General features: G+C 54.0%; 50 protein-coding genes and 1 pseudogene (1 of these 51 running past the window's edge). 21 read left to right on the forward strand and 30 right to left on the reverse strand.

Going from position 1 to position 57,671, the window contains the following annotated elements:
* On the forward strand, positions 1–1,111 hold the 3' portion of the coding sequence (locus tag JMJ16_RS44335; protein ID WP_201392052.1) for a serine hydrolase. 179 nt of this gene lie to the left of the window's left edge; 1,111 of the gene's 1,290 nt are visible here — the last part of the coding sequence; its start codon lies beyond the left edge, outside the window; it ends in the stop codon at positions 1,109–1,111.
* Between the two features lie 207 nt (positions 1,112–1,318).
* Here JMJ16_RS44335 and JMJ16_RS44340 read toward each other — a convergent pair whose 3' ends face one another.
* A complete protein-coding gene (locus JMJ16_RS44340; RefSeq protein ID WP_201392053.1) occupies positions 1,319–2,236 on the reverse strand; it encodes an alpha/beta fold hydrolase in 918 nt (305 codons plus the stop codon).
* Positions 2,237–2,555: 319 nt separating this feature from the next.
* On the opposite strand from JMJ16_RS44340, the gene JMJ16_RS44345 reads away from it, so the two are divergent.
* Positions 2,556–3,257, forward strand: coding sequence for a hypothetical protein (locus tag JMJ16_RS44345; RefSeq protein ID WP_201392055.1), 702 nt, complete (start codon positions 2,556–2,558; stop codon positions 3,255–3,257).
* A 54-nt stretch (positions 3,258–3,311) separates the two neighbouring features.
* On the opposite strand, the gene JMJ16_RS44350 is transcribed toward JMJ16_RS44345, so the two are convergent.
* The 3 genes from JMJ16_RS44350 to JMJ16_RS44360 all read right to left on the reverse strand — a co-directional run bounded on the left by JMJ16_RS44350 (position 3,312) and on the right by JMJ16_RS44360 (position 5,615).
* On the reverse strand, positions 3,312–4,445 hold the full coding sequence (locus JMJ16_RS44350; protein ID WP_201392057.1) for a WD40 repeat domain-containing protein: 1,134 nt from the start codon (positions 4,443–4,445) through the stop codon (positions 3,312–3,314).
* A gap of 45 nt (positions 4,446–4,490) precedes the next feature.
* Positions 4,491–5,066 (reverse strand): PadR family transcriptional regulator, encoded by a 576-nt coding sequence (locus JMJ16_RS44355; protein WP_307813395.1) that lies wholly within the window; start codon positions 5,064–5,066, stop codon positions 4,491–4,493.
* 195 nt (positions 5,067–5,261) lie between these two features.
* Entirely contained in the window at positions 5,262–5,615 is a 354-nt protein-coding gene (locus JMJ16_RS44360) for a hypothetical protein (RefSeq protein ID WP_201392062.1), read from the reverse strand.
* A 192-nt stretch (positions 5,616–5,807) separates the two neighbouring features.
* Between JMJ16_RS44360 and JMJ16_RS44365 the strand changes: the two genes are divergently transcribed.
* On the forward strand, positions 5,808–6,695 hold the full coding sequence (locus JMJ16_RS44365; protein ID WP_201392063.1) for a haloalkane dehalogenase: 888 nt from the start codon (positions 5,808–5,810) through the stop codon (positions 6,693–6,695).
* An 85-nt stretch (positions 6,696–6,780) separates the two neighbouring features.
* Here JMJ16_RS44365 and JMJ16_RS44370 read toward each other — a convergent pair whose 3' ends face one another.
* Entirely contained in the window at positions 6,781–7,749 is a 969-nt protein-coding gene (locus JMJ16_RS44370; protein WP_201392065.1) for a YafY family protein, read from the reverse strand.
* 126 nt (positions 7,750–7,875) lie between these two features.
* Between JMJ16_RS44370 and JMJ16_RS44375 the strand changes: the two genes are divergently transcribed.
* Both JMJ16_RS44375 and JMJ16_RS44380 read left to right on the forward strand, forming a co-directional pair.
* The gene (locus JMJ16_RS44375; protein ID WP_236602004.1) at positions 7,876–8,187 is read left to right on the forward strand and encodes a hypothetical protein; all 312 of its coding nucleotides are present in this window, start codon (positions 7,876–7,878) and stop codon (positions 8,185–8,187) included.
* Positions 8,184–9,203, forward strand: a complete 1,020-nt coding sequence (locus tag JMJ16_RS44380; RefSeq protein ID WP_201392069.1) for an NAD(P)-dependent alcohol dehydrogenase — start codon at positions 8,184–8,186, stop codon at positions 9,201–9,203. Before JMJ16_RS44375 ends, JMJ16_RS44380 begins: the two co-directional genes overlap by 4 nt.
* A gap of 160 nt (positions 9,204–9,363) precedes the next feature.
* On the opposite strand, the gene JMJ16_RS44385 is transcribed toward JMJ16_RS44380, so the two are convergent.
* The 7 genes from JMJ16_RS44385 to JMJ16_RS44415 form a co-directional block, all read right to left on the reverse strand.
* Entirely contained in the window at positions 9,364–10,293 is a 930-nt protein-coding gene (locus JMJ16_RS44385) for a BtrH N-terminal domain-containing protein (RefSeq protein ID WP_201392071.1), read from the reverse strand.
* Between the two features lie 27 nt (positions 10,294–10,320).
* Positions 10,321–11,145: a GyrI-like domain-containing protein gene (locus JMJ16_RS44390; protein ID WP_201392073.1), complete on the reverse strand. Its 825-nt coding sequence runs from the start codon at positions 11,143–11,145 to the stop codon at positions 10,321–10,323.
* A 245-nt stretch (positions 11,146–11,390) separates the two neighbouring features.
* Positions 11,391–12,326, reverse strand: coding sequence for an LLM class F420-dependent oxidoreductase (locus JMJ16_RS44395; protein WP_201392075.1), 936 nt, complete (start codon positions 12,324–12,326; stop codon positions 11,391–11,393).
* Between the two features lie 290 nt (positions 12,327–12,616).
* Positions 12,617–14,131, reverse strand: coding sequence for a carbohydrate binding domain-containing protein (locus tag JMJ16_RS55155; RefSeq protein WP_236601972.1), 1,515 nt, complete (start codon positions 14,129–14,131; stop codon positions 12,617–12,619).
* A 232-nt stretch (positions 14,132–14,363) separates the two neighbouring features.
* A complete protein-coding gene (locus JMJ16_RS44405; protein ID WP_201392077.1) occupies positions 14,364–14,669 on the reverse strand; it encodes a hypothetical protein in 306 nt (101 codons plus the stop codon).
* Positions 14,670–14,733: 64 nt separating this feature from the next.
* Positions 14,734–15,249, reverse strand: coding sequence for a chromate transporter (locus tag JMJ16_RS44410; protein WP_201374366.1), 516 nt, complete (start codon positions 15,247–15,249; stop codon positions 14,734–14,736).
* A gap of 2 nt (positions 15,250–15,251) precedes the next feature.
* On the reverse strand, positions 15,252–15,944 hold the full coding sequence (locus JMJ16_RS44415) for a chromate transporter (RefSeq protein ID WP_201392079.1): 693 nt from the start codon (positions 15,942–15,944) through the stop codon (positions 15,252–15,254).
* A 320-nt stretch (positions 15,945–16,264) separates the two neighbouring features.
* On the opposite strand from JMJ16_RS44415, the gene leuC reads away from it, so the two are divergent.
* Together leuC and leuD are read left to right on the forward strand one after the other, a co-directional pair.
* On the forward strand, positions 16,265–17,692 hold the full coding sequence (gene leuC / locus JMJ16_RS44420; RefSeq protein ID WP_201392081.1) for a 3-isopropylmalate dehydratase large subunit: 1,428 nt from the start codon (positions 16,265–16,267) through the stop codon (positions 17,690–17,692).
* Positions 17,693–17,708: 16 nt separating this feature from the next.
* Positions 17,709–18,344 carry a 3-isopropylmalate dehydratase small subunit gene (gene leuD, locus JMJ16_RS44425; protein WP_201392083.1) on the forward strand — a complete coding sequence of 212 codons (636 nt, stop codon included), beginning with the start codon at positions 17,709–17,711 and terminating at the stop codon, positions 18,342–18,344.
* 183 nt (positions 18,345–18,527) lie between these two features.
* Here the strand turns inward: leuD and JMJ16_RS44430 are convergent, their stop codons facing one another.
* From JMJ16_RS44430 to JMJ16_RS44440, 3 genes are all read right to left on the reverse strand, one after another.
* Positions 18,528–19,727: a sugar MFS transporter gene (locus JMJ16_RS44430; RefSeq protein WP_201392085.1), complete on the reverse strand. Its 1,200-nt coding sequence runs from the start codon at positions 19,725–19,727 to the stop codon at positions 18,528–18,530.
* Positions 19,728–19,766: 39 nt separating this feature from the next.
* Entirely contained in the window at positions 19,767–20,387 is a 621-nt protein-coding gene (locus JMJ16_RS44435; RefSeq protein WP_201392087.1) for a hypothetical protein, read from the reverse strand.
* Positions 20,388–20,581: 194 nt separating this feature from the next.
* Positions 20,582–21,253 carry a hypothetical protein gene (locus JMJ16_RS44440; RefSeq protein ID WP_201392089.1) on the reverse strand — a complete coding sequence of 224 codons (672 nt, stop codon included), beginning with the start codon at positions 21,251–21,253 and terminating at the stop codon, positions 20,582–20,584.
* A 268-nt stretch (positions 21,254–21,521) separates the two neighbouring features.
* Between JMJ16_RS44440 and JMJ16_RS44445 the strand changes: the two genes are divergently transcribed.
* Entirely contained in the window at positions 21,522–21,986 is a 465-nt protein-coding gene (locus JMJ16_RS44445; RefSeq protein WP_201392091.1) for a macro domain-containing protein, read from the forward strand.
* 121 nt (positions 21,987–22,107) lie between these two features.
* On the opposite strand, the gene JMJ16_RS44450 is transcribed toward JMJ16_RS44445, so the two are convergent.
* The 4 genes from JMJ16_RS44450 to JMJ16_RS44465 form a co-directional block, all read right to left on the reverse strand.
* Entirely contained in the window at positions 22,108–22,557 is a 450-nt protein-coding gene (locus tag JMJ16_RS44450; RefSeq protein ID WP_201392092.1) for a GNAT family N-acetyltransferase, read from the reverse strand.
* Between the two features lie 116 nt (positions 22,558–22,673).
* Complete coding sequence (locus JMJ16_RS44455; RefSeq protein ID WP_201392093.1) at positions 22,674–23,819, reverse strand: YncE family protein; 1,146 nt, start codon at positions 23,817–23,819, stop codon at positions 22,674–22,676.
* A gap of 557 nt (positions 23,820–24,376) precedes the next feature.
* Entirely contained in the window at positions 24,377–24,811 is a 435-nt protein-coding gene (locus tag JMJ16_RS44460) for a VOC family protein (RefSeq protein WP_201392094.1), read from the reverse strand.
* Between the two features lie 154 nt (positions 24,812–24,965).
* Positions 24,966–25,547: a TetR/AcrR family transcriptional regulator gene (locus JMJ16_RS44465; protein ID WP_201392095.1), complete on the reverse strand. Its 582-nt coding sequence runs from the start codon at positions 25,545–25,547 to the stop codon at positions 24,966–24,968.
* 313 nt (positions 25,548–25,860) lie between these two features.
* On the opposite strand from JMJ16_RS44465, the gene JMJ16_RS44470 reads away from it, so the two are divergent.
* Genes JMJ16_RS44470 through JMJ16_RS44480 form a run of 3 tightly spaced genes read left to right on the forward strand, consistent with a single transcriptional unit; the run spans position 25,861 to position 28,652 of the window.
* On the forward strand, positions 25,861–26,415 hold the full coding sequence (locus tag JMJ16_RS44470; protein ID WP_201392096.1) for a TetR/AcrR family transcriptional regulator: 555 nt from the start codon (positions 25,861–25,863) through the stop codon (positions 26,413–26,415).
* Between the two features lie 39 nt (positions 26,416–26,454).
* Positions 26,455–27,240 (forward strand): alpha/beta fold hydrolase, encoded by a 786-nt coding sequence (locus JMJ16_RS44475; RefSeq protein ID WP_201392097.1) that lies wholly within the window; start codon positions 26,455–26,457, stop codon positions 27,238–27,240.
* Positions 27,241–27,293: 53 nt separating this feature from the next.
* Complete coding sequence (locus tag JMJ16_RS44480) at positions 27,294–28,652, forward strand: cytochrome P450 (RefSeq protein ID WP_201392098.1); 1,359 nt, start codon at positions 27,294–27,296, stop codon at positions 28,650–28,652.
* A gap of 70 nt (positions 28,653–28,722) precedes the next feature.
* Here JMJ16_RS44480 and JMJ16_RS44485 read toward each other — a convergent pair whose 3' ends face one another.
* From JMJ16_RS44485 to JMJ16_RS44495, 3 genes are all read right to left on the reverse strand, one after another.
* Complete coding sequence (locus tag JMJ16_RS44485; protein ID WP_201392100.1) at positions 28,723–29,577, reverse strand: hypothetical protein; 855 nt, start codon at positions 29,575–29,577, stop codon at positions 28,723–28,725.
* Positions 29,578–29,706: 129 nt separating this feature from the next.
* A complete protein-coding gene (locus JMJ16_RS44490; protein WP_201392102.1) occupies positions 29,707–31,071 on the reverse strand; it encodes a M20/M25/M40 family metallo-hydrolase in 1,365 nt (454 codons plus the stop codon).
* A gap of 229 nt (positions 31,072–31,300) precedes the next feature.
* Positions 31,301–32,194 carry an oxidoreductase gene (locus JMJ16_RS44495; RefSeq protein WP_201392104.1) on the reverse strand — a complete coding sequence of 298 codons (894 nt, stop codon included), beginning with the start codon at positions 32,192–32,194 and terminating at the stop codon, positions 31,301–31,303.
* Between the two features lie 315 nt (positions 32,195–32,509).
* On the opposite strand from JMJ16_RS44495, the gene JMJ16_RS44500 reads away from it, so the two are divergent.
* On the forward strand, positions 32,510–33,373 hold the full coding sequence (locus JMJ16_RS44500) for a helix-turn-helix transcriptional regulator (RefSeq protein WP_201392106.1): 864 nt from the start codon (positions 32,510–32,512) through the stop codon (positions 33,371–33,373).
* 75 nt (positions 33,374–33,448) lie between these two features.
* Here JMJ16_RS44500 and JMJ16_RS44505 read toward each other — a convergent pair whose 3' ends face one another.
* Complete coding sequence (locus JMJ16_RS44505; RefSeq protein WP_201392108.1) at positions 33,449–34,048, reverse strand: TetR/AcrR family transcriptional regulator; 600 nt, start codon at positions 34,046–34,048, stop codon at positions 33,449–33,451.
* A 186-nt stretch (positions 34,049–34,234) separates the two neighbouring features.
* Between JMJ16_RS44505 and JMJ16_RS44510 the strand changes: the two genes are divergently transcribed.
* The 3 genes from JMJ16_RS44510 to JMJ16_RS44520 all read left to right on the forward strand — a co-directional run bounded on the left by JMJ16_RS44510 (position 34,235) and on the right by JMJ16_RS44520 (position 38,611).
* Complete coding sequence (locus JMJ16_RS44510) at positions 34,235–35,275, forward strand: aldo/keto reductase (RefSeq protein ID WP_201392110.1); 1,041 nt, start codon at positions 34,235–34,237, stop codon at positions 35,273–35,275.
* A 530-nt stretch (positions 35,276–35,805) separates the two neighbouring features.
* Positions 35,806–36,753 carry a phosphotransferase family protein gene (locus tag JMJ16_RS44515; protein ID WP_201392112.1) on the forward strand — a complete coding sequence of 316 codons (948 nt, stop codon included), beginning with the start codon at positions 35,806–35,808 and terminating at the stop codon, positions 36,751–36,753.
* 193 nt (positions 36,754–36,946) lie between these two features.
* Complete coding sequence (locus tag JMJ16_RS44520; protein ID WP_201381424.1) at positions 36,947–38,611, forward strand: IS1182 family transposase; 1,665 nt, start codon at positions 36,947–36,949, stop codon at positions 38,609–38,611.
* Between the two features lie 26 nt (positions 38,612–38,637).
* On the opposite strand, the gene JMJ16_RS44525 is transcribed toward JMJ16_RS44520, so the two are convergent.
* On the reverse strand, positions 38,638–39,828 hold the full coding sequence (locus JMJ16_RS44525; RefSeq protein ID WP_236601765.1) for a hypothetical protein: 1,191 nt from the start codon (positions 39,826–39,828) through the stop codon (positions 38,638–38,640).
* A gap of 114 nt (positions 39,829–39,942) precedes the next feature.
* Positions 39,943–40,767: a helix-turn-helix transcriptional regulator gene (locus tag JMJ16_RS44530; RefSeq protein WP_201392114.1), complete on the reverse strand. Its 825-nt coding sequence runs from the start codon at positions 40,765–40,767 to the stop codon at positions 39,943–39,945.
* Positions 40,768–40,976: 209 nt separating this feature from the next.
* Between JMJ16_RS44530 and JMJ16_RS44535 the strand changes: the two genes are divergently transcribed.
* Entirely contained in the window at positions 40,977–41,915 is a 939-nt protein-coding gene (locus JMJ16_RS44535; protein ID WP_201392117.1) for a zinc-binding dehydrogenase, read from the forward strand.
* 124 nt (positions 41,916–42,039) lie between these two features.
* On the opposite strand, the gene JMJ16_RS44540 is transcribed toward JMJ16_RS44535, so the two are convergent.
* The gene (locus tag JMJ16_RS44540) at positions 42,040–45,240 is read right to left on the reverse strand and encodes a LuxR C-terminal-related transcriptional regulator (protein ID WP_201392119.1); all 3,201 of its coding nucleotides are present in this window, start codon (positions 45,238–45,240) and stop codon (positions 42,040–42,042) included.
* A 224-nt stretch (positions 45,241–45,464) separates the two neighbouring features.
* Here JMJ16_RS44540 and JMJ16_RS44545 point away from each other — a divergent pair, with 224 nt between their 5' ends.
* The 4 genes and pseudogenes from JMJ16_RS44545 (at position 45,465) to JMJ16_RS44560 (ending at position 50,843) form a co-directional block, all read left to right on the forward strand.
* A complete protein-coding gene (locus JMJ16_RS44545) occupies positions 45,465–46,214 on the forward strand; it encodes an arylamine N-acetyltransferase (RefSeq protein WP_201392121.1) in 750 nt (249 codons plus the stop codon).
* 166 nt (positions 46,215–46,380) lie between these two features.
* On the forward strand, positions 46,381–49,515 hold the full coding sequence (locus JMJ16_RS56450) for a LuxR C-terminal-related transcriptional regulator (protein ID WP_201392123.1): 3,135 nt from the start codon (positions 46,381–46,383) through the stop codon (positions 49,513–49,515).
* A 193-nt stretch (positions 49,516–49,708) separates the two neighbouring features.
* Positions 49,709–50,239: pseudogene (locus tag JMJ16_RS44555) on the forward strand (LLM class flavin-dependent oxidoreductase); the annotation flags it as partial.
* A 115-nt stretch (positions 50,240–50,354) separates the two neighbouring features.
* A complete protein-coding gene (locus JMJ16_RS44560) occupies positions 50,355–50,843 on the forward strand; it encodes an LLM class flavin-dependent oxidoreductase (RefSeq protein WP_236601973.1) in 489 nt (162 codons plus the stop codon).
* A 44-nt stretch (positions 50,844–50,887) separates the two neighbouring features.
* Here the strand turns inward: JMJ16_RS44560 and JMJ16_RS55170 are convergent, their stop codons facing one another.
* Entirely contained in the window at positions 50,888–52,612 is a 1,725-nt protein-coding gene (locus tag JMJ16_RS55170) for a LuxR C-terminal-related transcriptional regulator (RefSeq protein ID WP_236601974.1), read from the reverse strand.
* A 350-nt stretch (positions 52,613–52,962) separates the two neighbouring features.
* On the opposite strand from JMJ16_RS55170, the gene JMJ16_RS44570 reads away from it, so the two are divergent.
* On the forward strand, positions 52,963–53,994 hold the full coding sequence (locus tag JMJ16_RS44570; RefSeq protein ID WP_201392125.1) for a LacI family DNA-binding transcriptional regulator: 1,032 nt from the start codon (positions 52,963–52,965) through the stop codon (positions 53,992–53,994).
* A 98-nt stretch (positions 53,995–54,092) separates the two neighbouring features.
* On the opposite strand, the gene JMJ16_RS44575 is transcribed toward JMJ16_RS44570, so the two are convergent.
* The 3 genes from JMJ16_RS44575 to JMJ16_RS44585 all read right to left on the reverse strand — a co-directional run bounded on the left by JMJ16_RS44575 (position 54,093) and on the right by JMJ16_RS44585 (position 57,488).
* Positions 54,093–55,001 carry a carbohydrate ABC transporter permease gene (locus JMJ16_RS44575; protein WP_201374397.1) on the reverse strand — a complete coding sequence of 303 codons (909 nt, stop codon included), beginning with the start codon at positions 54,999–55,001 and terminating at the stop codon, positions 54,093–54,095.
* A 30-nt stretch (positions 55,002–55,031) separates the two neighbouring features.
* On the reverse strand, positions 55,032–55,979 hold the full coding sequence (locus JMJ16_RS44580; RefSeq protein ID WP_201374398.1) for a carbohydrate ABC transporter permease: 948 nt from the start codon (positions 55,977–55,979) through the stop codon (positions 55,032–55,034).
* A gap of 126 nt (positions 55,980–56,105) precedes the next feature.
* Entirely contained in the window at positions 56,106–57,488 is a 1,383-nt protein-coding gene (locus JMJ16_RS44585) for a sugar ABC transporter substrate-binding protein (RefSeq protein WP_201392127.1), read from the reverse strand.
* Between the last annotated feature and the right edge of the window lie 183 nt (positions 57,489–57,671).

Here is a 57,671-nt window from a genome sequence, read left to right on the forward strand (position 1 = left end):
GCAGTTTACGGCGGTGGCGATTATGCTGCTGGAGAAGCAGGGGAAGCTACGCCTCGATGACTCAATCACCACCTATTTGCCCGATTATCCAACACATGGTCGGACGATTACGATTACTAATTTGCTGAACCATACCTCTGGCATCAAGAGTTATACCTCATTAGATAATTTCTTTCAGGAAATCTCAAAGAAAGATGTGTTGCCTGGCGGCTTAATTGCATATTTCAAAGATCTACCGCTTGAGTTTGAGCCTGGAACTGGCTATGTATACAATAACTCAGGCTATCACTTGCTGGGCCTGATTATTGAGAAGATAACAGGTATGAGCTATGAGCAGTTTATCCAGCAACATATCTTTCAACCGCTGGAAATGAACCGCTCCTATTATATGCATAACGAGACAATCGTTCCACGCCGGGCTAGCGGCTATGAGAGGATTGGTGAGATATACCGGCATGCAGAATACCTCAGTATGAGTATTCCCTACGCGGCAGGCGCACTTGGTTCAACGGTTGAGGACCTGGTACGCTGGGATGCCGCGCTACGCGAGGAACGCCTGCTAGATACAGCCACCCTAGAACGGATGTATACGCCGACGCGGCTGGCCGATGGACGGCTTGAGGAGTACGGCCTGGGCTTCCGTGTCACCGAATATGGAGGACATCGTCTCATCGGACATGGTGGTGGCATTCCTGGCTTCCATACCTTTATCGCGCGCTTTGTCGATGACCAGGCCATGATCGTTGTGCTGGCGAACGCACCCGAAACGAACGTAGAGAGAATTACACGCAAGATAGCCCGCTACATCTTTGAGCTTCCCCCCGTAGAGCGCACACCTGTGACACTGAGTGAGGCTACGCTCGATAAAGCCGTGGGGGCATACGTGGGAGAAAATGGCTTCTCGCTAGAAGTGAGGCGCTATGGGGAGAGGCTCACCACGCAAGGTTTTATTAAGGATAGCTTGCTACCCATGAGCGAGGAGACGTATTATACCAGCGAGGACAACGAGTTCGAGCTCCATTTCTCTGAGGAGCAGGCGGGCGTCTACAACGCGCTGACCCTGCGTATTCCCATCTACCGCACTATTACTGTCAGCAGGAAGCAAGGATAACCTTTTCTCGTGATAGGAGGTGTGGTGCGTACTGACAGCCTATGGCTGTCAGTACGCACCACACCTCCTATCACGTGCGAGCGCCGCAGGCGCGGGGTGTCACGCAAAAAAACACCTTGATAATCTTTCCTTGAGGTTGAGAGGAACCTCCCTGCACCACCCCTGATCGTCTTGCTGCACAATTAATGGCGAACGGAAGGCTCGCTTTCATTTTACGTTATCGCTATTGTCCAAGATTAATTTGCATACTGCCATAGCGTAGGTGTCTGGCTCTTCGAAATGGGCAAAGTGGCCGCTGTATTCAAACGTTTGAAGAGAGGCGTTAGGTTTTGTATTCTGAAATGCCAACACCTGATCTTGACTGATGACCCAATCGTACTTTCCCTTGATGAGAAGCGCGGGATGGTGGCACCGGGCGAGATCGGCTGTCGCGGAATCGAAGATACGCCCCTCTTCTACCAGTTTCTTCTGGTGAAGGGCGGCACGTTGCCATTGTTCAGGAGATAGAGGAGACGCGGCAACCAGATCCTCGAAAAAGCTCTTCTGTGGCCCATATACATAGAGGAAGTTGCGTCTCTCACCTAAGTCGCCCATAAGTTGCGAGAATGTTTCCCATAGCGTTTTCGCTGGCTGATGCTCCGAAGCTGCCGATAGACAGGCGGCGGCCTGCGCTTGCTGTCCAAGTTGGGAATACTGTTCTGCTGCTCCCGCGAGCAGAGATTTCATTGAGGAAACGAAATCAAACGATGGATTCTCGAAGAGGAGCTTGTCTATCGCATCGGGATATGCCAGGGCATACTTGAGCGCAAGATAACCCCCAAATGAGTGACCAAGCACAGACCAGCGCTCAATACCTAGATGCATCCGGAGTGCCTCACAATCTTCGACGAGATCTTGCAAACCAAATGGCTCTGTGGGGGTCAGGGGAGCAGATCGCAGTACGCCCCGCTGGTCCAACGTGACAAGTCGAAGGTGCCTGATTAGCCGCTCTCTTTGATGGAGGTCGAAATCGTAAGCTCCCGTTCCAGGCCCTCCATGCAAATAAAGTAATGTTGGAGCATCGACAGGACCACTGACCTGTACATAAAGGTCCTTTCCGCGAAGCGAAACCAATCCTTGCATCATACGTGTAGTCTTTCTACGCTTATCCAGTCTATTACTGATTTTAATAACGCGTACCCATCCTTCAGTCTACCACAAGAGGTTTCCAGGAAATAGGCAGAAGCAGTTCAGAAAATGGCTCTACTCAATTGCAAAACATGCTCTAAAAGCAAGGCCTTTGGTGCCTGTGGTGTTTCACATCCAACATACCCTCTTCCGATGTGGGCTCACGAGCTGAGGAGGATATGCTTTCCCTACTTGCAGTGGGGCAGGGGAAGAAGTACGATAGGGACGGACATATTTTTAACAGCATCGATGATATGGTGCTAGAAGGGTAGGCAAGATGCAGGAGGCCGTAAAGTGGCGTTCATTTATACCGGGGCAGATCACCGGGCCAGAGGAGGCGATTACGTTTGTGGAGGGGTGCGGCTTCTGTACCTGGGGACCGTTGCCACGCCTGCCATTTCCTAATCTGGCCGAGGCGATGGGGGAGACCGCGACCTCGGTTCTAGATCGTACCTGGTTCTGGAAGGATGATCTGCATTTCTCGCGACAGCTCTACTATGGCAAGATTGTTCAGGGCCAGCCCAGCTTTATCGCGCCTGAGTATCTCCCCGATTTTATCGCGGCCCTGGCAGGGCGTGGCCAGGAGCAGGAGCGAGATATAAATCATCTCTATTTTGCTGGTCGGCTCTCTGGTGAAGCCAAAACGATCTATGAATATCTGGACGAGCATGGCGCGCAACCATCGCGCGAGCTGAGGCGCGGCGCCAGGCTGGGAGAGAAATCCATGAAGTTGGCGACTGAGCGTGGGCTCGTGGAGCTACAACGTCGCTTCCTAATCTGCAAAGTCGACCTGACGGGGCGTACGCGCGGCACATATTCATATGTCTGGGATCTCGCGGAGCGCTTCTGCCCCGAGGCCTTTGCCGATGCGCGCCAGACCTCGCCCATGGCTGCTCGCAGCAATATTCGCGGACAACTCCGTGAGTTCGGTATTGAACCAGCTTCCCAACTAGAAAACCGGCTCTTCCTTTGGACATAGAGCGCTTGAATTCTTTCGGGATTGATAAAGTGCGAATGGAAAAGATGAATGGTTTTACCGCGTAACCCCCCAGAGGCGAACCGTTGTATCATCGCTGCCAGTAGCAATAATGGTACCCGAAGGCGACCAGCTCCCTGTAAATACACCTGCGTTGTGTCCCTGAATGGCAACTAGCTCTTGCCCGTTTTGCACTTCCCAGAGTTGTACCAGACCATAGGCGCGTGCGGTGGCCAGGAGAGAGGTATTGGGCGACCACATGACGGGATATGCCCAGCCCGCATCTGTATGACCGGTTAGAACACGTACAAGTTTGCCTTGTGCATCCCAGATCTGGACAGTTCCAGCGTCGTTTGATGTAGCAACAAACTGTCCATCTGGCGAGTAAGCAACGCCATTGGGCTGGTCCTGGGGTGGGAGCTGGTGGGTAATCTTACTACTTTGGGTATCCCACATAAATGTGTATTTATCATAGCGGTTCGAGACGATATAGCGCCCATCAGGGGACCAGGCCACACCCCAGACCGCGTAAGGATAGCGCCCGCCTGAGCTTACATACTGGCCGGGTCCCTCCCAAAGCCCAAGATTTTTTCCGTTTGTGGTGTCCCAGAGAAGAAGCGCGCCATCGGCATTCCCCGCCACCAGTCGCTTCGATGTAGGCGACCATGCCATGCTCAATAATTCTGGTCGAGGATGTGTCGATGTTGTTTGCCAGTTCAATAGTCTCTGGGTCTGCCAGTTGGTGGTTTGCCAGATCTGCACTATGCCTTTGTTGCCAGCAGCTGCCAGATAGGTGCCATCGGATGACCAGGCCATCCCATTGATGCTACCTGTTTTTCCTTGTAATGTGGCAACCTGTTTCAAGGAGGTGCTCTGCCAGATCTGAATGTGTTCGCCTGGAGCCACGGCCAGGAATCTTCCATCAGGCGACCAGCAGAGGCTGCGCACCTTGTCCTGCATATTCTCCAGGACGCCGATTTGTGCCAGGTTGTGTGCATTGGAGGCGATGATAGGCTTGAGCGTTGAGCGTGGTGTCGGCGTCGCGGGAATTTGCACAGGCGCGGGGGACTGGCAAGCGGCGACGAGGATGCTCATCGTTGCCAGAGAGCAGAAGTGGCGTCTGGAATATACTGGCAAGGAGAAGGGTTTTGCTCTTCTTGAGTGCATGTGAAGGAAACCATCCTGTTTCATAAAAAAGAACCTCCCTGTATAGGCGTTATATGAGTAAGTGCGTGGCTATCCTTGCTCTGTTTCCTGTCGAGAATGGTTTGTCAACTGCTCCACCATCCAACTACACCAGGCAACTGAGGCTTGCTCCGCGTACACGCCCGCATGGAGAGTCGCATAATTGCCAAAATCGGGCAGCGTAACATCCAGTTGCTTGCCATGCTCGTGCTCGATTCGGGCCAGGATGTGTTCATACTCAGCCAGGCGTGCAGCGTGTAACTCCTGCTGTTGCCGAAACAACGCGATAGCCTGCGCGGGGTCAGCTAGCCAGATAGCGTAAGCTTTGAGCACAAGCTCGTCGCGCGGTGGAGATGGCTCAATCGGTGAGGTCACCCATGCGCGTAAAGCTGCGAGACCACTCTCTGTCACGGAGAATAGCCTTTTGGCCGGGCGAGTAGGTTGTGCGACCACTTGCGCGGTAATAAATCCCCCCTCTTCCAGGCGGGCCAACTCACTGTAGATGTGGCTGGAATGAGCGGTCCAGAAGAAACCAATAGGTCGTTTAAGGCGTTGAGCCAGGTCATAGCCAGAGGACTCCTGGCGAGCGAGCAGTGCCAGAAGAGCGTAGCCTAGAGTCGTGATAATCTTTTATCCTCCAATATGCTATTATTCCAATATTGGAATAATAGCATATTGGAGGATAAAAGAGAAGAGGGAAGGCAGAAGGACCGAGTAACCGCGAACGGTTACCCGATCCTTCGCAACTAGCGACCTTATTTAGTGTCGGTAATCATTAGGTTTGAACTTTTTTTAACAGCTTGTCTTTAGCACTCTAGCAGGCTAGGCGCTCTCCAGGTAGCTGCCTTTGGGACTGATGTAGGCGCAGAGGTAGTCGCCGCTCTGGCAGCGGGGGAGACCATTCTTGAGACCGCTGGAGATACGTAGCGCGTTCCCGCTGGCCTGATCATTCCATTCGGCAATGACCTCGTAGCGCCAGCGACCGACCGCCGCTGGCACATTATAGAGCGGAATATCTTGCGCCTGGTTCGTGACTTGATAGTAGTTGACCTGGACCACCCTGGCCAGAACACGCCTGCCTGTACGGCGGATGCGGTAGTGCTTTCCATAGTTGGCGAGCAGCAGGCAGACACCCAATATGCCTACCATGATGAGGAGTAGAAGTGTATCAGGCATTGTGGTATCCCTCCAGACACAACTTTGTGTCCCTTATCTTCATGCGAGAGAGGTGTGATTAGTAAAAAATAGTATACCATATAGTAAAGAGGGAGGAGCTGGAGGATCTCACTCCGGCCGGAGCATGGCGTAGCACAATGTCTCCCTTTACTTATTGGACAGACCTATCACTGCACGAAGAAAGAAGGAACTATGGAAGTACTTCGGACACCAGACGAGCGCTTCGTCAACCTACCTGATTACCCCTTTGAGCCACATTATCTGGAGGTGGATGGCCTGCGTGTGCACTATGTGGATGAGGGGCCGCGAGAGGCCGCGCCGGTTCTGCTGCTGCATGGCGAACCCTCCTGGTCATATTTGTATCGTGGGATGTTTCCCTTGCTGTCCGCCGCTGGACATCGCGTTATCGCCCCCGACCTCGTCGGCTTTGGTCGCTCGGATAAGCCCACGCAGCGCGAGGACTATACCTATAAGCGTCACGTCGACTGGATGCACGGTGTCTTGAACGCGCTCGATCTGCGCCAGGTAACGCTCTTCTGCCAGGACTGGGGCGGGTTGATTGGCTTGCGCCTCGTGGGAGAGCAACCGGAGCGCTTCGCCCGCGTCATCGCCGCCAATACCTTCCTGCCCACAGGCGACCAGCCGCCCAGCGAGGCCTTCCTGCACTGGCAGCGCATGTCGCAGACCTTCCAGGGCTTTCAAGCGGGCCGTGTCGTCAAGGGCGGTTGCGTGACGCCCCTTGCGCCCGAGGAGGTTGCCGCCTATGACGCTCCCTTCCCCGATGAGATCTATATGGCAGGGGCGCTTCAGTTCCCGCTGCTCGTGCCTACAAAGCCTGATGACCCTGCCACCGAGGCCAATCGCGCCGCCTGGGAGGTCCTGCGCCGCTGGGAGAAACCCTTCCTGACAGCTTTTAGTGATAGCGATCCCATCACACGTGGCGGAGACGCAGTCTTGCAGGCCCTCATCCCCGGTGCCAAGGGTCAGCCTCATACCATTATTGCCAACGCAGGCCACTTTCTGCAAGAAGACAAAGGCCCCGATCTCGCCCGCATCATTAACGAGTTTATTGCCGGGTAAAGATGTAATAGAGGCGAGATGCGCTATTGACGTACGCACCTACGCTCCCCAGTCCATGTGCGTGCGCCCAGCATAGGCGCGTACGTCAGTAGCGCATCTCCTCACTCTCTGTGTAACTAACCAGTTTGTGGGCATGCTGGCGCAGGACCTCGCATAACTCAGGTGGGCGCTGGATGGTGAAAGACATGTCCAGGCCTGCCAGCAGGCGGGCCATCCAGGGCAGATCCTCGACCTCGACGCGCAAGAGAACTCCGCCCGCTACCTCCGTAAAGAAGGCTTTTGGGATGTGTGTCTGCCGTTGGGCCTCATCTAGGGTTGCCTCCAGTCTTACCTCGATCTGCCATATCCTCGGTACTGAGGCAAGTGCCTGTTGCACCGCTTCTAGGGCGGGAAAGTTGATCCGTGGGGGAAAGGTTTCAGTAGTCATCTCGATATGCTCGATCCGGTCCAGGCGAAAGAGGCGTTCACCTTCACGCAAGTGGCAGTAGCCGATGGTGTACCAGAAGCCCCTGTGATAGGCGACTCCATAGGGATCAAAGTCTCGTTCCGTTACCTCCGAACGCGGCGAGCGATAGTGCAGGTGTACTCGTCGCCCTTCCTGAATTGCCGAACTGAGGACCATTACCGCCAGGCCCGAGGGTGCCTCCGATGTGGCTCCGCTCTCGAAGGCCACTGTCTGCGCGACTGCCTGGATGCGTGAGCGGGTCTCGCTCGGTAGGACGCGCTCAACCTTGGCCAGCACCCCCTCAAAAGAGGGAACACTCCTTGATAGCCCCGATTGACGAGCCACCAGCAACGAGAGCGTCAATGCCAGGGCCTCATCCTCTGTAAAGATTAGTGGTGGGAGTTTGTAGCCAGCTCGCAGGCGGTAGGCTCCATAGCGCCCCCGTTCAGCCTCCACGGGAATGCCCAGGTCAACCAGGGTCTCAATATAGTTGCGAACCGTGCGGACATCCACCTCCAGCCGACGCGCCAGCTCCGCGCCGGTCATGCGTCCATGTGCCTGGAGGAGTTCTAAGACCGTCAGCACGCGAGCCGTTGGGCGATAGACCAATTCCTGCTCCTATCTCAAAGCGCCTTTAATTAGGAACGATTCTATCAGCTTATCAGGCTACAATCAAGCATGTAGAGGATAAATGCTGTATCAGAAAGGAATAGGAAGATATATATGTATGCTGTGATGCGAAAAATCAAAGTTCAGCCACATTTGATAGACACGCTGACGCAAAAGACAAAGGACGTCTTTGTGCCAGTTCTCAAGAATGAGCCAGGTTTTATCGAGTTTATTGTGGTTCAGTTTGGAGAGGGCGAGGCGGTGAGTATCAGCATCTTTGAGACGCAGGAGGCGGCCGAAGAAGGCAATAGAAAGGCCTTCGCATGGGCTGGAGAGCATCTCTTTCCCCTGGCTGAGGGACCAGCCGAGATAGTAGGTCTGGGCAAGCTTCTACTCTATCAGCAAAAAGAAGTTGCAGAAGAAAAGCGTATCTCATGAAAAGCTATCATATAAACATGGGCGCAGGCCTTGAGGGGCTTGTAATGAGGGAACAAGAAGTACCAGTACCTGGCTCGCGCGAAGTACTGGTGAGAGTGCGAGCTTGCTCACTCAATGCACGAGAACTGCTGATCCTGCTGCTTGGCTACTATCCCTTGCCTGTGCGACCAGATGTGATCCCGGTCTCCGATGGTGCTGGAGAGGTCGTAGCCATCGGTGAGGGGGTGAAGAGTGTCAAGGTGGGTGACCGCGTGGCTGGCGTTGTCTTCCCTCGTTGGATTGACGGTCCCTTTCAGGCGGAGGTCGCCGACCAGCTTGGTGGTTCGCTGGATGGCATGCTGACGGAATATGCCCTTTTGTCAGAGGATGGAGTAGTTCCCATCCCGGATCATCTCTCTTTTGAGGAAGCGGCGTCCCTTCCCTGTGCCGCGCTCACCGCCTGGAATGCTCTCACTGGTGGGATGGGACTCCAGGTTGGCAACAGTGTGCTCACCTTGGGATCAGGAGGAGTCTCGCTCTTTGCCCTCCAACTCGCCAAAATCGCTGGCGCACGGGTCATAGCGACCACTTCGAGTGCTGAGAAGGCCGAGCGGCTCAAGGCGCTGGGGGCGGATCACGTGATCAACTACCGCACGACGCCTGATTGGCATCTCGCGGTGCGCGAATTAACAGATGGGAGAGGGGTCGATCACGTGGTCGAGGTCGGCGGACCTGGTACAATTGTCAAGTCGATCAGTGCGACCAGGATCGCGGGAGAGATTGCCGTGATCGGATCGGTGGCGCGCGACAACACGGACGATAGAGGAATTCACCGCGCCGTCTTCATGGGGACCGCTACCCTGCGAGGCATCTCCCTTGGCAGTCGTGCGCAGTTCCTCGCCATGAACCGCGCCATCGCCGCCAATGGCATGAGGCCAGTCATCGACCGCGTGTTTCCCTTTGCGGAGGCGAAAGCTGCCTATCAGTATTACAGCGAAGTCCAGCCTTTCGGCAAAGTAATTATTAGCCTGAGTTAAGGCTTTTTACTGAACATCCACTGTTTGTTGATAATGAGGATGTGGGTTGATAGCTCTAGAGCTATCAACCCACATCCTCATCATTATTCTTAGCACCATTGTTCTGTGTTCATGCTCATCGCTGGCTGGTCTGCATGGACTTCCCGAGTCTCAACAATGCTCAAACAAGTGCGGCGATAAACTCCTCCTCACGCTCCGCCAGGCGTTCCAGCAATTCAGGCAAGGCAGCTCGCTTGTTGGCTACGGATGTGTGCTGGAGCTGGCCATAGAGCTGGCATTCTTCCCAACGGATGGCTGCGGCTGTGGGAAGCTTTTCACGAAGGAAGAAGGCGCTATCCAGACAGCGTTGTGCCGATACTTGCCAGCTAAAGTATGGCAATGGCCCCAGGCCAATCTCTGGCCATGCTTGGAGATCGCCTGCCAGGGTACGCATAGCGGTGGGACCATAGAAGGCCGTGGGTCCACCGGGAAACAGTTCTCCTGCCTCCCACGCAACGTTCTCGCGGGCGCGGGCCAGCGTCTTTTCCCAGATCTCTTCCTCAGTTGGCGGCTTCCCCTGTGCTCCGATTTGCCATAAACCGTAGGGTTTGCCCGTGTAGATGTCGCGCTGCCAGGCAGCCAGAAAGTCGCTCAACGGGAGGGGGGTAGCCACATAGCCTGCTGGATCGTGGACAATCACCGCGTCGGACTGCAAAGCCAGTACCACAATGGCATGGTCGCTGCCATAGAGTTGGGTATGATTAGGTATGTACGTGAGATATCCCATATCGAGCATGCCAGTCACGACCGGACCCGACTTCAGCGCGTCCTCCAGGCTGGCCAGCGCGGCAGCGTCATTCTGGGAACTTGTATAGGTGTAGCTATAATTCAAAGTACGCAGCAGGTGTTCGCCTGCGCGATGATATACATAGCCATCGACGGCAAAAAGGCTCTGCTTATCGCGAATATACACAAAACCGAATGGTTCGCCACTTACACATTCCAACCACTCAACAGGATACGTATGCCCCTGATGGGCCAGAACCATCTGTAAACTTTTTATTAGACAATAGCTCATTCGTCCCTCAAAGGGAACCAGTGGAAGTGTCATCGTAATCTCTCCTGTTTCTGGAATACGTTAGCTCACATCGCAAGCGGGCAGCAGAGGATACTGGATTTCGGTAATGTAGGACGCCGGATCGTCTGTGTGCGTTGGATTGAGGTGATAAATCTCGCGGCATGGTCCCGCTATGCGATAGCTGCTTGTCGAGAGCCAGCGATCCAGCGCGCTATAAGCGCTGCTGATGTTTCTATAATCACCGCGATAAATGACGCACGCGACCTGCTCCCCGCCCGCAAGCCTTTCACAGCAGAGATCGGCCAGGGAAGGAGGCAAAGCAGTGACTGACATGCCCACAAAAAGATCAAATCCTTCATCCAGTTGACTCTCATCATAATAGAGATGGATCAGAGGGCCACTTGAGACTACCCCGTGTTGCTCGCAATGACGCATGACCATTTGTGCGAAAGGGCCAATCTCTGCGGTTGTCGCGACGCACTGGCGGAGACCAACCAGCGTAAGTGGCTCGGTCTGTTTGAGCGCGACATCATACAGCGGAACACGGTCAGCGTCGGCCAGTTGCTGTGTGCGTGCAATCATGCGCTGGAGACGCGCCTGCTCATCCGCAACGAGTTGCTCCTGAGCCGCTATCCGCTGGTGTAGCAGTGCCTCGACCGTCTTCGTGTCGTAGGTTTGCAGCAACCGTGCGATTTCTTCCAGCGTAAAGCCGCAGTCTTTGAGCGCCAGAATACGCACCATATCGACCAGTTGCCCGATTTCATACAAGCGGTAGCCGCTCTCTGGATAGATCCGCGCTGGCCGCAGCACGTTCAGTGCGTCATAGTGTCGCAACGTTTTTATCGATACCTGGCTGAGACGCGCAAATTCTCCAATCTTGAGCATAACCTTCTCTTCCTCCGCTTCTAAAGAGAGCTTACATCCTCCCCTTAGGGGAGAGTCAAGGGAAAAGTGAACTATCTTTTGATGTGGCTAAAGAAATTACTTCATAGTATATAGCGGGAAAGATGATGTATGGAATAGAGGGAAAGATGGTATATAGGATAGCGGGAAAGATGATGTATGGGGACGTTGTACCTGATACGCGGCTATCTCCCCTGGAGAAGTAGCCGCGTACGCCAGTAGCGGGTTTATTTAGCGATAAACTCCTGCGCGAAGCGGTGAAGCGTTGTCAGGTCGGTCGCGCTGGGGAAATCGATAATGATCTCGTGAATACCCAGCTCCTCCAGGGCCGCGATGCGCTGGCGGATGGTCTCGGGGCTGCCCACGAGGGAGGTATCTCTGAGATTGCCTCTGGCTTTTTCGGGGACCAGGGCCAGGGCCTCCTCGTCAGTATCGGCGATGGAGCAGAATGAGCCAGTCGTGTTATAGATGCTGCTATAATCGCGTCCCACCGTCTCGCAGTGCTGCTTGAGCACTCCAAGCTTGTGCTTGATGGTTGCCAGGTCGCCGCCCACATTGCAGGCGTCGCCATACTGGGCTACCAACTTGAGCGTCACTTTCTCGCCGCCACCACCGACGAGGATGGGAGGGTGTGGCTTCTGCACGCCTTTGGGCTGGTTGATTGCGCCGCGTACCTGGTAGTACTTGCCCTCGAAATGGGCCTCTTCCTGCTCCCACATGGCGTGAATAACCTGGAGAGCCTCACGTAGCATACGCAGGCGCTCAGGCGCGTCGGGATAGGGATAGCCATATGCCTTATACTCATGTTCATACCAGCCCGCGCCAATGCCGAAGTTCAAACGGCCATGGCTCAGGACATCCAGTGTACTCGCCATCTTGGCCAGCAGGGCGGGATTACGGTAGCTATTGCAGGTCACGATCTGCCCGATGCGCACGCGCTTGGTATCGCGCGCGATAGCTGCCAGCGACATCCAACTCTCAAAGGTGACCTCCTGTGTTGGCGTGGGAACTGTGTGGAAGTGATCGACCATCCACACCGCCTCAAAGCCTGTCTCATCTGCGGCCTTTGCCACATTGGTCATCGTCTCATATGCCTCAACGGGATCCTTAATACCCACCAGGCTCATCGTCCAGCCATTGGGAAGCGAGATACCGTATTTCATGCATAACCTCTTTTCATCGCAAAATATAGAAGAATATCAATATGGATAGGGGAGTTTTTACCCAACTTCCACCATACCCCCCTCTCGCGCCAGCCTACAACTGGCCCCTTTGATTATAGCCCAACATCAGGCCGAGACTCAACGTCAGCAGTTTATTCAGGCTACCAACCAATATGTCAGAAGAAATACAAAGTTGAAAAAGGTGTGTGGTGGCGATCTGGCTCTGCCAGATCGCCACCACACACCTTTTTCTGTTCACCATAGCGCGGCGAGATTTTGTTTTCTATAGTCTAACTAAGGGAGACGTCATCCACATAGACGCTGCCCTGGGCGTACCAGCCGTGAATGTAGATGGTAGCACTGCTCTGCGAAGCGCTCGTTGTGAAGGTCACACTTAAGCGCGTGTAACTGCTGCTACTGGTCCAGGTGCTGGTGCCATTTTGTACCCCCAGATAGGCATATGGTCCATCCACATAGGCGCTCAGGGTGTAAGTGTGGTTGGGCTGGACGCTGATGGTCTGGTCACACTCGCCCGTGGTCGAGCTGCTGGGGACCATCGCCAGGGCATGTGAGCCGCTGTGGACCGGACTGCTTACCACGCTATCGCCTGCCTGGCAGGTCCAGCTGGAGAGGCTGCCTGTCTCAAAGCCGGGGTTACTGACCAGGTTTCCGCCAGTTGGAGGCGTGGGAGTGGGAGTAGGCGTCTTTGTCTGGGTAGGTGTTGGCGTGGGCGTCTTTGTCTGGGTGGGAGTAGGTGTAGGTGTGCTACCGCCACCACTGCTACCGCTGGTGAAGGGCTTCCAGAGATTGGTGAAGGCGTAGGCGCTCTGTGAGATACCGCTACAGGTATCGGAGGCGGTCGTTGAACCGGCGCAGTTGCCGTTATCGCGTGGTACTTCCCAGAAGGCCAGCTCGCCAATCTTATTTGTCTGGGCGAATGAGAGCACCTGCGAGGCATTGCTCAGGCTAAAGACCTCGCCTCCAGAGTCGTTCTGCCCAATCATGGGCGTGATGCCGACCATGGCCCAGAGCTGGCTGGAACTTTTCGAGGGGAAGATGCTCTGTAGCTCGGAATGGAGACCATTGGCCGCGTTAATGGACTCCTGCCCCATCTGACTATCGGGCGAGCCGTAGTCCATTGTCATAAGGTTGACAATGTTGAAGTTGACGCCATGCGAGACCGCGTTATTCAGCAGGCCCAGACTATCGCTGAGCAGGCCGGTAGTCGCGGATGGGAGCGTGAACGAGATGGTCAGGCCAGGATTAGCGGTCTGCAACGCTGCCAGGGCCGTATTGCGACGTGTGTAGGTCGTCGAGTCGCCCTGCTCGCCGCCCTCGATATCGAAATCGAGATGCGTTGCATGGTACTGGTTAATGACGGCCTGGTACTGCGCCTGCAAGGAACTGACGGTGCTACAGGTCTGCGCCAGTTCCTGACCGGCCTCGCCGCCAAAGGAGATAATGATATCGCCGCCCTGAGCGCGCAGGTAGCTGATATCGCTATCCAGGTTGGGCAAGTAGATACTGGTCTGATTCAGCGGGATCGTACCGGCCCAGTCAGCATTGCAGCCATTGCCGGTAATAAAGGCCAGTGTGTAATACTTTTGTCCGGTTGCCTGGGCAACCGACTGTAGCGAGGCACCAATGGTGACATCCTGATAGGGAGCGAAATACGAAGTGGGAAAAGACGTGGCGGCATGGGCCTGACCGGCGTTGCCGATCTGCATCAGCCCAGCTGTCACCGCGCTGGTGAGCAGTAAAAAGCCTGCCGCGAGCACAAAAAGCATCCTGCGTGAACGATTCATGCAGCTTTCCTCCTTGAAAACTTGGCAACAGCGAATGAAACAAAAGAAGGCGTTTCACGCGTTGCCCCTACAAAGGGGTTGGTGTACCAGGCGCCTGGAAGAGATCCTTTCTTCACAAAGCTGATACATACTTATAACTGTACTGTTGAAATGAGTTCTTGTCAAGACGTCTAGACCACTAGTTGTATTTTATGCTACTGGTTGAGGTAAGGATGGGAGAGCTTTCTTGGGATTAAACATCTTCCTGGGAAGAGAGCCAGAATTGCAGGCGGGCGCGTAGGCGTTGGACGTCGGCGGGGGTTAGACCAGCGCGTTGGCAGCGCTGGGCGAAGAGTTGATCATAGTTCTGGTGGGCTGCGAGAACCTGCTGGAAGGAGTCGAGCAGCACCTCTTCGTTCTGGGCGAAGGTCGCGTAGTAGCCCGCGTCGCCGCCAAGGTTGACCGCGAAACGGCGACATGCGGCCAGGATGCGCACGCAGCGCTTCTCATCCTCGCGCAGGGCTGTGAGTTCTTTCATATCATCTGTATATTCTGCCATGTCTGCTCCTCGTGTCTATGGTTTTTTATGTATTGTAACCTATGCCCGCTACTGGCGTACTCTTTTAGTGGAGGCCATAGAGGAGGTAGCCTGCTCCCATGGCTAGAAGCAGGGTCAGGAACGACCCGATGCGGCGGTTCATACAGAGAGCGCAGGCTGCCAGGCAAATCAGGACGCTTCCAATATCGATGGTACGTCCATCCAGAATAGACCATGCTGCGCTCAGCAGGATGCCAATCGAGACCAATGAGAGGCTACGGATAACCGCCTGTGCCCAGGCCTGGTGCTCAATGCGGTGGTATGCTGCCTCCAGCGGAAGGATGAGTAGCGGGGGAAGCACCAGGGAGAGCAGCGCCAGGCCTGCTCCAGGGAGGCCATATGTCAGGTAGCCCAGGCTGACCGTCCAGAGACCATTGGAGCCAGGGCTAAATTGCCCAATTGCCAGCGCCTCGCCAAAGTTAGCTTCTCTTGCCCACCCCTTACTCAGCAGATCGCGATGCAAACTAGCAAGGTTGCCCACTGAGCCGAAAGAGAAGAGCGAAGCCTTGAAGAAGAGTAGAAAGTAAATAAATGGATTCATGTCTATTGCCTCCTTTGGGCTGCTGCTTGTCTTGGAGCAAGCCAAGTGCGTAGGGGAAGAAAAAATCCAACACTCAACAGGGCCGCGCCTAGCATAACCAGTACGACGTCTATATGCCAGAAGATCAATGCGCTGGCGCTGCTTAGAATGATGACCAGGCATTCAATGAGGCTCAAGCTATCGGCCTTATAGCTCTTCTTTACCAGTGGTTGGGCAAACTTAAGCGATAAGGTAAGCATAATGCCAGCCGTAGCTGGAATAACCCCCTGAAGCATGGCCTGCACTGCTGGCAGGTTCTGTACAGCCTTAAAACCAGCTGAAAAGAGCAGTGTAATGAGCGCACTGGGTATAAGTAGCCCGGCGAATGCTGCGATGACATTCTTCCATCCGCCGATCTTGCGAAACATTAGAATCATTGTCGCGAACATGACGATACCCGGTGAAATCTGACTTAAGCTCCAGTAGCGACTATACTCCTCTTCCGTAGCCCATTTCATCTGTTCAATGCATTTGCGCTGGATCAATAACAACGTCGCTGATCCCCCACCAAACGACATGACACCAATTTTGAACCAGGTAGTGAATACAACCCAGCAGGAAGGTTTATTAAGAAACTGCTTCAGAGTCGTCTGCTGCTCGCTTTCTAGAGCGCGTATAGATGCCTTCTCTTCTGTATCAGACATTTGTGGATGCATAAGACAATCTCCTATCACGTAGCTTGCCAGGCGTAAAGAGCTGAATAGGCAAAACTTGTGTATGTTTCATTTGTTCATGAGTATAGCTTGCGCCCGATGATATGTCTAATACTTATTTATTTAAATTTTGATAACAAAAAAGCATCACTGCCGGAAAAAGCTAGATAGTTGATGCCTTTAAGTTGTCAATTTTTTACAAAATAAGTATTAGACATATCACTTGCTGATGGTTATACTGCTTGTAAAGGCTGACTTGCCTGTGTTACAGAATTATAGTAACACGTATGTCTTGTCATCATGTTGTGAAAGGGACAGTTTCTATGCCACAAGCAACGAGAACACAAACGATGTTTGAGAAGATCTGGCAATCTCACGTGGTACGCGAAATTGAGGGGCAGGGATCGCTTCTGTATATTGATCGCCATCTTATCCACGAGGTTACATCACCACAGCCGTTCGCGGCTTTGAAAGCGGAAGGGCGTAGTGTGCGCCGACCCGATCTGACCTTTGGCATGATTGACCATAGTATTCCCACGACTCCTGTTCGCGCCTATGGTCGTCGTAGCCAGGTCCCCATTCTGGATAGGCAGGCGGCAGTGCAGGTCGAGATGATGGATCGTAACGCGCGCGCTGCTGGTGTGCAGTTCTTCTCGGTCGACGATCCGCGCAATGGTATTGTTCATGTGGCTGCACCGGAGCAGGGGGTTACGCTACCAGGGACGACCATTGTATGTGGTGATAGCCATACCGCGACGCTGGGAGCTTTCGGCCTGCTCGCCTTTGGTGTTGGAACGAGCGAGGTTGAACATGTACTGGCGAGCCAATGCCTCTGGCAGGTCAAGCCAAAGACGATGGAGGTTCGTGTCGAGGGAAGCCTGTCATCGGGCTGCTCGGCGAAGGACCTGGCGCTCTACATCATTGGCTTAATCGGCGCCAATGGTGGTACTGGGCATTGCATCGAGTTTACTGGTCCGGTCATTCGCTCGCTCTCAATGGAGGGACGCATGACGCTGTGCAATCTGGCGATTGAAGCTGGAGCCAGGACCGCGATAATCGCGCCGGATGAGACGACTTTCGCCTATCTGAGCGGGCGCCCCTTTGCTCCCCAGGGTGAGGCATGGGACCGGGCTGTGGCATCCTGGGAAGCACTGGCGACAGATGAGGGCGCGCATTTTGATCGCGTTGTGATTCTGCAAGCGGATGCGATCTCGCCGCAGGTGACATGGGGAACCTCGCCCATGATGGTCGCCTCTGTCACGGGCCAGGTTCCCGCGCCTGAAAGCTTCGCTGACGAGCCTGCCGCGCGCCGCGCTCTAGCTTATATGGGACTGGAACCCGGAACGCCGATGAGTGAAATTCGCCTGGATCGTGTCTTCATCGGCAGTTGTACCAATAGCCGTATCGAGGATTTACGCCTGGCTGCCTCTTTTGTCAGAGGTAAGCATGTCGCGTCAGGCGTCAAAGCCATAGTTGTGCCGGGCAGCGGATTGATCAAACAGCAGGCGGAAGTGGAGGGCCTGGACCATATCTTTGTAGAGGCCGGCTTCGATTGGCGTGAGCCGGGATGCAGTATGTGTGTGGGTATGAACGGTGATCGCCTCGCCGAGGGTGAGCGCTGTGCCAGCACCTCGAACCGCAACTTCGAGGGGCGGCAGGGAATGGGAGGCCGCACGCATCTCGTCAGTCCAGCGATGGCTGCTGCTGCCGCTATCGCTGGCCACTTCGTTGATATTCGCACCTGGGAGTAGAAAAGGGAGTATCTGTATGGAGGCTTTTACACAGCATCAAGGTATTGTAATGCCGTTGGATCGGGAGAATGTAGATACTGATGCCATCATTCCGGCGAGCTATCTGAAAATGGTTACCCGAACAGGCTATGCTGAGGGGCTCTTCACCAACTGGCGTTATTTGGGCAAGACCAGGGAGCCCGATCCTACCTTTGTGTTAAATATGCCGCGTTACCAAGAGGCGAGTGTTATTTTATCGCGCACCAACTTTGGTTGTGGCTCGTCGCGTGAGCACGCGCCCTGGGCCTTATATGAGTATGGTTTTCGGGCGATTATTGCCGTTGGTTTTGCTGATATCTTCTATAACAACTGCTTTAATGTTGGTATTTTGCCCGTATGCCTGCCAGAGAACGTGATTCAGTCGCTTTTTGACGTGGTTGAGGCTACGTCGGGCTATGCCCTGACCATTGATCTGGCTTCACAGCGTGTCGTCACACCAGATGAGCAGGTATACTCCTTCGACATCAATCCCTTTAGAAAAGACGTGCTCATGCAAGGGTTGGACGCTGTTGCGCGCACACTACGTTTTCAGGAAGACATCGCGGCCTTTGAGGCAAGTCGCAAAGAGAGCGCGCCCTGGTACGAGACCACTATCGCAAGCACAGGGAAATAACTCATGCATAAAAACGCTATTATCTGGTTGGGACACGCAACGTTCCAGTTTATAACGGTGCGTTGAAGTCATCGAGATAGCACATGGTCAAAACCATCGCCATCAATGGCTGATGATCTGTGTGCGCTACTGGCGTACGCGGCTACTGACCTAGAGTAGCCGCGTACGCCAGTAGCAGGCTTGTTATGCGTGCGAAGCTATATGTCCCGCTAACACGCGCCAGAGGATAATCATCGCCAGAGTCAGGAGGATGATAAAGGGCATGAGCGTCCAGATGCCCACGGCCTGGGCCAGCAGGCCAGCTAGCCAGGGGAAGACGCCCAGGCCGATAATGCTGACGCTAATCAGGAGGCTGATCGCGCTTGCCGCCAGGTGGGCGGGAACCAGCTTGGGCATGATGGCAACCGTGAGAGGATAGAGCGGTGCCACACCCAGCCCCATAAGGCAGAAGGCCAGAGCCGCGCTAATGCCCGAGGGCACAAGCCAGGCCAGGAGCGCGCTGAGCACGATACAGATCAGGCAGATATAAACAAGAACGGTTGAGCTAATCCCCATGCGTTCGGCTTGGCGCTGTAAGAAGAAGCGTCCCAGCGTCAAACCCAGCCAGTAGCCACTCACGATCCAGCCCGCGATGAGCGGACTCTGAGCGCGCTCATTGAGCAGGAAGGTGTAGCCCCAGCTGCCCGCGCAGGTCTCCACACCGACATAGACGAGCAGGAAGAGAGTCGCAATCCAGACCACAGGGAGTTTGAGCGTCGCGCCAAAAGTGCCCTCTTTCTTGGCTGGCTCGTCTCTCTGAGTATCCTGGATATTCGCAGGCACGCTAAAGAGTGGACCCAGGCCGAGCGCCAGGGGCAGGCAGAGTACGACGAGGAAGAGATACGCGATATTCCAGTCCCAGAGAAGCGTCAGGAGCGCGCTGACGAGCAGGGGGCCAAGCAGTGATCCCACGCCGAAAAAGGCGTGCAGGTTGTTCAGGAGCGTCTCCTGCCTGGGCTGTGTACTGATATAGATATTAAAGCCTGTTTCGATGATGCCCGCGCCCAGGCCAATGCAGAGGCGAGCCGCGAAGAGCCAGAGAAATGGCAGGCGCAGGCCAAAGCCTGCGAAACCGAGGATAAAGATGGCTGTCCCCATGAGCAAGAGCCAGCGCAGCCCAAACTTCTCAATGAGCAGACCACTACTTAAGGACGAGAGGAAATAGGCGAAGGGCGAGACGAGCAAGAGCAAGCCAATCGTGGCGTCTCCCACGTGATAGTACGCGCTCAGGCTGGGCAGAATGGGACCGCTTACCCCGCTACTGATGCCCACAAGCATAAAACCAAAGAAAGATAACCAGATCGAGAAGCGCCGAGAGGAGGGTACGGATACAGCGTTTTGCATACTAAAGCTTTCTTTTGATTGCAATAAGAAATACCCTGGCTATGCGTTGGGCTGGAAGGAGTCGAGCACCGTATCGAAGAGGCCATCATACCCGCCTGAACCCTCGCATATCACAAGTTTATAGAGGCTGGCCTGGTCCTGCCCATAGGCGATATCGTAGTAGAGTGCCTTGCCATCCCTGGAGACCTGAACGCGCGTCGTCCACCAGGAGATGTTATTGAACGTCTGCTGCTTGATGGCGCCAGGGCTGGCTGCCTGTTTAACCAGTGTATCCTCTTGCAGACTATTTTTCAATGAGTTACTGATGGGCATTCCCGCAAGCTTCTCTGCGTCAATCGTCGTTTCCTGGTTGTTGGGGGCCGTGAGCAGCACCGTGGCGTCGCTCTCCTGTGTTTTGTTCCAGTTGGCGGGATAATTGAAGGCGAAATAGCTGTTGTGATAATTCTGCGTGCCGCCATCGGCCAGCGCCTTACCCTGGGGCGTTGGGGTCGGCGTAGGCGTGCTGTTAGTGGTTGGTGTAGGGGTTGGGCTGATTGTAGCACTTGTGGGTACTGGTGTGGGCGTGGCTGAGATACTATTATTCTCTCCACAGGCGACCAGCAGGATAAGCAGGGAGAGAGCGAGGCCGAATAGAAAATGCAAAGGCAAAGCTTTTTTCATAGTGATCATACTCCGAAATTAGCTGATTCAGGATTTTGGATTGTTTGGTAGTAAGAGATGCCAGCTAAATAGAGTAACGCATGTGAATGCGACAAAAGCACGCCTAGATCGGCCATATACTAAGAGGTTTTAAAAAAAGCACGGCCCGACTCTGCTGAAGCACGCGTCGGGCCAACGGCCAGGAATCGACAGTTTTACCCGCGCAGGCTTTCGTCTGATCTGGTGCTAGTGGCGGGACGGCGACGCAGCGCGACGACCGCTGTTCCCAACCCAATGAGTCCTATCAGAGCGCCCAGTGAGCCAACGAGGACGCCGGTATTCTTCGCGTCCTGAATCTGAGCTTGTAGATCGCTATTGCCTTGCTGGGATGTTGTGCCCTGGCTGGCGGGATAGGAAGCGATATGCTCCACCTCGCTGAAAGTATTGGGGCCACTGGTGAACTTCTCATCGATCTTCTGCCCATTGAGGGTCCCGGTGAAATGGAAAGTGTAATCGCCGGTCTTGGTCGGAATGAAATCGGCGGTATACTTGCCGGGCGCGCCATCGACCGGTGTCAGGGTAAGAGCCAGAGGGGCGGAGCCACCTGTACTTACCTCTGCCTTTAAGCTCTTATCCGCATCATTAAGCGGATTGGAGACGGGGCCGTCATCGCCGCCACCCGCGATTTGGCAAGTCTTGCCATTACAGATGGTTAGCGAGATTGCGTTCTGGGTATTCGCATAGGCTGGCTCGTTGAGAAAGCCCACGATAAAGGTGTAGTTGCCCACATGACGTACCTCGTGTGCCGAGGCGGAGGACAGGGGAATAAGTGCCAGCAGGAGCGCTGCCAGCACACCCAGACTGCTTATAATCAAGCGCTTGCGCATAAAATGTAGCTACCTTTCACCGATCTACTCTTGCTATCTTGCCAACTGAATGGAAAGTATTATGCATCATCGGCGTAGAAAAAACATGCCGAATGCACCATATAGTGTAGAAGAGCCGCTCGCTCCTGTCTATTAGGAGAAATCCCTATTTTTTAGTCAGATGACCTTACATAATTTATTGGATGACTTGACGCAGGTAATGTATATATGAGTTAACTGTTTTCTGGACAAGCATGTTGGATCTCTTGGGAAGGAATGAGAAGGCAGAATGGCACAACCTACACAGTATATCGTCGATGGCGATCTATTTCGGGCGAGAGAGCAGGTCATTGTCAATCCCGTCAACTGCCGGGGTATCATGGGGGCGGGCCTGGCTCTGGCCTTCAAGCAGCGCTACCCTAAGATGTTCCGGGCTTATCAGCAGCAATGTGAGAGTGGAGAGTTGAAGATTGGCCAGCCACGACTCTACACAGCAAGCCAGCCCTGGATCTTAAACTTCCCCACCAAGGATCACTATCGCCAGCCCTCGCGCCTCATCTACATCCAGCAGGGGCTAGATTGTCTTATAGCCAGTTATCAACAGCAGGGTATTGAGAGCATTGCCTTCCCTAAGCTTGGCTGCGGCAAGGGTGGTCTCTCCTGGGAGGAGGTTGGTCCTCTGATGGCCCAGGCGCTTGCTCACTTGCCCATCCCTACCACTATTTATATTGATAAGGGAGATCGGGAGTATTAACAGTAGCCGCGTACGCCAGTAGCGGGCCCGCTACTGGCGTACGCGGCTACTGCCCCCTCCCCCTCGCAGAAAGAGTGGCTTGTCTGGCGTTTATAGTCGCCCAGCGTTGAGCTTCGCTGCTTTATGCATAGCTTTTGCGGTAGGTCAGGCCGAGGTCACGGAAGCCGTAGCGGCGGTAGAAACTGGCGGAATGTTCGGTGGAGGAGACCTCCAGGCGCGCGCGTGGGTAGAGGGCATGGCATGCGTCCAGCAGGCTGCTTCCCACACCGCGACCACGCCACTGCTCAGCGATGAGGAGTTCGAAAATATAGGTTGTGATATGCTTATCGCTCCAGGCGCGCACGAAGCCGATTACCTCGCCATCCGCTTCGGCGACGAGCGTGGGCCAGGAGTTGCGCCAGCCTGCCAGCGCGTCCTCTGGTCGCCGGTTTGGCGTCGGCCATCCCTCGGCCTCTGAGAGGCGTTGGATGGCCGCAAAATCCTGTTCCTGCCAGGCCCGAATCGCTATACCTTCTGGGAGGTTTAGCTGTGCGAGGGTGTGTTCCAGTTCGCTTATATGGTGCGATGTCATTGTCTTTCCTCTCGAGGCATCTTTTGCATAGAAGTGTTTTTAATATAACACACCCTATCCCTGGTGTTTACCACCCAGGCAGCTTCTTCCCACTCTCTATCAGGTTCCGGTACTACTTACTGCCCGTAGATCACGATGCCCAGTCCTTGCTGAGGTACATAGATCTTGCCTGTCGTAGGACTGGCTGTCACGGTATGCGATTTATCTGTGAGCGCGATCTGCTGTATCAACTGCCCATCCGCTTTGGCAATGGCCAGCGTGGCCGAGTCTGTGCTTAACTCATTGCTATTGGCGAAGAAGAAATGTTCATGGGTGTAGGCGACGAAATCACCGCTATCAGTATTGGGAACCAGGATGGCCTTCCCGGTCTTTAGATCCAGGATCTGAGAGTTGCCTGTGCTACAAGCCAGCCCAAGCTGCGCATGAGCGCCTATCGCCAGGCCATTGGGATTACAGACATAGGGAAGTGAATACTCGCGTCGACGCGTGACCTTCTTCGTTGACGTATCATGTTGTAGCACGTAGACTGCGCCATAGGGATGCGTCGAAGCTCCTGTGACTGAGAGAAAGAAGCGCCCATCCGCGAACTCGATATCATCCAGGCCGTGTGTATCACCTGTGGTTGCGGCCTCAGGGAAGGTCAGGCGTGTCATCGGAAACTCATTCTGGCTCACCTTACTGGTATCGATGAATGAGACCACGGGAATCTCGTCATCACCATTGACCACCGCCAGAAGGTGATCGGCCTCGTCGAAAGCCATCGCATCCGCGCGTAGCTCACCCAATTTGGGTGTAATACCCACAACCTGCTTCGTCTGCGTGCTGAGGAAAACCACTGTGCCATCGCCATTGGAGACCGCAAGCAGGTCTGGAGCCACGCGAAGCACATGGTTGGGACCATTCTTATTATGTTCCTCGCCTGTGAAGGGACCAGGAATACTGTAGAGAAAGGTATTCGTCTTTAGATCGAGCACATCGATGCTCTTATTGTCGCGATCGGCGAGATAATAGCGTGACTCGGCCTCGTCGAGATAGGCTCCATCAAAGACCAGCGAAGATGCATTGGGGAGCGCAATTGAGCTTATCTGCTTGTAATTGTTTGCCCTATGCGCGACGACTTTGGGAAGGGTCGGCTGAACTGTGCTAATGGCCCGCGAGAGGATAAAGAAGTGCGAGAGACAGAGTAGAGCGAGTAGCCCAAGAATGGATAGGAATATAACCACGGTAAGGACCTTGCTGCCCTTTAAATACTGTGCTTGCATTAGTTGAAAGCTCTCTTTACATTCATGGGCCAGAAAGCCCCTGTGATGTATCCAGGGGATGAATGGCCTTTCCCTCTTGCTTTTGATGAGAACATCTGATATACTCATCACTACAAATGAAGCTATTACAAAGAGATTCGTCTTGTAGGTGATGAGGCATGATACCCACCTCACGGTTGGTTTCGCTTCATACACCACAAGAAACGTGGTTGGTACCGTAGGGCATACGGAAACCTGAGAACTTCGGTTCTTGCAACGCTTCTGGACAGGCGGACCTCTACACTCTGAGGAGCGATCCTCAGAGGGCTTGCTCTCTGGATGAAGGAAGAATCCCCTGGATGTATCCAGGTGGAGTGTCAATAAGGAAAAGATATCTTGCTTTCAGCATAATGAGCCAGGGAATAAAGCGATATCAATAAGCCTTTGTAAGATGGCAAGAGGCATGACGCTACTAAAGTACGCGTCTACATATGCTTGTTATATGTAGACGCGTACTTTAGTAGCGTCATGCCCATATGATATTTGACTTGATGCGTATTAGTCTCTGCTGGTTATGATCAAGGGCGAGCAGATGTTGTCCAGCTGGTGTCTGCGGCGGCGTGGGGCGAGTTTGGTGCGATCTGCATGAGCTCGATGCGGTTGCCATCGGGATCGGTCAGCCAGTACTGCCAGTTGTTGTCCAGACCACGGGTAGGCTCGCCGCTGATGGGAAGGCCGCGTGCCTCCAGCTCTTTGAGTGTTGTTGCCATATCTTCGACAAGGAGGCAGAAATGGTTGTAGCCGACCTGGGAGGACTTGTTCTCACCGGTCGCACCCGGAAAGAGTTCAATAAAGTGCCCAGGGGCAATCTGGAGGTAGACGATCCAGGGCGAGGGTGTCCCCTCGCGGTCCAGGCGGAAGGCCTCGCGCAGGCCCAGCTTATGGCAATAGAAGTCCAGTGAACGTTCCAGGTTACTAATATTGAAGGCAATATGGCCTATTCCTTTAATCATGACACTCCTCATTTCTTTTCTGTATTGATTATCTTTAAAGTATGACTTTGTCTGCTAAAGAATGTCAAGTAAATATAGGCGAAAAATATGACCAGGGAGAGAAGGAGTTGTGGCGGATCATGCATACATGACCCGCCACAACTCCTTCTCTCCCTCACCCAATCCCGAGGGCGTGGCAGACGAAGCGGGCGGTCTCCTCGATGTAGTGCTCAATGGGGATGGGCACGTTGTAGATGTAGCATTGCACTGCAGCGTAGTAGACCGTGCCTACAATGAGGGTGGCCGTGATTGTGGGATCAATGCCTGAATTGATGGTGCCCTGGGACTGCTCGTAGCGTAGCAGGTCCGAGATCAGGCGATGGTAGGGCGAGAAGACAAACTCGTGCTCCGAGGCGGACTCAACGAGGCGCGCCAGGGCAAGGACATCGCGATAGGCACTCAGAATGTTGAAGGTGTCTGTAATGCTTTTCTCGATCTTCTGTTTCAATAGTCCAGGCTCGGCGAAGGCGCTGGTAAGCGCAATCTGGACCTCGCTCTGCATCTCGACCGTGAGGGTTTTAACAATCGAGGCCTTGGATGGGAAATACCAGTAAAAGGTTCCCTGGGCCACGCCCGCCCTCGCCACGATCTCCGAGATTTTTGTTGCTTCATAGCCCTTCTCCGCCATGATCTCACGTGAGACTTTAAGCAGTTCTGCGCGGCGGTCCACCCTGGTGTTTTTCGCGTTCTGGTGCATATCTTCTTATTCCCCTGGCTGCATAGAAATCTTGATGAGCGCTTTTTTAGCATAGCACACCATAGGCTTAAAAGTACATTATTTTTCCTTGTTAAATTTGAATAAAATTCAGAATTGAATTTAGTTCAAACTTATGTTATGCTCGTGACGAAGAAAGTTCTGCCTGATACCTGGATGCCCAGGGACAGAACTCTACTCTCTGGCCCGATTTCTCCTTTGTGTTCCATCTCAAGACAAGCAAATTCGATCAGAGAGATTACAAATGCGTGTAAAAAGAAGGGGTTGAGAAAAGAACATGAAGGAAACTAGCCTGGTGCCAAAGAGAGTTCCACGACGTCAGCGTCTGATTGAGATTGGGCTAGACCTATTTGGACATCGATCATATGAAGAGATCTCCATCGACGACATTGCCGCCGCCGCTGATATCTCGAAGGGGCTGCTCTACTACTACTTTCCTACCAAGCATGACTTTTACGTAGCGGTTGTAGAGCATGCGGCGCAGGGGATGCTGCAAGAGACGGAGCCTGATCCCACTCTTGAGCCAGCGCAGCGCCTGCGTAGCAGCCTGCACGCCTACTTTAGCTATGTTGATCGGCACGCCAAGGCTTATGTGGCCCTGCTCCGAGGCGGCGTCGGCGTCGACGTTAAGGTCGCAGCCATTACCGATAGTGTGCGCCAGTCCTACATCCAGCGCATTATGGAGAATATTATTAGAGAATGCCCGCTGACACCCAGGCAGCGCATCGCTATCAATGGTTGGGTGGGCTTTGTTGAAGCCACCAGCATCGCCTGGCTCAACCAGCGCGGCATCGACCTGGACGAACTCTGCGATCTGGCCGTCGCTGCCTTCGCTACCATCTTTCAATGATTATTTGCATACACCAATAGAGCAAGGAGGCATGAGACCTTGAAGCTTGCAAGACATGTTATGACGCTCGATGGAGAGCGGATGCACTACTCAGTGGTGGGCCAGGGCGAGCCGCTAGTCCTGGTGCATGGCCTCTCTGGCTCGTGGCGCTGGTGGCTGCGCAATGCGCCTACCCTGGCTCAACACTATCGCGTCTATCTCGTGGATCTCCCAGGCTTTGGCAGTATGCGGCATCTATCGAAGAAGTTTGATCTATTGCGCTGTGCCGCGTGGCTGGATATGTGGATGAGGGAGCTTGGACTGGAGGAGGTGCGCCTGGTTGGGCATTCCATGGGCGGCTATATCTGCATGGAATTGGTGGCCCTGCGCCCGGAGAAGGTCAAGCACCTGGTGCTGGTGGATTCTATTGGCACCCCCTTTGGACCAATGGTAAGCCAGTTGGAGGCAATGGCCATGCGCTCTATTTACCGAACTACCCCGGCTTTCTGGCCCTACATGGCCTACGACTATTTACGAGCCGGGCGCGCCATGGTGCGGCGCGCGGCTGAGCAGATTATCGCCCTGGATGCCGCATCTGTTATCTCCTCTGTTGCGGTCCCAACGCTCCTGGTCTGGGGCGACCAGGATGACCTGGTCCCGCTCTCGCTTGGTCAGCAGCTCCATGCTAACCTTACTGGCTCGCGCCTGTTGATCCTTGAAGGCTCCAATCACTTTAGCATGTTTGACCAGCCGCAGGTTTTTAATAGCGCGTTGCTGGCCTTCTTCCAAGATCAGGAGATTGGTGACCTCTATCAAGGGCAGAGTGGGGACATCTCTCTATTATAGGCGCCCGATGTATCGGGCGCTTATATGATTGAAGATAGAAAGGAGTAATAGCCATGGCACAAGACGTTATTAAAGCGCCTACAGAGCGCGCTGTCCCGCGCTTGACGAGGCGCGAAGGTCTCTCTCTGATTATCAATAGCGATCCTCTCGGCATTCCATTGCGCCTGGCGCACAAGTATGGGGATGTATTTTTTATGGAGGCGGGAGGCCAGAAGGTCTTTTTCCTTAATCATCCCGACGATGTCCGCGAACTCCTGGTTGTGCAGCACGAGAAGTTTTACAAGGGTGACGGCGTGATGCAGCTTGCGCGTATGCTTGGTCAGGGCCTGGTGACCAGCGAGGACCCTCTACATAAGCGGCAGCGGCGCCTGGTGCAGCCCGCGTTCCACCGCAAGCGCATTGCTGGCTATGCCCAGGCCATGGTTGAGGCCGCGCAGGAGCAGGCGCGGAACTGGCGGGATGGCGCGACCGTGGACATGGTGGAAGAAATGATGGAGTTGGCCCTTATCATTGTAGGTAAGACCCTATTTAATACCGACGTGGCGCGTGAGGCCGATACCGTCCAGCAGGCCTTGGTGACCTCGATGGAGGCCTTTCGTAAACTGAGTATGTCGCCCCTGGGCGCGTTGGTGGAACGCCTGCCACTTCCCATTAACGCGCGCCTGCGCCAGGCACGCGAGCAGCTTGATGCTGTGGTCTATCGTATCATTGACGAGCATCGTAAGCAGGGGAAAGACCAGGGCGACCTGCTCTCCATGTTGCTCCTGGCGCAGGACGAAGATGGCTCGGTCATGACTGATGAGCAGTTGCGTGACGAGGTCATGACGCTCTTCTTGGCGGGCCACGAGACGACCTCCAACGCCCTGGCCTGGACCTGGTATCTCCTGGCGCAGCATCCCGAGATTCTCGCCAGACTCCAGCAAGAAGTGGATAGTGTGCTGGCGGATCGGGCCGCAAGCATAGATGACCTCGCTCGCCTGTCTTATACCGAGCAGGTCTTGATGGAGTCGATGCGTATCTGTCCCCCCATCTGGGCCATTGACCGCAACGCCATCGAGGACGTCAACTTGCGCGGTATCCACATCCCCAAGGGCTCCAAAGTCGTGCTCAGCCAGTACGTTGTGCAGCATGACCCGCGCTTCTATCCCGAGCCAGAGCGATTTGATCCCGAGCGTTGGATGCCCGAGGCCAGGGCTGAGCGGCCCAAGTTTGCCTACTTCCCCTTTGGCGGTGGCCCGCGCCTCTGCATCGGCGAGTCCTTCGCCTGGACTGAGGGCATCCTACTCCTGGCGACCCTGGCTCAGCGTTGGGAGGCCAGGCTCGCACCCGGCGCACGCGTCGCCTTCCAGCCCGCCGTCACCCTGCGCCCCAAATACGGTCTTAAGATGACCCTCCACCGGCGGGCAGCATAACTATTACACAATAAAGAGAGATACCGCAATATGCGCGCGTGCGCGCATATTGCGGTATCTCTCTTTATTTTTACCTGGGCAGGCCGGGTCCCAGCACAAAGAAGTAGATGATCAGGGCGACCACGCCGAGGGAGAGCCAGAGCCAGTCGCGTGTTGGCGTTAGAGGTTCTTCAGGTGTGTTGGGGAGGGGTTTCTTGATAATGCCGTTGATTGGCATGAGAAAGGCCGTGCCGCCAAAGCTGGCTGCCGCACCCGAGATGAGGATGAGGAGTGGGCTGACGGGATTAAAGATTGCCGAGATGGTCAGCGCGGCACTGCCGGCCAGGTAGGGCGTATACGTCAGCATAAAGCGGCGTTTGCCGCGTTTGTTGCCACCCTCTGTGGCGCGGCCCGCGAAGGGGTCCAGGTTGCGCGCCCCCAGATAGAGTCCCAGTAGAGAGATTATGACGCCTAGAATAGTCAGCCCGGTTCGCCAAGCCAATTGTGCGGGAAGACCCTGTACGAAGTCGTTCCAATCGCCAAAGCCCGCGAATGTCAGGACCATCAGGTAGCCACCAGGAATGATCAGGTTGATCGTCGAGAACAGCCAGAGAAAGTAGCGCGTAGTTCCCTTGTTAACCCTGAACAAAGGCATGATGCCCAGTGTGATCAGCGCCACCACAACCTGCGCGCCACAGCCAGCCGCATCGACGATCTGCCGCTTCCAGTCCGGAACACCTGCAAAGCTTACATCTAGATCAACCGAGGAGACATGTTGGGGATGTAGACCCAGCAGAATGGCCGCCAGCCCATGGCCGAGGGCCTCATGCGTAATGGACGAGAGAAGATAAGCGACGACGCCAATCGCCGCCACCGTGAACAAATCAATACGTGTTGTCGTCGCCTGGGCTTGCGCCTTCGCTGAACCGTCCAGTCTTGCTTCCATCTTTGCTTGCTCCTTACATAATGAAGAAAAATTTGAAGTACTTCAAGCTCAGTGTAAGCGAAAATCTGGCGAGAGAACCTCCTCCAAAAGGAGGAAAAGCAGGATGAATAGAATGAGCGTCGGGCCACTCTAGGCGCTGATCTGTGTGACGACCCGCTGGAGCACGCGTAAGCCAAAGGCGACGTTTGCCACTGAGATACGCTCGTCATGTCCATGCGCCATCTGCTGTGGCGAGGGCCAGCCGGGCTCCGGCATCATTGGGTCAAAGCCATAGGCGATGATCCCTCGTGGTACCAGGAAGCGCGAGTCCGTCATGGCTGGCAGCAGGTACGGTGAAATCAGTGCCTGCGGATCATGCATGGCGAGCGCATCACGAATAGCCGTGAACAGCTCCGTGCCTTGCTCGCATTCATGCCCATTGAAGGTGACGCCCTCAACCTCAACCGCGACATTGGGGTCGGAGATCCTGCGCTGTAGCTCTGCCACAAACATCTCTGGCGTCTGTCCCGGGAGTAAACGTCCATCCAGAGTGGCCGTGGCCTCGCCTGGAATCACGTTAGAGGCATAGCCAGCTTGTAAGAGGGTTGGTGAAGCCGTATTATGCAGCATGGCGCGTAGGGCATCGGCTATGTAGGTATCCAGGGTTCCTAGCAGCGACTCAGAGAGCAGCGGATTGAGTACCAGGGGGAGAAGGGATTGTTGTGGCTGTTTCTGCGTTTGGGCCAGGGTGGCGATTAAGGCGCGTGCCGTTGCGGTCACATGCAGTGGCAGCGGAGCCAGCGAGACGCGGCGGACCGCGTTCGCCAGGCGCGAAATCGCGTTTCGCTGATGGGGAACAGAACCGTGACCAGGGTCGCCAGTAGCCCGCAACTTGATAAGAGCGTTGCCTTTTTCAGCGGTTGAGCAGACATAGATGCGCTTGCCACCAACCTCGACGGCAAAGCCACCTCCCTCATTGAGGGCATACTCGACATCTATAAGCTCGGGCGCGTTTTTGACAATCCAGCCCATGCCGTATGTGCCGCCCTGCTCCTCATCTGCTACGGCCAGGAAAATCAGGTCGCGGCTGAGCGTCATCTCACCAGCCTTGGCCTGGCGGGCGGCGTGCAAAAAGAGCGTCAATTCCTTGGCCGTCAGGCTCTTCGTGTCCACGGCCCCACGCCCGTAGATATATCCATTCTGGATGGTACCCCCAAAGGGATCTACAGACCAGTGCTCGCGCTCAACGGGGACAACATCCACATGCGAGAGCAGCAGCAACGGGCGCTTCGTGCCATTTCCACGTATCCGCGCCCAGATATTTACCCGACCAGGAGCGGCCTCGAGTACACGGTACTCGATTCCTTCTGCTTCAAACTGGGAACGAATATATTCGATAGCCGTGCTCTCATTGCCGGGCGGATTCACCGTCTTGCAACGCAGCAAGGCCTGTAGATGTTTAACGGCTTCTGCAGCCAGCTCCTCTGTGCCATCAATCATATGTATGTCTCGCATATATACGCCCTTTTACTGTCAGCGGAGTTTACCAGCATGATCGCAAGTTAGCAGGCTCTTTAAAGGTGTTGGAGTTAGCAGTGTATCACAAAAAGGATAACCTTTTCCTTTTTGGCCTCAGGGCAGGATGGCGACTTGTGCATTCTGCATACAGTAAACAGGCGAATATAGGCGAGCATCTACAAAAGATGCTCGCCTATATTCGCCTGTTGAAATGCTTTCGGCGATTTTATTTTGTGCTTTCCTGGCTCGATTGTGGTAATCCAATGCCATGCGCCAGAGGATCTCCCTCAACATTGTCGTAGTCGGTTGAGGTAATAAGGTGCTCCCAGCGCTCTGTCTCAGCGAGTTTGGCCTGATCGACCAGGCGCGCGGTCTTAAAGGCGTCTCTTCCCAGGGGCAAACGAAGTGGTGGGTTCGCTTCATTCACAATGGTAATGAGTGCCTGGGCAGCTTTGTCCGGATCACCAGGCTCTTTACCAGCAATTCCCTCCCTATAGGCCACCATCGGATCAAGGATGCTCTTATAATCCTCGCTCGCCTCTATGAAGGTCATGGAAGCACCACCCCAATCTGTACGAAAACTGCCGGGCTCGACCAGGGTGACCTTAATCCCAAGGTGTTTGACCTCGCGCGAGAGGACTTCGGAGAAGCCTTCGACCGCCCATTTCGCGGTCTGGTAGGGACCCAGGCCTGCTGCGGTTGTGCGCCCTCCAATTGAGGAGACCTGGAGAAAGTGACCTGAGCGTTGCTGACGCAGGACCGGGAGCGCGGCTCGCGTCACATTGATTACGCCCCACAAATTGGCTTCAAGTTGGGCGCGCCACTCTTCTTCGGAGGCATCCTCAATTGTTGTCACGTTAGCATATCCGGCATTGTTGACCACGACATCGAGTCGCCCAAAGGCTTCAATGGTGGTCGCGACCGCTGCGCGAGCCTGCTCGGGATTGGTGACGTCGAGAGCGATGGTGCGCACCTGCTTACCATATTTTACTGCCAGGTCGCTGAGCTGCTCAGGCTTACGTGCGGTGGCAACCAGCTGGTCCCCGTGTTCCAACACAGCCTCAGCGAGGCTGCGGCCCAGGCCGCGTGAGCTTCCCGTAATCAACCAGACCTTTGACATGTATATAGTTCCTTTCTTGAAGAATCCGTGGAGAAGCGAATGATCAATGTCCCTTTGGATAGTAAGCATTGTAGAGCCGAGGAATGATTGGAACCAGGAGCGTAGTTATCATATGTGTGAAAGTAACAGGCTACATATGACTCGTCAGCTCCTGCGCCACTTTGCCAGAAGTAAAGAAGTAGTATCACACCACCGATTGTGGTGTATATGGTTGAGCGGGCTGGCTCTGCCAGCCCGCTCAACCATATACACCACATCACTAATTATGCGAGCCACGTAGTGGCGAGAAGTCACGTAACAAGAGGGTTGAACCATATGAGAGACAATACAAAGAGGCGGGCCGAACTCGGCGATTTTCTGCGCACACGGCGTGCGCGCTTGCAACCAGAGCAGCTTGGACTATCGACGTTTGGTAGGCGCAGAACTCCAGGACTCAGACGCGACGAAGTGGCCCAACTCGCTGGAGTTGGCGTCTCCTGGTATACCTGGCTGGAGCAAGGGCGAGATATCACCGTCTCTGAGCAGGTAGTTGAGCGACTCGCTGAAACGCTGCAACTTGAGAGTGAAGAGCGCCGGCATCTCTTTGTCCTCGCGCGTGGCATGGTTCCCGTCGCGGTCGAGCGTGCTGAAATTGTCCCTCCCCCACCCGGCACTCAAGCTGTGCTTGATGCCCTGGGCATAACCCCCGCCATTCTGGTTGACCATCGTTTTAACCTGGTGGCCTGGAATGAAGGTGCCTGTCGCGTCTTTGGCGACTTCTCTCTGCTTGGGGAGAGAGAGCGAAATAGAATCTGGAACATGTTCACCAATCCTGCGGCGCGCCAACTTTTTGTCGATTGGGAAGAGGCGGCTCAGCATGCCGTTATGCATTTGCGTTCTGCCTATGACCAGTACATTGGCGATGCCTGGTTTGAACAATTGTTGGCAGACTTACAACGGGAAAGCCCTGAGTTCCGCACACTATGGTCAAAGCATAATGTGCAAGCCTCTTGTGATCTCTATCACGAGAAGATTTTGAACCATCCGCAAGTTGGCCATCTCCACTTCTCAAGCAGCGTGTTTATAGTGCCGATTACTCCCCCACTTCACATGGTAACCTATACGCCATCCTCGCCAGAGACAGCAAACAAGCTTGCGATAATAGGCGAAACCGGGCATATTCACACGTTGGCGCGCTGAGTCGCATATGTACTTGCTCGATACAGGTGATGCCTGAGCCATCTGCATTTTAGGACGTTTGCTTTAGAGGCACCTTTACGCCAATTTTGTATCAGGCGCCAGATGAGCTATGCCTTCCATTATGATTAGCAATACATCATCGGCTACTTTTTCCGCTGAGAGCCTGGTTTCCTCCTGATACCAGTGAACCGCCACTCCCAAAATCGTCCAGCTTACGACTCTGGCAATTGTCTCAACTGGAACACGCCAGCGTGCCCCGGCATTCTTCTCTTGCTTTAACCATGTTAAGAGAAGGCTTGTCAATGCATCTTTGGTAGCACGTTCAACGAGTGGGTCAACAACCTCTGCTGGATCGCACTGACCATACTCGTCCTCGAAGTGTTCCAGCACGACTTTAACAAGGAGATGCAGTGTCTGTTTGTTCCAGCGCGGTTCTGGTGGAAGGCTATGCTGCAACAGCACTTGAAACTGGTCATGGATAAGCTCTTCCAGTAAGGCATACTTGTCGGGGTAGTGAGCGTAAAAGGTTCCTCGGTTGACATTGGCCTGGTCAGCGATATTCTGAATGGTCATCGCCATAAAGCTCTTTTCCTTCATGATCGTAATGGCCGCCTGCCGTAATAGCTGATGTGTGCGCTGCACACGTCGTTCCATGCTCTTTGGTGGGGTAGCCATAGTCTATCCTCCTTTATCTGGGCGCATATGTAACTCAACAAGTCCCTCTGTTTGTTCCTTACCCGACAAAAACGCGAAATTGCTGATTGATTGTCGAGCTTTCAGGCTCTAGTATTATAGACAACCGTTACTCAGTAAACAACCGGTGATTAATGTTCAAAAGGGTAGAAAAAAGGAGATGATGCAATGCAATACACGACTTTGGGGAGGACCGGGTTGGTCGTATCCAGGCTCACGTTAGGGACTATGACCTTTGGCGAAGGAGTTTCTCATGGCTTTGAGCATTCAGTGAATCAAGAGCGCGCAAACAGGATGGTCTCTCAGGCCATCGAAGCTGGTATTAACCTCTTCGATACCGCGAACAATTATGGCGGGGGGCGCGCCGAAGAGTTTCTTGGTCGTGCGCTTGGATCGCGGCGGAGCGACGCTATCATCGCTACGAAACTCGGGGCGCGTACCGGACCTGCACTTACAGATGCAGGTCTGTCATATCGTCATGTTATCGCCTCAACAGAGGCCAGCCTCAAACGCCTGGGAACAGACTATGTCGACCTTTTGCAACTTCACGTTCCTGATCCTCTGACGCCCTTTGAGGAGACAGCTCGCGCGCTAGATCACCTGATACAGCGCGGATTAGTACGCTATGTGGGGTATTCCAATCTCGGTGATTGGCAGGCCGCGACCTTTCTGGCAACACAGCGCCAGCACGAGTATGCTCCCTTTGTTTCCGCACAGATGTACTACTCGCTTTTAGGGCGTGATATCGAGTATGGAGTGACGCCATTCTTACGCCATGAGGGCCTGGGCTTGTTAGTCTGGAGTCCGCTCGCTGGTGGGTTCCTGAGTGGGAAGTATACGAGAGAGCAGCCCAAAGTCAGCGATGGACGGCTGGCCTCATTTGACTATCTCTCTCTCCTCTCAATTGATCGTGAGAAGGGTTATGCTGTTGTCGACAAACTACGCGACATCGCGGATTCTCATGGGGAAGCGACTCCTGCCCAGGTGGCCCTGGCCTGGTTGCTGGCAAAACCCTATGTCTCTTCGGTCATTATCGGTGCCAGCAAGCTAGAGCAATTTGCTGACAATCTGGCGGCGACCAACCTATCCCTTACAACAGAGGAAATAGAGTCTCTTGATACCCTTACCGAACCGAGACCGCTCTACCCCTACAAATGGCAAGCAAGCGGAGGCGATCATATGGTGCACCATGCATTGGGTATGCGATAGACGATGCTAAAGGATGTGGGGTGTATGTTGCGTGGCCCACATCCTGTACTCAGGGAGGGAGGTAGCTAGTAACCAAACACTTGAATAATTAGCCTGGACCATTTATACTAAAAACGTTGCATATTGCTTTAAGTAGATGAAAGGTTTGTGCTCTGATGACCTGGACTTTAGCTTGCTAGTATCTCCACTAGCCGCATAGATTTCTCCATCTTCTCTTGCTCGCTTTCTTCGCGGGACCGTGTGTGTTGGCTGTCAGACATGACGGTAACACTCCATATGATCATTTGTGTCTGAACTGGTCAACGAACGAGCGCGGAAGGTTGATCGAGCCTGGAGGAAAGGCAGCTGGTGGCGGATGTTGAGCAAGAGATGCGGTTCAGGTTAGCGCGCATTGTGTCCTCCTTTCCTGTATACAGGCGCTCTCTCCCTCTCTCACATCCTCTTACGTAAAACCCCCTTTGCATAGTGTTGGATTCTTGCGCCTTTTTCCCCTCTGGGGAAGTGATGTACAGTGAAAAAGGAGATTTTTTATGCCTGATTTACGTCCAGTGGTCCCGACTGCCCAGGTCCTCACTCTTTTGAACCAGCATTTTAGCGCGCCGATCCTTGATTTGACACCAGTCGAAGGCGGACAGGTGGCGCATGTATTCTCCTTTCGTGTGGAGAAGCAAGAGTATATCGTGCGCTTCAATCTGGACAAGATGCTGTCCTCGAATTTTCCCAAAGAGGCATATGTCGCACGCAAACTGGCTGGGACTTCGCTGCCTATCGCGCCTATTCTGCACGTAGGACGCCTGGGCGATCTGCATTTCGCCATTTCGCGCAAGATGCCAGGGAAGATGCTACAAGAGCACACTCCTCAAGAGGTTCAGGCACTTCTACCGCAAATCCTTGATCTTCTGGAGGCGGCACACAGCGTCGACACCAGTGAGACACAAGGGTATGGCGTATTCGATTATCGAGGTAGAGGTTCAGATGCAAGCTGGCGCGCCAGTCTGTTGAAGGTTGCTGATGAAGAGGATGAGCGTGACTACTTTGGTAAATGGCACAGGTTATTCGACGAAACCTTTTTAGAGTGTGACCTCTTCGAGAAGCTCTACCAGTATATGCAAGAGTTGCTTGCCTTCTGTCCCGAGGAGCGCACTTTGCTTTTGGGAGCGTTCACTACGAGAAACCTGCTAGCGCAGGATGGCAAGATTACCGCCGTGCTGGATCTGCTCGATGCAAGTTATGGCGACAGGGTGTACGATATTGTCTCCCTGGATTTCTGGTGGCCTCCACTAGGGATCCGCGAAGCTTTTCTGGCATACCAGCGGCAGCATGGGCGTGAACTGCCTTTCTATGCAGAACGCTTGCTTTGCTATGAATGCTATCAGGCCCTGATTGGCTTGCGCTTTTACGCCAAAAGCGGCAACGAGCAGGGTTATCAGATGGCGCGTGAGATTATTCAGCAAAAGCTCGCCGCGTCTGGCAGGTAACTAAAGGATTATCATGCAACGCATAAGCTGAGAACTATGAAAGCGCTTGCGGTCTCCAGCAAAAATCGGATCTTGAAGAAGATCCGATTTTTGGGTAGCTCCCCACTAAGATATTGTTGGCGAATTAATTTGAGGCGAAATGTGAGATACTGAAGAAGCAAGAAAAAACAAGCATTCAGGAGGGAGGGAACCCATGACACTACAGCCACAAGCGATACCGCCAGTCCCAGAAGAAACTGTAGAGATAGCACAAGCCATTTTGCCGAAAGGCAACATCTGTATTCATATGCGAGATGCATTAGGAACGTTTTTTCGCGATGAAGATTTCCTTGACTTATTTTCCAACAAAGGACAGCCTGCAATATCGGCCTGGCGTCTCGCACTGGTGATGGTAATGCAATATGCAGAAGGGTTAACGGATCGGCAGGCAGCAGACGCAGTGAAAACGCGCATTGATTGGAAATACGCCTTGAGCTTAGAAATCAAGGATCCAGGATTTGATTTTTCCGTGTTAAGTGAATTTCGTGGTCGCCTCCTTGCCAATCAAGCGGAACGCCGTTTGTTTGATCTGATGTTGTCTCAGTTCCGAGAACGAGGCTGGGTCAAAGCACGAGGCAAACAACGGACAGATTCAACGCATATTCTGGCGGCTATTCGAGCTGTCAACCGTCTGGAATGTGTTGGAGAAACCATGCGCCATGTCCTCAATATCCTGGCAGAAGTAGCTCCCGATTGGCTTCTTGAGCGTGTTCAACCTGAATGGGAAAAACGATATCGATCACGCTTTAGCGACTTTCGTTTACCAAAGGACGAGAAAGCGCGTCAAGAGCTCTCAGAGCAGATTGGAGCTGACGGCCGAAGGCTCCTGGAGAGCATCTGGGGCAGCACAACCCATGCCTGGTTACAAGAACTCCCAGCCGTAGAGATTCTGCGAAGGATTTGGATCCAGCAGTATCACGCATGTGAGCAGGGAACACCTTGGAGAAAAGATCAGGAGCTTCCCCCGGCAGCGCTCTTGATCCAATCGCCATATGATGTGGAGGCGCGATACAGCAAGAAGAAGCAGACAGGATGGGTTGGCTACAAAGTGCATTTTACCGAAGGATGTGACGCTGATCAGCCTCATTTTGTGCTCGAAGTTACCACGACAGCATCCACGCTCCCAGATGGAGACGTCATGGAAAATCTTCATGAACGCTTGGCTGGCAACCAACTTCTCCCCGGCCAGCACCTGGTCGATAAAGGCTATGTGGACGCCGAACTGCTTGCTACGAGTCAGCATCGCCATCAGGTTGATCTGGTTGGGCCGGTTCTTCCTGATACCAGTTGGGCCTCAAAAGAAGCTGGGCGCTTTGATCATAGCCACTTCCACATTGATTGGAAGGCCAAACAGGTCCTGTGTCCGGCTGGGCAGACAAGCCGAGATTGGGGACATATCCCTGATCGACATGGAAAGCCAAGTCTGCGTATCCGGTTTCCCCTTCCCCTTTGTCGGGTTTGCACACTTCATGAGAAGTGTTCGTCAACCGCAGCCAAAGTACTCATTTTGCGACCAGATGAAGCCAGCTATGTGGCACTTCAGCAGGCTCGAAAACGTCAGGAAACCGCTGAATTTCGAGCCCTGTATGCAGCGCGAGCAGGCATTGAAGGAACCGTTGCTCAAAGTGTACGGACCTGTGAGATACGCAGATCCCGATACATTGGCGTGAAAAAGCTCAATCTCCAGGCGTTTCTAACAGCGACCTCCATCAACATGCTTCGGGCTTGTCATTGGATTGCAGAAGCGAAGCTGGCAACCACGCCAACTTCTCGTTTTGCAGAGCTGCTCGCTTCTGTCAAGCAAGTAGCTGTTGCGTAGCTTCTGCTCATTCGCCAACAATATCACTAACCGGTGGTTGAGCACAAGGCCCCCTTGCGCAGCCGAACGAGGGCTCGATTTGACGGCTGCTTCATTGTTGGAACAGACGGCTGAGCGTCTTTCCTTCGTCGTCCTCGTCGCTTGGGCTCAACCCATGCAGGAGGCGCGACTTGGTAGTGCAAGAGCTCACTCACACTCCAGAGGTGATCGGTCAACCCAGCTGCCATCGCCGGCGTCACGACTCTGCCCTCGTGCGTCGGCTTGGAAATCTCGTGGTGCTCCCAGCAGAAATTGTAGGTGGTGCCAAGCAGGTACATTCCCGTCTCCAACGGACGTAGGCGGTGAGCGCCCTGACGACATTTGCGCGTCAAGGTGGCAAACCGCTGACGCATGGTGGCATTCAAGCGTTCAATGAAGGCGGTGTTGAGCACGTTGCCTCCTCTCGACTGCTGCAAGAGCCTCTCGGCTTCCTCTTGTGAGCCATGTGACATGGTGCGTGTGACCTCGACGACGCGTTTCTTCTGCGTTCGCTTGATGACGGTCCCAATATGCAACTCTGGCCAGAGGCACAAGCGAGCGCGTCCTCGTCCCGGTGTTTCTTTGACCTTTTCACGAAAGGCTCGCTTGATACTGCCTGGGTACGCCGACCAGCCGTCGGTCAAGACCAGCAGCGCTTTCAGGGACTGCCCACAGCGTCGTACCTGTTGCAAGAGCCGATCAGCCAGAGCCCGATCACGGGTGAGTGAGACGGTCCCGGCCAGCCACAGGCGCGTCTTGACCATCATCGCTAGACCCATCCACGCCACCATGTTGGAACCTTTGACACGAATCTCATCCGCCTGCACGTGTTGCAGATCCAGCTGTGCCGTTTCTACAACATCCTGATGCACGCGTTGGCAATGCATTCCGGCCCGATCTCGCCAGCTGGCCACGGTTCGTTCATCCAGGCCAAAGGCATGAACAATGGCTTGAAGGGGACATCCGTACGAGAGCAGCGTCACCACGATGACGACCAGCTCAGTTGGCTTACGCAGCCCCTCCAACATGGTTCCCTTTCGAGCACTGAAGGTCTTACGGCAACGCGTACAGCGATAGCGCTGCCGCTTGCGGTCATGAATGACGATGGTACCTGCCCCGATTTGCCCTCTTGCGCAACACGTCGAATTGGGGCAGAATTGTTTCGACGGCTCCATTGAGGGAAATATGGTCTTTTGCATATCCATATCTTGTCAATGGAGCCTGATGTTTGCAAGTCTCTCCCACTTTCACCAGTTAATGAAGTCCTACCGATTTTTGCTGGAGATCTGTTTTTTCCGGTGTGGTTACGTCCCTTATAAGGATGCGGAGAGAGCCTGCTCCAATTTTGATACCGAAGCTTCCGAGGCTGAGTAGACTTTCACGCGTAAATCAGGGGAAAAGGATGTTTGGAAGGTTACATGGTCAAATTCCAACCATCCCAGCGTCGGGTGCTTCACGACTTGAGGCCCATCGGGCAAACCGCGTACATTTTGTTGTTCCCACCACTGACAAAATTGTGGGCTGGCCTGTTGCAGGTCTTCGATGATTTCACGAAAAGAGACATCGCCCGGATAGCGAGCGTAATCGGCACGAAATTGTGCCACCAGGCTTTGTGCCTGCTTCTCCCATTCTTGATAGAGGATACTGTTTTCACGTTGAAAAAAACGCCAGATGACATTGTGCGAGTGAGGTGGACATGGCTCGTGAAAACGAAATAACAGCTCTGCTGCTCGGTTCCAGGTAAGCACATTCCAGCACCGCCCAATCATGAAAGCCGGGTGAGGATTGAGTGCATTGACAACGCGTTGGAGCGCAGGCGTCACCTGTTCCTCCCCCATCCTCTTTCCAGATACTTCTCCATATGCCAGGAGGAAGAGATGTCGCTCCTCAGCAGCAGTAAGCCTGAGAGCCGTTGACAGGCTGGAGAGCACCTGTTTGGAGGGATGAACATCCTGTCCCTGTTCAAGCAGCGTATACCAGGAAACACCGATGTTGGCAAGCTCTGCAACCTCCTCGCGCCGCAATCCCGGTGTACGACGACGATTGCGAGCAGGCAAGCCCACCTCTGTGGGCTGAATGCGTGCTCGTCGTGTGCGTAAGAAAGCGGCCAGCGCCTCCCTGCGTTCTCTTTCATCCATCTCTTCTGCTTCTTATCCTGCTAGTTTTAATCATACGATAATCAAACGCTGGTTATACGATCAGCTCATGCCTATACTAGCAAAGAGAAAATTGAAGGTCAAGGAAGGAGCCATCGTATCGGTGGAGAAGGGAGCGGCAAGTACCCCTTAAAAAGTGGAACCGCATTATAAGAAGAAAAATAAGATAGAAATTGAGAAGGAGATTGACTATGAATACTATTCGCGCAATTGTTGTTGATCCTGATATGAAAGGACGCCTGGCGTTACACGAGGTTGAGTCGCCATCGCCCGCATCATCAGAAGTACTGGTCCGTGTCTCTGCCATCTCGCTCAATCTGGGCGAGGTACGTACGGCGGTTTTGCGTACCCCGGAAGCGGGATGGCGCCCGGGGTGGGACCTGGCTGGGGTGGTGGTGCAAGCGGCTGCTGATGGATCGGGGCCGTCGGTTGGGGCCAGGGTCTTTGGCCTGGTTAATTCTGGAGCCTGGGCGGAACTTGTCGCGGTTCCTACAGCTTCGTTGGCAGAGATTCCTGAAGGCGTCACGTTTGCTCAAGCAGCAACGTTGCCGGTTGCGGCCTTGACTGCTTTATATGGACTGGAGAGAGCGGGCTTTCTGCTCAATCGGAAAGTGCTGGTCACGGGGGCTTCGGGTGGTGTGGGACATTTTGCCTGTCAGTTGGCCCGTCAGGGAGGTGCTATGGTGGTCGCCCTTGTTCGGCGCGTGGAGCGTGTGGCCAGTGCCCGAGCAATAGGGGCGCATGAGGTGGTTGTTGGAGAGGACGTTGCTCTGGCTCGCTCGTTTGGCCCTTATGATATCGTCATTGATACATTAGGCGGCAAATCTCTAAGTACTGCTTTGACTTTACTGGAGACAGATGGCGTCTGTGTGAATGTGGGAGCGGCAGGAGACCCGGAAGCAACGTTGCAGAGCCGATTGGAAGCAGCAAAAAAAGGACCATTCCTCGTTCCTGAAATCGAACGCATGTTAAATGCGGCGAAAGATCTGGGAAGATTGGCTCAAATGGTCGCTGAGGAACGATTGCATCCGCAAATTGGGCTGGAGGCTTCCTGGACCAAAGTTACCGAGGTTGCCCAGAGCCTTCTGGACCGTCGTATCGCGGGTAAGGCGATACTGTATGTCTCCTGATGGTACAACTCACATGATCATGCTGTGTGGTCTGACCTTCATGATGGTTTGGCAGGAATTATTGGCATTTGTAAATGCAGCAAATTGCTTTGTGAGTAGTACAGTTATTCAAGCCCTGCCTCAACTAGATCAGTTTGCGCTTGCGAGCCTGGGCGAGGGCCTGGGTGCGGCTCTCTGCGCCTAGTTTGGTATAAATAGCGCGCACATGTGATTTGACTGTGCTCAGGGCGATAACGAGCCGCGAGGCGATCTCATTGTTGGAGTGGCCAGCATTGATAAGATGGAGCACCTCGCGCTCACGCGTACTAAGCGGCTCAATTAGTTCTTGCTCGCTATCTTCAATTTGCAGCTCTTCTTGTAAGCGTATGAGCAGCATATTCATATAGCCAGAATAAAATACCCCTGCATTTTTACGGCTGCCATTTTGAACACGTTGCCTTTCACGTAGTAGGGTGAGCAATGTCAGCATGGGTGCGCCTTTGTCTAGAAATGTTCGGACGTAGCCCCTGGAGTTAGCCAGAATGAGTGCATGCGCTATCTGCTCAATGGCCTGGTCGGTGTGGCCCTGGGCCTGGTTGAGCAGGGCGTACCAGGTGAGCCACTGGATACGGCTGCCTATTCGCTCTGGCTGCTCTACCAGTTCTCGCTGTTCATCCAGCATCTGCTGTGCTTCTTGCCAGCGCTGGCAGGTCAGGAGGAGTTGGATGTAGAGTTGATAGTGAGCGGATGCCAGCGAGAGCCACTGGCGCAACAGCAGGGGATCGCCTCGCTGAGGAAGGGGGTAGGCTTCTAGCCATTGCTGCCCAACTGTTTCGTCGCCAAGCGTGTGCTGGAGAAGCGCATACTCGCCCCTGGCGATGGGAAGTACCTCTTCTCCTATCCATGGCTCAGAGAGATAGTTCGCGACCTCTGCCAGATGCTGGTGTGTGCCCTCAGGATCATGCATGAGAAGTCTGATACGCGCAAGGCCGAGTTTTGCGAGTAGAAAGTGCGTATCAGCGCTGGTCTCTCTAAGGAGGTCAATATCGGCACACGAGGCGATGACGCGATTATAATAGCGTTCCGCCCCCTCTAAATTATTGCGTTCGTAGGCCGCGTTCCCTAGCAAGAGGTTGGCGTTTCCCTTGAGTAGGGGGGACTCAGGTGTGGTCATATGGAGAACTTGTAGGGCGAGATATGGAATATCGCTTAGCCGCCCCATTATCTCATAGAGCATGACCAGGCGGTAGGCGATGCTAAGAATCCAGGTCGCGCTCCGGTCGGCGATAGCCGAGGCCAGCCCCTCCTCCAGAGCCTCAGTGGCGGCGAGAAGGTCTCCTCGTAGAATAGAGACCGTGCTCAGGTGTTGCGTCATACGTGCGCGATGAGCCATACCTGTCAGGCGAGCAACGGCGCGGCGACAGAGTTCCTGGCAAAAAGAGAGGCCACCGGGACGTTGCGTATTCAACATCCCATACAGCGCCAGGAGTTCAGCGGTCATATTGGCTCGCAGTCCCTCGCTTCTGCTGGAATGTGGGTAGAAGCTATCGACATGCGCCGTGATGGCTTGCTCCAGTGAAGCCACATTCTCAGTCTCTAGAGTGGGGAGCGCGTGTTGCTGAATGTATATGGAGAGCATCTCAGTCGCGATTACTGCCTGCCCGGCATACCAGTACCACCAGCAGGCATAAAGAAAGAGGCGCAAGCGGGAGAAGATCAGGGGGCGTGGCAACAATTCAACCCAGTTCATCACCATCTGCACCTCGCCTCGGCTGATAAGCTCTACCCCGTTCTCCTCAGCGAGGTCGACAATCGTAGCAGTATCGTTCGCGGCGTGGGCGTGGGTAACGGCCTCTGTGAGCATGCCCTGCTCGCGATACCAGCGAGCGGCACGCTGATGCAGCAATGGGATATCTCTGGCCGCGCTGGCTTGGAGGTGCTGGCGCAGCATGTCGGCAAAGACCTGGTGATAGCGATACCAGCGGCGTGCCTCATCCAGAGGCGTCAAGAAGAGATTGGCCTGATAGAGCCAGTTCAGGGTCTCCTCGCCATTGAGTTGTGCACTAACGGCCTCACAGAGTTGAGCCTCTAGCTGTGAGAGAATCGAGGTTCGCAAGAGGAATTGTTGGATCTGCTCGGGCAAGTGTGCCAGCACCTCCTGTCCCAGGTATTCGGCGATATAGCTCTGGCTACCCTTGAGGCTCTCTAAGAAATTGGGCGCTTTCGGCTGATCATGCAAGAGGAGCGCGACCATTTGCAGCCCCGCCACCCAGCCAGCAGTGCGCTCTTCCAATAGCGAGATCTCTGTGTGAGTAAGAGGAGCCTTTCCGTGGCGTGCGAAAAACGCTAGCGTCTCCTCACTCGTAAAGCGTAGGTCGTCGGCTCGTATTTCAAGCAGAAGTTGGCGAACCCGAAGGCGCGCAAGCGGCAAAGGAGGATCATGGCGTGCCGCGATAACTATGTGTAGGTGTGCAGGTAGATGTTCTACCAGGAAGGTCAGGCCCTGGTGAACGGACTCGTCGCTAATCACATGATAGTCATCCAGTACGAGCAGCGCCTCGCCGTTTGACTTCTGGGGTCTGAACTTCTCGTTCTCCAGCAGATTGAGTAGCAGCGTCAGGACGCGCTCAATCGTGGGACGCTGAGGGGTGTGGAGCATACGCAGGGTATAGGTGCCCACGCCGGGATAGAGGGTATCTATAGCCGTGAAGAGGTAAGACCAGAAGCGCGTGGTATCGTTATCGCTCGTGTCGAGGGAGACCCAGGCCGAGAGCGATGTCTGGGTGCGCAACCAACTACTAAGCAGCGTACTCTTGCCGGAACCAGCGGGAGCGCAGATCAAGGTCAGGGAGCGTGCCTGTGCTTGGTGCAGGCGTTCAATGAGGCGCGTGCGCTCGACAAGATGCTGTGGTATCAGGGGAACGCGGAGCTTGGCCGCCAGTAGCTCTTCCTGTGCCAGGCTATGTATCTCCTTGCCTGTTGTAGCTTGCTTGGTTGCGCCTCCATTTTTGTCGTCTTCACCATCTGCTGCGAAGAGTCCAGCTACCTCCTCCAGTCGCTGAAGTGTGAGCACCTCGCCTTTGCCCAGGTACTTCTTGCGTACCCGCTTCTGCGAGCGCTGATAGGCATACCAGTACCAGTCACCCTGCTTCACCTGCTCGCGGCGCGCTGTATATGTGCCCTGCCGTCCTCGGAAGGCGAACGAGGCTGCCTGTGCCAGCACCTCCTGCCATGCTGAAGCGTCCGCCTCCAGCACTATTTCTTTTACCTCTGCGTGCTGATCACAGAGAATATATGCCTGGCGCGCCTCTGACCAGGATAGGGTGTATGCTGCTGCCCTTGGCATCCTCTCCCGCCTTTTTCATCCCTGGTGATGTTACCTAACGCTGTGTTACCTAAACCCAAGTATAGATGACTGTAGAAGAAGATGCAAGTTGCTGTATCCTCATTCTGTCCCTTTGTACAGAAGAATCGCTGGTCGTTTGGCGGATCATCAATGACCAATTTTGTACTAGAATAGAAGATATTCTATTCTTTGAGGATATCTAATAAAGAATTGCAAGGATGAAAATGGACATACAAGCTTACCTGCGACGCATTGACTACCAGGGCTCGCTTGAGCCAAATATCCAGACCCTAAACGCACTGCATGAAGCACACCTGCTCTCGGTTCCTTTTGAAAACCTTGATATCCACCTGGGAAGAGAGATTCGCCTGGATGAACGCTCCCTCTGGACGAAGGTTATTGAGGAGAGGCGTGGCGGCTTCTGCTATGAACTCAATGGTCTTTTTGCCTCACTCCTACGAGCGCTGGGTTTTCAAGTTGATCTCCTCTCCGCTGGTGTGGGGCATTCCTCAGGGGGCTTTGGGCCAGAGTTTGACCACCTCACCTTGCTTGTTCATCTAGAAGAGGATTGGCTGGCGGATGTAGGCTTTGGCGATAGTTTTCGCCTTCCCCTTCGTATGCAGCCCGCGCTTATGCAGCCTCAGACCTGGGGAAGCTATCGCCTGGTGCAAGAGGATGAATATTGGGTCCTGGAGCGGCAATACGACGACTGGAAGCCAGAGTATCGTTTTACCCTTCAGCCTCATATACTAAGCGATTTCTCTGCTATGTGCCACTATCAGCAGACCTCTCCCCAGTCGCACTTTACGCAAAATCGTGTGTGCTCGCTTGCCAGAAATGATGGGCGTATCACTCTCAGCAATCAACGCCTGATCACAACAGTTCATGGCGAGCGTCAGGAGCAGATACTAGCCAGCCAGGAAGAATATAGTGCCGCCCTCGCCATATATTTTGGTGTCCATCTCAAAGCCTGACCTGTTGGTCTATAGCGCCTTTGGCGAGTTTTATTGCTTGCATGGCATTTTTATCCCTGCTATACTTGGCGGTGTTGGGTGATCGGATGTTGGGTGGTCGAAGAGGAAATACACAACCTCCCTTGAAGGGGTAGGCCACCTGAAGGGGGCAAGCAGTAAAGGATCTATGCCAAAGCCATCGCTGTACGTGCTCACATGGTCAGAAGAGCAGCAGTGTTATGAACTGACAACAGGTGGACAATTACAACGCTCTTTTCGCCAGGAAGATGAGTCAGAGTGGCTTGCCTGGCTGGGGAACCAGACCTCGTTTGCTTTTGAGTGTCACGGTGGTCATCTTAGTATTATTAAGGAAGATCGCCCCCGAGGCGCAGGGTACTGGTATGCCTATAGCAGGCAGGCTCGCCGCACTCATAAATGCTACGTAGGACGAACTGCCACGTTTGCGCGCTTAGAGCAGGCCGTCTCGAACCTCATAGATAAAGATGGAACCAGCGCAAAGCTAGCCGTGCGGACCGCGCGTGCTGTCGCTGTTTCTGAGCCACAGAAAGCATTGCCCTGCCCTGTAAAGCAGGGTCTTGCCTCGCTTCTCACAACAAAACTCTCTCCGCCCCAACTTCCGCCCTCGCTGGTAGAACGGAAACGTTTGCTCAAAGACCTGGACGCGACATCTTCTCATCGTTTAGTGCTTCTCTCCGCTGCCGCTGGTAGTGGGAAAACGACCCTACTCTCCATGTGGACGGCGCGGAAGCGCGCTTCTACACAGGCTATTGCATGGTTATCACTGGAGGAGCAGGATAACGATCCTCTCCGCTTCTGGATCTATGTCATTGCCGCTTTGCGTATCCATGTGCCAGGTGTGGGTGAAACCGCTCTGAGCATGCTGCAAGCACCACGGTCTCCGCTTCTCTCGACGACCCTGACGGCCCTCATTAACGACCTGGCTGCCTGCCAGGTCGAGACTGTGCTGATATTGGACGACTATCATGTCATCAATGACCCGGCTATTGTTAGCTCTTTTCAATTCTTGCTAGAGCATCTTCCTCCCAGATTGCACCTGGTTCTGGCTGGACGCTATGATCCGCAGCTAGCTCTGCCACGTTTACGTGCGCGAGGACAGGTCGTCGAGCTACGTGAGCAAGATTTACGCTTTACGCGTGCCGAAGTCGTAGACTTCTTCACCCAGACTATGAAACTTCCCCTGGCAGAGGTCGAGATCGATGTGCTAGAGCAACGGGTCGAGGGCTGGATCGCGGGTCTACAACTGGCGGCCCTTGCCATGCGTGCGCGAGCAGATTATTCTACATTTGTCCACCAATTGCATGGTGGGCAGCGCTTCATTCTAGAATATATGCAGGAAGAGATTTTGGAGCCCCAGCCCCAGGAGGTACAGGATTTTCTCCTTCACACGGCCATCTTGACTCGCCTACAAGCCTCGCTCTGCCAGGCGGTGGTGGAGGGGACCAGCGCGCAAGCCTGCCAGCAAATGCTTCGCACTCTGGAGAAAGCCAATCTCTTCCTCGTCCCTCTCGATGAGGAGCGGCACTGGTATCGCTTTCATAGCCTCTTTCGTGATATGCTCCAGGCGGGCCTGCAAGCTATCTTCCTAGAGCGTATTCCTGTTTTACACCAGCGAGCGGCCCGCTGGTATGCTCAACAAGGCAACACACGCGAGGCGATTCTTCATGCACTCGCGGGCAGCGATTGCGTCTTCGCTGCTGACCTGATGGAGCAATCAGCAGAGCATATGTGCTTGAATGGAGAGATTGCGCAGTTGTATGCCTGGATTACAGGTTTGCCCGATCCACTACTGTTGGCTCATGCTGACCTTGCTCTGACAACGACTTTGCAGATCTTGTTGCAGGCCCTTTATGATCCCGATGAACAGTGGAACCAGGCGGTGAGCGGGACGGGTCAGATCCTCAAGCGTATAGAGATGTGTTTGCGTAGCCATGAGATTCCAGAGGTAGAACGGCATATACTCCAAAATCGCCTGGACTTGTTGCGTGAGTGGATCGCGAGCAGGGACGTGCTTATCCAGGAGGATGGGGAGCAGATACGTCTCCTGAGCGCTCGCTTGCAGGAACTTGCCAGAGATGAGAATGTGGTGTGGAAGATGCTTCCAACCTATCATCTTGTTGCTGGGGAAGTGAAGTCGGTCGCTTTGCTTCCGCTGCTGTCCGAGTTGAAGCAGCAAGCTGAAAGAGAACAGCATCCCTACGAGGCTATCTGGATGATGGAGAGGCTCGGTGTCATCTATCGAGATAGGGGGCAATTGCGGCAAGCCTATCAGATCACGAATGAGGCATTGCAGCGCTTGCAGCAGATGGGGAAAGCTCGATCTCTGTTTGGCTATCTTCACCTGCACCTGGCTGAATTGCATTGGACCTGGAGCCAGCTTGCAGAGGCGCGCACTCATCTCGATGCCGCGCTGCAATTCGCTCGAACCTGGCAACATGTGGATATACAGCTTACAGGTTGTTACCAATCTATACGTATGTTCCTTGCAATGGGACAACGAGAAGAGGCAGAGCAGGCTTTGAAAGAGGCAGAGCACTTGAGCCAGCAGAGCCAATGGAAACATCATCGCAACCTGGTAATGGCTGGGCGCGCCCTGGTCTGGCTTGCACAGGGCGATCTCGCCTTGACCTCTGCCTGGGCAGCTCACAACGAGGTCAATCCCCATACTTTTAGCTATATCCATGATGAGGAATATGCAGAAGCTATAGCCCTGGTGCGTGTCTTTCTCGCGTTACGGAGGAATACTGATGCTCTGCACCTCCTGAACCATATGCTCGCGCATGCTCAGCAGAACGAGAGCATATGGCAGGTTGTGCCTGTCCTGGCGCTCCAGGCAGCAGCATTACAGGCTTCTGGCGAAGATGACCAGGCCAGGCAGGTCACGCTTCGGCTGCTCCAGTTAGCTGAGCCAACTGACTACCTGCGTGTGTACCTGGACGCGGGTACGCCTCTGCGACAGGTACTTCAGAGCCTTCTAAATCCCACGATCACCCAACATATGCATCTGTTATCCTCCGAAGTAGCGCTCAAAACCCTGCTGGCGGTCTTTGAGCAGCAAGCTGACCAAGAAGCTTCGCTAGCCCTACCCTGGTCACTCACTGTACGTGAACTGGAAGTCTTTGGTCTATTGGCACAAGGCAAGACGAATCAGGAGATTGCCGATCAGCTCGTCGTTTCGCTGGCAACTGCAAAGAAACATGTCTCTAACATTCTGAGCAAGCTGGGGGCCGAGAATAGAGCACAGGCTATTGCCCGCGTACGTGAGATGCCCCGACGCTGCTAAAGCACGGGTCTACATATAAGCGTCCATATGTAGACGCGTGCTTTAGCAACGTCGGACCCATCTGCTTGATGTGTAGTGCATTCAACAATTACTCCCCTCTTCTTATCCTTTAGGTTACTGTAATCAACATGGAGTTGGCATAAGATATCTCCACGCGAGCTGATACGAAAGAACAAGAAAGAGGTTTTCATAAATGGCTATGAAATTTGGCATTTTGCTACCACAGGGCTGGACGATGGACCTGGTAGGCATCAAGGATCCGGTTGAGGCATATGAGTCCATGACCCAGGTGGCGCAGGCGGCGGATGAGGTGGGCTTTGAGGCGGCATACCTGGTCGATCACTTTCATACAATTCCAGAGCCTTCGCAGGAGTTTACATTCGAGTGCTGGACAACGGCGGCAGCGCTGGCGCGCGATACCAAGCGCATTCGCATCGGCCAGATGGTAACATGCAATGGCTATCGCAATCCCGCATTGTTGGCCAAGATGGCCAGCACATTGGATGTGCTCTCACATGGGCGCCTAAACTTTGGTATTGGATCTGGCTGGTATGAGCATGAGTATCGCGCCTATGGCTATGAGTATCCCGATGCGCCCAAGCGGCTGCGCTATGTGCGCGAGGCGGTGCAGGTGATTCTCGCCATGTGGACCCAGGAAGAGGCACACTTCGAAGGCAAATACTACCAGGTGCATGGGGCCATCAATCAGCCCAAAGGTGTACAAAAGCCCACGGGATGCGCAACGAGATGCACAGTTCAGATGAAATAGCTCTGCAGGTCGCTTCACCGCTATCCCCAGCCAGGCTTCCAACTTCTTGGACGTGGTTCCAAGATAGAAAGTGGCCAATGGCTCAAAGCAGGGTCAGAGCCAGTTCGCGAGAGAGAACATCTCGTTGCGCATTCCGTGGGAAAAGCCGCACATTCCATTGCTGATTGGCGGAGATGGCGAGAAGGTCACGCTGAAGATGGTGGCACAGTATGCCGATGCTTGCAATGTCGGTAACGATCTCGCGACGATTGGGCAGAAATTTGATGTGCTTAAAGCACACTGTGAAGCGGTTGGACGCGACTATGAGAGTATCCGCCGCACGACTACTACCTTCTGCTCGATTGGCGCGACCGATGAAGAGGCGCTGGAGAAGATCCCGCCTGTTGTGCGGGCCAACTTTGGCGACCGTATCGACATTGCCCTGATTGGTAGTCCTGATACGATTCGTCAGCGCCTGAAGGCGTATGAGGATGCCGGAGTGCAAGAACTGGTGATACGCTTCTTTGATATGCCACAATTGGAGGGCATACGCATGTTTTCCAGGGCATTCATCGACTAATAGGGGATTCATGTTTGTGCAAATATATCTGAATATTGGCTGAATTAAAGGCGCAGGCGGAGGGCCTGGACTTTCGCCATGGCCTGAGTGCGGCTGCGAACGTGTAGTTTGCTACAGATGTTGGAGACGTGTTTCTTGACGGTGTTGGTACTCAGGACGAGGCGATACGCGATCTCGCGGTTGGAAATGCCATCCAGGAGCAATTGCAAGACCTCCCGTTCGCGGGCTGTGAGCGACTGCTCCTGAGACTGATCTTGTGGAAGTGATGCCTCTAGGGTATGAGGCGCCCCCTCGGAGGGTAATCCTTGCTGCTCCCACCAGTGGCTGGCGCGTGCATGCAGTTGTGGAATCAATGCGGGCGTGGTCTGCTGTAGCCGCTGGCGCAGGGCTTCGGCAAAGAGTCGGTGATAGCGATACCACTGGCCCTCGTCATCGAGTGCCAGCAGGAATAAATTATTGTGTTCTAACAATTCGAGCAGGGCCTGGCTTCCCCCTTGCTCGCGTACAGCATCGCAGAGCGGCGCACTTAAGCGTTCCAGAATGCACGTCTGTAATAAAAACTCCTGCACGGTCTCGCTCTGCTGATGCAGAACCTCTTCGAGGAGGTAGTCCACGATATAGTGATGACTACCACTGAAAGCCGCGATAAAGGTTGCAGTGTCAGCGCGTCCCTGGAGGGAGACGGCGGCGAGTTGTAGCCCTGTAATCCAGCCTTCAGTACGTGTATGCAGGAGTAAACTCTCTTCCCTAGTAAGCGAAAGCTCAGCTACATCTGCCAGGAATGTGGCGGCCTCCTCGGACGTAAAACGCAGGTCGGTAGCACGCAATTCCAGCAGGTTGCCCTGTCCACGCAGGTGTGCCAATGGGAGAGGTGGATCTTCACGTGTAGCGAGAACCAGGTGTACCTGGGATGGTATATGTTTGAGCAAGAAGGAGAGGGCATAATGAATTGAGGGATCGGTGATGACCTGGTAGTTATCCAGAACAAGCACGACATGCTCTCGTGTATTGGCGCGACGCATCAGCAAATCATTGATCAGCAGTGTCAACAGCGTCTCCATTGGGGGCAGATTTGGCTGCATCTGCCTGAATGTATCCAGGTGAGGATCGTTGGGCTGCAAGGCTGCTAACAGGTAGGAGACAAAACGTACAGGCTCATTGTCCTGTGGCTCAAGCGAGAGCCAGGCGACAGAGGAGGGATGGGTGTGTAGCCAGTTGGCGAGCAGGGTGGTCTTACCGAAGCCAACCGGCGCTGAGATAAGGGTCAGCGTGCGTTGCAAACCCTGTTCGAGCCGGTTAATCAATCGCGGTCTATGCACCAGGTGTGGGCGTGGGCGTGGCATATGAAATTTCGTGGCGAGCAGAGGATGGCTCTGCGCTGATGAGGGTGTCAGGCTCGTCTGTGACTCAATTGAGGCTCTATTCCTGGTATGTATTTCTTCTGCTTTATCGAGTCCCAGATCTTGAGCTACCTCCTCTAAGTGAGGAATGCTCAGGTTGGTTTCTCTCCCAAGGTAGCGCTTAGTTACCTTGCCCTTGATACGCGCATAGGCGTACCAGTAGCCATCACCACGCTGTCTTCGTTCTTTGCACGCCGTATATGAGCCATGTCTCCCATGAAACGCGAACGACGAGACCTGGCTTATCCATGCCAACCATAAATGTTTCTCGTTGGCGATATCGCGAACTTCATTGTTCTGGTATTCATGCAGCTCATATGCATGACGCAATGACGACCAGAAGATGGTGTAGCGTGCCTTCTTTGGCATTGCATCCCCTTTAGCCTTTCATGGATTGTCACCCAACAGCAACATTGCTGGGAGTAGTGGATCTTTCGTGATTAATTGTTGGGTGACATATATTTACCCATTTGGCAATGAACACGTGTAACATTCGTTTGTATGAATACTACCATCTTACTTTTTCGCTGTCAAGGAATGGATGTGTCTCTTTTGAAGCCTTCGCGCTTGTGGGTATGTAGCGAGCCGAGATAGAGGTAAGGAGAGAATTGGAAAGATCAACCTATCAGGTAATAAACCATTGACAATTGCCTGTCCTACATGAGATAGTGCTTGTAATAATATGAACACACGTTACTCATAGGCAGGGATTTAATGTTATGGTCACAAGCGAGCAGGTTGCTCGATTAGCAGGTGTCTCACGGGCGACGGTTTCGCGTGCGCTGAATGGATCGGCACACGTGAGCGAAGAGACAAGAGAGCGCATCCAGGCGGCTATCGCCGCGCTTGGCTATGAGCCGGATGTGGTGGCTCAAAGCCTGGTGCGCCAGCGTTCCTACGTTCTGGCTATAAGCCTCTTCCCCGAAGATGACAACGAAAAGTTCTTAGCGCACCTTGGGCAAACCTCGCAATATATCTACCTGGATATCCTGAAGAATATTGAGCGCGAGGCCAGGTCTGTAGGCTATGATCTGCTTGTACCTTCGCGCCCGCTGGGGCATTCTCCAAAGCATTATATTCGGAGCTTGCAGACACGGCGCGTGGCAGGCGTCATTATGCTGCATGCGACAGAGGAGCGTATCCAGGCCTTGATCGATTCGAATCTTCCCACGGTCTTTGTTGATCGTATCGCCCAGGGGAGGCGCGCAACCTATGTGAAGTCGGATAACTTAGATGGGGAACGCCAGGCGACCACATACCTGCTATCCCTGGGCCATAGACACATCGCCATGTTGACCGGAAAAATGTCTGATCTGGCAGGGAGGGAGCGCCTTCAGGGCTTTCAGCAGGCCCTGACTCACGCTGGGATCAAGCCCGACCCCGGCCTGGTGCGCCACTCAGGCTGGAACATCTCTGAGGCATATGAGGCCGCGAAGATCCTGTTGGCCGAACGACGCGACTTTACAGCGATTGTAGCCGCCAGCGATATGATTGCCATGGGGGTTCTTCGCGCCCTCAACGAACAGGGGATGCGTGTTCCAGAGGATATATCGCTCATTGGCTTCGATGATGTTGAATTCAGTCAGTATACCTATCCACCCCTCACGACTATGCGTCAGGACAATGCCACTATCGGGCAAGGGGCAGTGCAGCGCCTCATATGCCTGTTAGACGGGACGGAAGATATTATTCCCTTAAATATCTCCACCCAACTTGTCATACGCCAATCCACGGGCCCTGCTCCTGCATAAAGGCACGACGCTACAAAAGTACGCGTCTACATATGATGATACAAGTAGTACCGTACCATTATATGTAGACGCGTACTTTTGTAGCGTCGAACAACCTCTTACGCCTTTAAGCCTGTCATCGCGATGCCGCGAATGATGTGGCGCTGGGCCAGGATGTAAACGATCAGGACAGGCACGACCGCGATCACTGAGCCGGCCATGACCAGCGTCCACTCGGTGGCATACTGTCCACGGAACTGGTTAAGCATTAGGGGGACAGTAAAGTTCTCTGGCGTGTTGAGCATGATCAGGGGGCGGAGAAAGTCATTCCATTGGCCCAGGAAGGCGAAGATTCCCCACGCGGCGAGGGGAGCCTTGAGCAAGGGCAGAATGACTTGCCAGAAAATTTTCCAGCGGTTGGCGCCGTCGACGATTGCCGCCTCCTCCAGTTCAATCGGTATTCCGAGAATAAACTGGCGCATCATGAAGACGCCAAGGGCGCTGAAGAGCGCGGGCGGCAGGATAAGCGAGAGTAGGGTATCAAGCAGGTTCAGCTCTTTCATGGTGAGGAAGATCGGAATGATGGTGAGCTGGAAGGGAATCATCATTGTCGCCAGGAAGGCAATGAAGATAATATTGCGTCCGGGAAACTCGATACGCGCAAAAGCATAGCCAGCCATCGAGCAGGTAATTAACTGGAAGAAGGTGACGCTGACAGCGACGATGGTGCTATTCATGTAGGCCAGATTGAAGGGCAGGGCATTGAGCGATTGTGGATAATTTCCCCACAGAAAGGGATTGGGAATCCAGGTGGGCGGAACGCTAAAGGCCTGGCTTGTGCTCTCTAGCGACGTGATAAGCATCCAGATAAATGGGGCCGCCATAAAGATAGCGCCAATGATCAGGATAAAGTGGAGAACCACGTCAAAGACTATACTTGAAGGTCTTCTACCTGTCTTCCTCGTGGCTCGCGCTACTGTCTTCTGACTAACTTCGCTTGTTCCCGGGTTTAGAGTTTCTTGTAACATATGCTCGCTCCTCCTTCTTCTTTACGCGCGTTACACATCGTAGTTTACCCAGCGTCTTTGCAGCCGGAACTGGATCAAGGTCACGACCAGTAGGATTACAAACAGGATGACAGCCACGGCGCTGGCCTGGCCAAACTGAGCTGACTCAAAGCCCAGGTGATACAGGTCATATACCATGGTGTAGCTGTCTTTGCCTGGTCCACCACCTGTGAGGACGAAGGTGAGGTCAAAGACCTGGAACGAATTGATGATAGAGATCACCGTCGTAAAGAAGAGGCTTGGCGTCAGCATAGGTAGGGTGACGTTCCAGAAGACCTGGAACCGATTCGCGCCATCGATGCGTGCTGCCTCGGTGTATGAGACTGGAATGCCTTGGAGTGCCGCCAGAAGGATGACCATATTGAAGCCCAGGCCCTGCCAGGTGCCGACCATGGCCAGCGAAGGAATGACATAGTTCGAGTTTGTCAGCCAGCCTACACCACTGGCATGGAACCAGGAACGCAAGAGCGTATTGATCAGGCCGAAGTCGCTGTTGAGCAACCAGGCCCACATCACGCCGACAGCCACTGAACCCGTGATATAGGGCATAAAGTAGAGTACGCGATAGGCGCTTTTGCCGCGTACATTATTGAGACCAAGCGCGATGATTAGGGCCAGAATCAGCCCACCGGGCACTGCGAGGACCGTGTAATAAATGGTGTGTAGGAGTGAGATGCGTAGATCATCACCTGTGAACTGGTCGATGTAGTTCTGTATGCCTACAAAGTTGACTGCTCCCAGGCCATCCCAGCTTGCCAGGCTGAGATAGAAGACCGAGACAAGGGGAATCAAAGAGAACACGAGCAGCCCTATCAACTGTGGCAGGATAAAGACGTACCCCCAGCCTCTATCCCTCCTGGCTCGCTCACTTGGCCTGCCTTTTTTAGGAATAGCAGGGATAGCCCCAGGTATGTCCAGTGATTGCACTTGAAAATCCATAGCTATGACCCCTCCTCTGTTACGTTTATTTTCATGATGAGAAGGTAGTGTGGGAAGGCTTTCGGCTTGGCACCTGAAGCTTTCCCACAACTCCAAACAAAACTCTATCGCTACATATACAAGCGTTTACTGCGCGTTCTGCTGGGCCTTCTGAATACGAGGGTTGGCCATAGTGGCGATCCCGCTCAGGGCGGTTTTGACGTCTTTCCCTTGCAACCAGACAGGGTCAAGCGCCGTCTTAATGTCATCGGTCAAGCCGGGGACATTGCCTTCCGCGGGGAAGAGACCATAGCCGGAATTGCGGGCATCGATCAGGTAGTGGGCGTGGGCGGGATCATTGCCGTCCGTGACCACCTTTTCCGTCTCGGATGACTGGATGGATGGCACGGCATTGCCGCCACCTTGCAGGCGGAACTTCTGGCCATCGGCCGAGACATAATTGGTCAGGAAATCAAAGGCCTGATCTTTTAGCTTGGTCTTATTATTGATGACCATGTATGCAAGGGCTACGGGCGTGGGTCCGCCCTTACCACCGGGCGCGGGGAAGGGGACACAGTCATATTTCATCCCACTGGCAGCGTGGAACTCGGGGAGGTCCCAGCGCCCAACGGAGATAAAGCCAGTCTGGCCGCTAATCAGCGCAAGGTCAGAGCCCTGGCCCTTGGGCAGGCTGCCAGCGTAGACAATCGTCTTTTTCTTCGTATTATCGGCCAGCCAGGTGAAGGCATCAACCGACTTGGGATCTTCATGCGCGATGAAGTCGCCATAGCCATCCTTGTCATAGATCTTGCCGCCATTGGAGGTGGCCCAGCAATAGTACTGCATATCCCAGGCATCCAGCACAAAGCCATACTTCCCCTTGGCCTTGATCTTGTCCATCATCTCCTGGAAAGCATCACGCGTCCACTGCCCCTGCTCATACATATCGGCTGGCATGGTGGTGATACCCGCGTCCTGTAGCACCTTCTCGTTGTACCAGAGCAGGAGGGGGTTACAGTCGACGGGGACGCCAAAGATCTTGCCGCTCTGCGTCTTGGAGGCGCCCCAAAGGCCCGGCAGATAATCGCTGGCCTTCGCTTTGCTCTTGGAGCTGTCCAGCAGATCGTTCAACTGCATGACGGTCTTGTTGGCGACCAGCTTGCCGATATCGCCATCTCCGACGTAGAAGCAATCGGGGGCCACACCTCCATTAAGTTCGGTCAATATTTTGGAAAAATAATTGTTATTGGCCGAGGGGATAAAGCTATACTGGACATTCGTGTTGTGGGTCTTGTTGTAGTTCGCGGTGAAATCCTTAAAGCGTTGGATCTCACCAGTGTTGGCCCAGTTCGACCACTTGATGGAGCTGCCGGAACCTCCGCCACCAGAGCCATTGGTTGTGCAGGCTGCCACGATGGCTTCAACGCCAGCAAGAGAAATACCAAGTGCCGTCGCTCGGCGAATAAAAGAACGACGGTCTATCCTTCCGGCCTGAAATGCATTTACCAGATTGTTCTGAGAAGTGCTCATACTACCTTTTTTCTCCTTGTCTTGGGACAGATAAGTGAGCTGAGGGTCAGAGTATCACTATTGAGATAATGACTGTTAGAGTCGTTCTCAAAGACTCTAAAGACTACGATGTCTACTACTTTTCAGCAAAGCATGATGCAATACACGCTTGAGGAAAAAGGGCGCAAGTACATTTCAAGTACG

The organism is Ktedonobacter sp. SOSP1-52 (genome assembly GCF_016587395.1).

Excerpts from the sequence above, each read along its gene's own strand:
- JMJ16_RS44505 (WP_201392108.1), bottom strand. The coding sequence starts at position 34,048 with ATGGCTACCCCACCAAAGAGCATGGAACGACGTGTGCAGCGCACACAT.
- JMJ16_RS44375 (WP_236602004.1), top strand. The coding sequence starts at position 7,876 with ATGCGAAAAATCAAAGTTCAGCCACATTTGATAGACACGCTGACGCAA.
- JMJ16_RS55170 (WP_236601974.1), bottom strand. The coding sequence starts at position 52,612 with ATGCCAAAGAAGGCACGCTACACCATCTTCTGGTCGTCATTGCGTCAT.
- JMJ16_RS56450 (WP_201392123.1), top strand. The coding sequence starts at position 46,381 with ATGCCAAAGCCATCGCTGTACGTGCTCACATGGTCAGAAGAGCAGCAG.
- JMJ16_RS44530 (WP_201392114.1), bottom strand. The coding sequence starts at position 40,767 with ATGGATGAAAGAGAACGCAGGGAGGCGCTGGCCGCTTTCTTACGCACA.
- JMJ16_RS44500 (WP_201392106.1), top strand. The coding sequence starts at position 32,510 with ATGAGAGACAATACAAAGAGGCGGGCCGAACTCGGCGATTTTCTGCGC.
- JMJ16_RS44525 (WP_236601765.1), bottom strand. The coding sequence starts at position 39,828 with ATGCAAAAGACCATATTTCCCTCAATGGAGCCGTCGAAACAATTCTGC.
- JMJ16_RS44390 (WP_201392073.1), bottom strand. The coding sequence starts at position 11,145 with ATGCTCAAGATTGGAGAATTTGCGCGTCTCAGCCAGGTATCGATAAAA.
- JMJ16_RS44485 (WP_201392100.1), bottom strand. The coding sequence starts at position 29,577 with ATGGAAGCAAGACTGGACGGTTCAGCGAAGGCGCAAGCCCAGGCGACG.
- JMJ16_RS44480 (WP_201392098.1), top strand. The coding sequence starts at position 27,294 with ATGGCACAAGACGTTATTAAAGCGCCTACAGAGCGCGCTGTCCCGCGC.
- JMJ16_RS44495 (WP_201392104.1), bottom strand. The coding sequence starts at position 32,194 with ATGTCAAAGGTCTGGTTGATTACGGGAAGCTCACGCGGCCTGGGCCGC.
- JMJ16_RS44580 (WP_201374398.1), bottom strand. The coding sequence starts at position 55,979 with ATGGATTTTCAAGTGCAATCACTGGACATACCTGGGGCTATCCCTGCT.
- JMJ16_RS44490 (WP_201392102.1), bottom strand. The coding sequence starts at position 31,071 with ATGCGAGACATACATATGATTGATGGCACAGAGGAGCTGGCTGCAGAA.
- JMJ16_RS44545 (WP_201392121.1), top strand. The coding sequence starts at position 45,465 with ATGGACATACAAGCTTACCTGCGACGCATTGACTACCAGGGCTCGCTT.
- JMJ16_RS44460 (WP_201392094.1), bottom strand. The coding sequence starts at position 24,811 with ATGATTAAAGGAATAGGCCATATTGCCTTCAATATTAGTAACCTGGAA.
- JMJ16_RS44450 (WP_201392092.1), bottom strand. The coding sequence starts at position 22,557 with ATGACATCGCACCATATAAGCGAACTGGAACACACCCTCGCACAGCTA.
- JMJ16_RS44515 (WP_201392112.1), top strand. The coding sequence starts at position 35,806 with ATGCCTGATTTACGTCCAGTGGTCCCGACTGCCCAGGTCCTCACTCTT.
- JMJ16_RS44520 (WP_201381424.1), top strand. The coding sequence starts at position 36,947 with ATGACACTACAGCCACAAGCGATACCGCCAGTCCCAGAAGAAACTGTA.
- leuC (WP_201392081.1), top strand. The coding sequence starts at position 16,265 with ATGCCACAAGCAACGAGAACACAAACGATGTTTGAGAAGATCTGGCAA.
- JMJ16_RS44465 (WP_201392095.1), bottom strand. The coding sequence starts at position 25,547 with ATGCACCAGAACGCGAAAAACACCAGGGTGGACCGCCGCGCAGAACTG.
- JMJ16_RS44535 (WP_201392117.1), top strand. The coding sequence starts at position 40,977 with ATGAATACTATTCGCGCAATTGTTGTTGATCCTGATATGAAAGGACGC.
- JMJ16_RS44350 (WP_201392057.1), bottom strand. The coding sequence starts at position 4,445 with ATGAAACAGGATGGTTTCCTTCACATGCACTCAAGAAGAGCAAAACCC.
- JMJ16_RS44445 (WP_201392091.1), top strand. The coding sequence starts at position 21,522 with ATGGCACAACCTACACAGTATATCGTCGATGGCGATCTATTTCGGGCG.
- JMJ16_RS44385 (WP_201392071.1), bottom strand. The coding sequence starts at position 10,293 with ATGACACTTCCACTGGTTCCCTTTGAGGGACGAATGAGCTATTGTCTA.
- JMJ16_RS44395 (WP_201392075.1), bottom strand. The coding sequence starts at position 12,326 with ATGAAATACGGTATCTCGCTTCCCAATGGCTGGACGATGAGCCTGGTG.
- JMJ16_RS44340 (WP_201392053.1), bottom strand. The coding sequence starts at position 2,236 with ATGATGCAAGGATTGGTTTCGCTTCGCGGAAAGGACCTTTATGTACAG.
- JMJ16_RS44575 (WP_201374397.1), bottom strand. The coding sequence starts at position 55,001 with ATGTTACAAGAAACTCTAAACCCGGGAACAAGCGAAGTTAGTCAGAAG.
- JMJ16_RS44430 (WP_201392085.1), bottom strand. The coding sequence starts at position 19,727 with ATGCAAAACGCTGTATCCGTACCCTCCTCTCGGCGCTTCTCGATCTGG.
- JMJ16_RS44510 (WP_201392110.1), top strand. The coding sequence starts at position 34,235 with ATGCAATACACGACTTTGGGGAGGACCGGGTTGGTCGTATCCAGGCTC.
- JMJ16_RS44570 (WP_201392125.1), top strand. The coding sequence starts at position 52,963 with ATGGTCACAAGCGAGCAGGTTGCTCGATTAGCAGGTGTCTCACGGGCG.
- JMJ16_RS44435 (WP_201392087.1), bottom strand. The coding sequence starts at position 20,387 with ATGAAAAAAGCTTTGCCTTTGCATTTTCTATTCGGCCTCGCTCTCTCC.
- JMJ16_RS44410 (WP_201374366.1), bottom strand. The coding sequence starts at position 15,249 with ATGAATCCATTTATTTACTTTCTACTCTTCTTCAAGGCTTCGCTCTTC.
- JMJ16_RS44540 (WP_201392119.1), bottom strand. The coding sequence starts at position 45,240 with ATGCCAAGGGCAGCAGCATACACCCTATCCTGGTCAGAGGCGCGCCAG.
- leuD (WP_201392083.1), top strand. The coding sequence starts at position 17,709 with ATGGAGGCTTTTACACAGCATCAAGGTATTGTAATGCCGTTGGATCGG.
- JMJ16_RS44345 (WP_201392055.1), top strand. The coding sequence starts at position 2,556 with ATGCAGGAGGCCGTAAAGTGGCGTTCATTTATACCGGGGCAGATCACC.
- JMJ16_RS44380 (WP_201392069.1), top strand. The coding sequence starts at position 8,184 with ATGAAAAGCTATCATATAAACATGGGCGCAGGCCTTGAGGGGCTTGTA.
- JMJ16_RS44585 (WP_201392127.1), bottom strand. The coding sequence starts at position 57,488 with ATGAGCACTTCTCAGAACAATCTGGTAAATGCATTTCAGGCCGGAAGG.
- JMJ16_RS44415 (WP_201392079.1), bottom strand. The coding sequence starts at position 15,944 with ATGCATCCACAAATGTCTGATACAGAAGAGAAGGCATCTATACGCGCT.
- JMJ16_RS44455 (WP_201392093.1), bottom strand. The coding sequence starts at position 23,819 with ATGCAAGCACAGTATTTAAAGGGCAGCAAGGTCCTTACCGTGGTTATA.
- JMJ16_RS44440 (WP_201392089.1), bottom strand. The coding sequence starts at position 21,253 with ATGCGCAAGCGCTTGATTATAAGCAGTCTGGGTGTGCTGGCAGCGCTC.
- JMJ16_RS44360 (WP_201392062.1), bottom strand. The coding sequence starts at position 5,615 with ATGCCTGATACACTTCTACTCCTCATCATGGTAGGCATATTGGGTGTC.
- JMJ16_RS44405 (WP_201392077.1), bottom strand. The coding sequence starts at position 14,669 with ATGGCAGAATATACAGATGATATGAAAGAACTCACAGCCCTGCGCGAG.
- JMJ16_RS44365 (WP_201392063.1), top strand. The coding sequence starts at position 5,808 with ATGGAAGTACTTCGGACACCAGACGAGCGCTTCGTCAACCTACCTGAT.
- JMJ16_RS55155 (WP_236601972.1), bottom strand. The coding sequence starts at position 14,131 with ATGAATCGTTCACGCAGGATGCTTTTTGTGCTCGCGGCAGGCTTTTTA.